Here is a 52111-nt window from a genome sequence, read left to right as displayed (position 1 = left end):
ACCACCGTTCGACTTGCATGTATTAGGCCTGCCGCTAGCGTTCATCCTGAGCCAAGATCAAACTCTCCATTGTAAAAATTTCTACACCACGGCGAACCGTGGCTGATGTCGAGTGCGAATCCGACTCGTATTGACGAGTTCTATGTATTCGTGTTACGCTTGTAATTGCTGCTCCTTGCATCGCTGCAAGAAGCCCTTACTATTTGTCTTTTCCAAACATTCAAAGAACGTGTACCGCTTCCAATTGAAGTGATAGTGTGGCTGTTAGCAGCCGGTGTTTCTTGCTTTTAATTCCCTTTCTGGCGATTGGGAGTGCAAAGGTAAGAAGAACTCTTGAACTGACAAGCAAAAGGTGAAAAATTTTATTTTCCGTCGTTTCGCTTTTCAATCCGTTTCCGCCTCCTGTCGAAGCGGGGTGCAAAGGTAAGAAGCTTTTCCTGGCTTTCGCAAACACTTTCAAAATTTAATTTTTAAAGGTTTGTCCAGCGGACACGGGTGGCAATACAAGTATTGATGCCGTGAAGTTCCTGACCTGTCAATTTCCTCTGTGACGCGGTTGCGGCAGCAGAGCCCGATGCCCGGTTGGCGATTGGGAGTGCAAAAGTAGAAAGAAATAGTGGGGACGCAAGGGGTATTGGGCAACTTTTGTTGAAAACGGACGTAGCCAAGGTGCTTTTGTGGTGGCTGACTTATTAAAATCAATAACTTACCAATCGCATGAATCTTTAAAAAAATTTAGCGGATTGGTTCGGGAGCGAAGAACTCGGTGAGGTTGGGGCGGTACTGGCGGGAGCGTGTGGCCTCGTATTGCTGGATTTTGCGGCCTAATTGGGCCAGGAATGGGAGTCCGATGCTGTCGTATTCGTAGGCGCCATCATTGATGATGCCATCTTGGTTGACGTAGAGGACGGCGCTGAGAAGGAATTCGGACTGGTGGAGGGAGTCGGCGAAGTAGGCGACATCGGCGAGGTAGCCGTGCGACATACCGACGATGTTGTAGATGCGCAAGGCGGATTGACGGTGAGTTTCGGGGCTGCGGCCGTAGTAGAGGTACTTCTTGTAGGCGTCGAAGTAGCGGGCGGGGGCGTAGGGATGAAAGCCGGACTCGTGCGGGGTGGCGTGGAGGTAGCGGCGGAGAAAGGTGTAATCGGCGGGGGTGAGGCGGAGGCGTTGGGCGGCGGGGACGGATTCGGGGAAGAGGATGCTTTGGAGAAGGGCGGTGATGTCGGGCAGCGGGAGGTGGTTGGCGGTGGTGAAATCGTAGGGTTCGGAGATGACGCGGGAGCCGGCCTGGTGGGCGCGGCCTTTGAGGACGCGGCCGAGGGGGCTGGCGTAGGGCGTGGGATTGAATTGGGCGGGCTGCTTATAGAGGGTGTCGCCGCTGGGAGTGTGGAAGCTGATGGGGTTGGTGTGGCGGTTGGCGGCGGTGTCGCAGGGGGCGAAGCGGCGGGTGATGCGGGCATTGGGGTAGCTGAGTTCCTGGAGGCGCTGGTTGAGGGGGCGCTGGCCGAGGAATTCGTAGAGGCGGTTGTAGGCGACGTTGTCGCTTACCAGAAGCATGCGCTTGATGTAGTTACCGACGGTGGCGGCACGGTCGCTGTCGGCGGGGGCGGCGAAGGGGACGGGGGTTTGGCAGCGCCAGGCAGTGCCAGTGGCCATGATGGTGCGGCGGGTTACTCCCGGTTTATTGAGGTCGTTGAGCTTTTCGAGAGAGAGAGCTACTACTGGGAGTTTGACCAGGCTGGCGGGATTGAAGTATTGCCGGGGGTTGAGGTGGTAGGTGTGGGGGATGAAGGTGGGGCGGTTGCGGGCGTCGCGGTTGATTTGGGTGTAGATGATTTGGAGCTCGTATTGGGGGTTGGTGGCGACTCTCTTTAATAGGGGGTTGGCTTGAAGGAGGGAGTCTAGCAGTGGGGAGTCTCCTGGCGATGACCTCACCCCCTGACCCCCTCTCCAAAAAAGAGGGGGCACCGGTTCGTAAAGTCTAGCCATATCCACTAGTTGCGATACCTGAGTCGCTGCAGCGGCCAGAGTTGCCAGGGTGGTTATCGTCAATAGAAAAGCTACTCCTATTATTATATAGTATAGGGTGGGACGGGATTGACGGTGCGTCTTCATAGAATATCAATAATAAAAAGGGCCGTGATGTTGCCACCACGGCCCTGGGGGCTGGAATAATACGCGGGTTAGTCGGCCAGGGGGACCAGGCGTTTGGCCAGCATGAGGTTGGAGTCGGTCTGGCGCCAGTTGTAGCCGGTGCCGAAGGGCAGCGGCTTGGGCTTGCGGATGGTGTCGTGATAGGCGGCGGTGAGCTCGGGCTGGTACTGCTTGGCGAAGAGGTTGATGGGGCGGCGGTAGGTGCCGTAGTAGTCGAACTGCCAGGCGCCGGGCTGGAAGTACTTCATGGCAATGCCGGAATCGTCTTGCAGGATGTAGCGGCTGCGGCGGAGGATGGTGCGGCGCACTTTGTTGAAGTAGGACTTGTGCATGAGGTAGGTGGCCGACTTCACGTAGGTGGTGAGGGGGCCGAGGTGGCGCACAAACTCTAGCGGGGCACTTTTGGTGGTGAGCTTCCAGTCGCTGAGGTCGGCGGAAAAGTAGTAGACGGTTTTGGGCTGGCCGTCGGGGCCGCGGAGCTTCATTTCGACGCCGGTGATGGATTTGGGGTCGGGGGTTTGGGCGGTGTCTTTGGGGGCGTCGAGGAGCTGGCCGGTGGCATCGAGCTGCACGGGGCGGATGGCGGTGATTTGGTTGCCGGTACGGGCGGCGAAGAGCATCATCAGCGGCAGGGCGCCGTCGAGCTCGACGGATTTCAAGTCCACGGCCATGTCGTTGGTGCGGAAAAAGCTGAAATTGAGCACCGACCAAAGCGAGGTTTTGACGGCGGGCAGCAGCTTGGGGTTTTCGAGGGTGGTGCGGGCGGGGATGCTGCCCACGGGTTCGAGACCCATCAGGACGTAGGTCTGGCTGGTGGGGAACATCGTGAAGACGTTCAGGAAATCGGGGCCGCTGAAGGGGTAGAAGATGGTGGGGCTGCTGGCGTGCACCGAATCGAGCTCGGTGTTGGCCCACTGGGTCATGCGGGTGGTGTGGGTGGCGCGGTATTTATCCCAGCTTTTGTCCTGGTCTTTGGCGAAGGCCTGCCAGGCGGGGGTGGCGGCCAGGGCGCTGAGGTCGCTGTGCTGGCTGGGCTGCTGGCCGCCGAGGAACAGGGCCACATCCTGGGCGTAGGCGGTATCGGGGGCGGTGAGGCGGTTGGGGCGGGCCTGGGGGGCTTTGGTATCGGCAGTGGCGGGCGATGCAGACTTGGTGGAATCGAGGGCATCGGCCGTGGTGGCCATGGTTTCCTCTTTGGCGGAAGTGGCGGTTTCGACTTTCTTGTTCGACTCGGAACAGGCGGAAAGCAGGAGCAAGGCGGCGGGCAGGAGCCGAAGCGCGGCGGTGCGGAAGAGCATTAGATAATTAGGAGTGATTCGGCGTGCAAGTTACGGGAAGCTCGTTTGGGCGGGTCACCTCACCCCCCGGCCCCCTCTCCCGCGGAGAGGGGGTGCCTGATGGAGAACGGATGATTGGGATACTTAGAGCAGTTCTCCAGCTGCCGCAGAGCAGCGCGAACTTTGTAGTTCGCGTCCCCGCACGAACTGCCGGCGCGGAGACGTAAACTACAAAGTTCGCGCTACTGCCCGCCGCCGCTACACTAACCAGATAACCGCGCCAAGCTTGGGCTGCCTCAGGCGCTTGAGCGACCGGAAGCTTCGGCGGCAACGGGCGGGCTGATGCGTGTGGTGAGGAAATAGACCAGCGCGCCCACGCCCAGCGTGGCAAGGCCGTAGAGCGACTCCCAAGGTTTATCGCGCAGGATGAAGGCCAGCGTCCAGCCGCTCAGGGCCAGGAAAAGAAGGGGCGTGAGGGGGTAGCCCCAGGCGCGGTAGGGGCGCGGCAAATCGGGCTGGCGGAAGCGGAGCACGAACAGGCCCAGCACCGTGAGAAAGGTGAACAGGTTCAGGATAAAGCCGGCGTAGACCAGCACGCCCTGAAAACTGGGCTTCAGCACGAAGGCCAGGGTAATGGCCGTTTGCAGCAGCAGGGCCCGCACGGGAATGCCGGCGCGGCTTTTGGGGGCTAGGAAACGGAGGGCGGGGATGTCCTCCCCCATCGTCTGGACGATGCGGGGGCCGGCGAAAATCATCGAACTGATGGTGGAAACGAGCAACCCGGCAATGACGCCGCCCATCAGCCGGCCGCCGAGCGGGCCGAAAAGGGAGGTAGCTGCCACGAAGCCGACTTCAACTTGGCCTTTCAAACCCGTAATGGAGGTGGAGCGCAGGAACACATAGTTCAGTCCTACATATAATAGGAGCACGACGGCAGTGCCGGCTAGCAGGATGCGGGAGAGGTTGCGCTTCGGGTTTTCGATTTCGCCGGTGACGTACACGGCGGCGTTCCAGCCGGAGTAGGCGTAGCTCACATACACGAGGCTGACGGCGAAGGCGGGGCTGAGCAGGGCCTGCCAGCCGGCGGCATCGGGCACGAAGCGGATGGGCTGCCCCTCCCCCACCACCATGCCCGCGCCGATGAACACAACCAGCACCCCCACTTTAAGAGCGGTGATAATAATCTGAAGGCGGCTGCCAACGCGGGTGCTACTGCCGTGCACCAGCGTGAGGGCAAGCACCACGACCACCGACAGCCACTGCGGGTGCAGCCCCGGCCATACGCTCTTGGCATATTGCCCCAGCGCCAGCGCGGCCAGGGCCGTGGGGGCCGCGAAGCCCACCGTGGCCGACACCCAGCCCGAGAGGAACCCCAGCGCAGGATGATAAATCTTGCTCAGGTAGTGGTATTCGCCGCCCGAGCGGGGCATAGCCGCCGCCAGTTCGGCGTAGCTCACGGCCCCGCACAGGGCAATGAGGCCGCCCACCAGCCACAGCATCAGCAGCGCAAAGCCGCTCTCGATGCCCATCACCTGAAACCCGAGGCTGGTGAAAACGCCCGTGCCCACCATGTTGGCAATGACGATGGCCGCGCCCGTGAGAAAGGTGATTTTGTAGGGACTAACCGGAGATGAGGCAGGCATAAAGTAAGGTTGGCGGAAACTCAAAAGTACAGCCCGCCATCCCGTTCAAACGGCTTGCTCGTCTCATCGAACACTCCCCCCGTGCTTTCGAACGCGCCCTCCGCCCCTTCAAACCCCCTTCCCGGCCTTACGAACACGCTCCCCACCCCTTCGAACACGTTCCCCGAGCTTACGAACAGTCTTACCGCCCTTACAAACACCGTTCCCGGCGTTACGAACACCTTTCCCGAGGTCGGGAAGACTGTTCGTAACGCCGGGAACGGTGTTCGAAACGCCTTATTCCGCTACGCTGGCGGCTTTGGGCTTTTTGTAGAGCGGCACGGTACTGCACGGCTCGCCGTACATGACGCTGCTCGTGACGGGCAGCAGCTTCTGCATGATGGCCACGTAGGCGAAGGTGGGCACGGGCTTTTCGCCGCAGCCTTTCACCACCACTTTGGCGTCGCGGTAATCTTCGGCATCCAGCGCGGCGATGGCTTCTTCGAACAGCGACTGCTCCAGGGCGTCGAGGTTGCCGAAGACGTAGCGGTGGGCGTGGTTCTGGAGCTTGGTGGCGAGCAGCATGTAGGCCCAAGTGGGCACAATGGCATCGGCCGAGCAGATGATGGCGACGTTTTTGCCGTCGTACTGCGTCCAGTCGTTGGTTTTGATGAACTCGCGGAAGTCTTTTTCGCGCAGCATCAGGCCGTGGAAGAGGTTGTCTTTGATGTCGTACACCACCCGCTCGCCGGGGTGCAGCATTTCTTCCAGGTTGAGGGTGACGAGGCCGGAGTTGGCGACGCGGTTGACGAAGAGGGGTTCCATGTGCTGTAGCGCGGACTTTTAGTCCGCGATGGTGAGGATTGATAAATGCGCTGTCGGCACTGATTCGCGGACTAAAAGTCCGCGCTACTTCGCTTTTGGCGTGGTCGTGTACACTTCTTTCAGATAAAACGGCTCGTAGTACGCCACGTCCTGAAATTCCTGCCGGTGAAACGCCGCCACGCCCAGCTGTCCCACTGCAATGGCCGAAGGCTCAATCCCCGCCAGGAAACCAGCATTCATCTGCTCCCCCAGCAGCGCCTGAAACTTCGCCGCGCCGTGGCCAAAGAACAACACGGAATGGTGGGCCAATTGTTCGGCCAGCGTATCCGCATCAAGGATAAGCGGCGTGGGTGCGAGTACCTCCTGCCCCTCATGGGTGTACAGCGCAGCGTACACTTCCTGCCGCCGGGCATCCAGCATGGGGCAGAACAAATAATTTTCCGGCCGGGCGGTGCCGGCGGCCACCTGCGCGGCCAGCGCCCGCAGCGTGCTCACGGCCACCAGCGGAATATCGAGCGCGAAGCACAGGCCCTTGGCGGCGGCGGCCCCGATGCGCAGGCCGGTATAGGAACCGGGCCCGTCGCTCACGGCCACGGCGGCGAGGTCGGCCAGCTGGTGACCGGTGTTTTCGAGCAGCTGCTCGATGAGCACGGTGAGGTGGGTGGAGTGCGACTTATCGAGCCGCAACTCGGACTGGCCGACCAGGGAGCCGTCGGCCACGCGGTGCAGAGCAACGGAGCAGACGGGGGACGAGGTTTCGAGGGAGAGGAGAAGCGTTTGCATGGGGCAGGCAAATTTACGGCCTGCGCATTTGGCCGTGACTACCTCACCCGGCTTCTACTTATTGCCGCTAAGCAAATCAAGAATCCGGTCTAGCTTATTATCTATTGCGCCTACTTTAGCCCCTAATGCGGCAACCTGAGAATCTAAAGCGTCAATTTTAGTATCTGTAACCTCTACTTTGGCATTAGTTGCTGCAATTGCGTCTTTGACGTCTATTAACTCTTTCAATACAAATTCAATATTGTCACTTTGAACCGTGACCATATTCACTAGCTGCCTGAGCTGCGCCGTGTGCCGGTCCGCCACGGCCAGCGTCTGAGAAACAAGGGGTTCGAGTTGGTCGAGGCGTTGGTCAGCAGTCATGGGAGGAGTTAATGGAAATGCTTTGGAGCAACTTTATAAAGACTACTTTTTTTTATCGGACCTCTGCCTCATAAACTGTAGCCTCATAGCTAACATCAACATCACCCTGTTTAAAAATGTATATTTTCTTTAACATGGAAATTTGTTGCGTGCTTTTATTAAGTACCCAATCTAAAACAAAGTATTTACTATTTGAATCAATATGTTTTTTGGCAGAACGGAGGCTAATTAATTTATCGTCATCCCTTAGCACTTCGACACTATCAATTAAAAGCGGCTGTGTAAATATTAACTTGTCATCAGGACTGGCACTAGGATAAAGTTTGGAAACACTAATTATATTCGATTCCAACTTTATATAACGGAGTTTATTTTCCGTTGACTCAATAGTCATTTTATTATCCTCTGGATTATACTGCCCATGCTTCTGACTAGAACTTGTGACTTGGAATTTAGGCAAACTAAAGTCTTCCCCAACAGACAAATGTATTTCCTTTTCTTCTAATTGTTGTTCATCAGCATGTTGAGAGCATGAACTTAGAATAAGCATTAAGAGAGAAACTCTTATGGGAACTGGGCTCATGATTTCTACTTAACGCAGCTCAAAATTACTTCGTCCCGGCCGACTTGCGGGCGCTGGCGGCCTGGCCCGTGGGCTTAAGCAGGGCGGCGTAGCGGTTTGGGTCGTTCAGGACGGCCACGGCGGCGATGATGTTGGGGTCGTCGTCGAAGCCGGCTTCGGTGCGGCCCTTCTCGAAGTAGTAGCGCGACACGATTTCCTGCTCCAGCAGCTCTTTAATTTCGGGCTTGAAGCGCTGCAGGTCGTTGGCTTTGTTCACGGTCACTTTCTTGCGGATGGCTTCGAGCTCCAGCTTCACGTCGTCGTAGTGCTTTTCATCTTTCACCTTCTTGCTGAGGTCGGTGAGAGCCTTTTCGGCGTCGGTGCTGTAGCTGATGTTCTTGCCCTGCAGGTAGGCCACGAACTTCTGGTAGTCGGCATCCGAGAGCTTGAACTGGCGGGCGGGCACGATGGTGGGGTGCTCGGCGCGGTAGCGGGTAGCGTAGTCGAAGAGGTAGCTTTTCTGGAGCAGAATGCGGGTGATGTCGGCAATTTCGCGGTCCTGCACCTCAATGTCGGGGGCCACGCCGCCGCCGTCGTACACGGTGCGGCCGGCGGTGGTTTTGAAGGCCGTGCGCAGCGAATCAGGGAATTTGCCCAGCGTGCCGTCCTCGGCGCGGTGGGCGTAGTCGATTTCCTGAATGCAGCGGCCGCTCGGGATGTAGTATTTGGCGGTCGTCACCTTCAGCTGCGAGTTGTAGCTGAGGGGGCGGGTGGCCTGCACGAGGCCCTTGCCGAAGGTGCGCTCGCCCACGAGCACGGCGCGGTCGTAGTCCTGCAGCACGCCCGACACGATTTCCGATGCCGACGCCGAGCGGTTGCTCGTGATGATGGCAATCGGAATCTGGGTATCGAGCGGCACGTCGAGGGCTTTGTAGGTCTTGTTCCACTCCGTCACCTTACCCTTGGTGCTCACCACATCGAGGCCCTTGTCGATGAAGAGGTTGGAGATGTTCACTGCTTCGTTCAGCAGGCCACCGGGGTTGTCGCGGATGTCGAACACGATTTTCTTCGCGCCCTGCTCCTTGAGCTTGGTCACGGCGGCGCGCACTTCCTTGCCCGCATCCACCGTGAAGCCACCGAGCTGGAAGTAGCCCACATCGCCGGAAATCATGCCAGTGTAGGGCACATTGTCGACCTGAATTTTATCGCGGGTGATGTCGATTTCGATGGGCTTGTCCTGGCCGTAGCGCGTCACCATGAGCTTCACCATGGAATTGGCCTGCCCCTTGAGCAGCTTGCTGATGTCGGCGTTCGACTTTTTATCGACCACTACGCCGTTGATGTCGAGGATTTCATCGCCGGGGAGCAGGCCGGCTTTCTGGGCCGGGTAGCCTTCGTAGGCGCTTTGCACCACAGTTTTGCCGTTGCGCTTCACCACCGAAGCCCCGATGCCGCCATACTGCCCGGTGGTCATGGTGCGGAAGTCCTCGATGTCGTCCTCCGGAATGTAGTTGGTGTAGGGGTCGAGCGAGCGCAGCATGGCGTCGATGCCGGTTTTCACCAGCTTGGCAGGCGTTATCTCGTCGACGTAATACGTGTTGACTTCCTTAAAGAGCGTGGCGAAAATGTCCAGATTCTTGGCAATTTCGAAGTACCGCTCGTTGTCGGAAGCGGCGCGGAACGATGCCAGGCCCAGCGTGCTCAGGGCCAGCGCGGCGAGTAGCTTTTTGCGGATAGTCATACGGAATACGGGTAGCGAGTCGACACGAATCTACGGGGCCGGCGGCGAAGCAGGAGCTGCTTCAATAGTCGTGCCCAGCAAACGATGGAAAGCGGAAATTAATTTTCTTTCCACCAAAGCCAGGGGACTTTTTTCCTTCCCCGTGAAGATAATACCCAGCAGAGCGATTTCGTGCCCGTTGGGTTGCTCCGTGAGCCGATATTTATTGAGCCGATACGCCTCCCGGATGAGCCGCTTGAGCCGGTTGCGGTCGACGGCCCGCTTAAACGTGCGCTTGCTCACGCTGATGAGCACCTGCGGCGGAGCCGAAGTGGGCGCGGCCGCCTTGGTGTAAACGAGGCGCAGCGGATAAGCGCCCAAGGAGGCGTTCTGCTTACCGAACAGCTCCTCAATGAGCTTCTTGCGGCACAGGTGCTCCTCCTTCGGAAAGGTATGTCTTCTTTTAGCTGTTAGCTCTTGGCTATTAGCCGTTAGCTCGTTCATGTTACTCACCGTTTAGCCGCTGCTTTGACAGCAAACACCCCTCTAAAATGGCCAAAAATAGCGAAGCCGCATTGCAGCGACAGAAATAATCCTGTCTCAGCAATGCGGCAATCGGCTAGCTAACAGCCCGAAGCTGTGCGCTAACGGCTAAAAAGACTAGCGCTTGTGCTTGCCTTCGTCGGATACGGTCAGGCGCTTGCGGCCTTTGGCGCGACGACGGGCCAGCACGTTGCGGCCGTTAGCGGTTTCCATGCGCAGACGGAAGCCATGCTTGTTCACACGCTTGCGCTTCGAGGGCTGATAGGTACGTTTCATATCAAAGAATCTTAAAAAGACGAGTTTCGAGTTGGGCCGGCAAAGGTACGGGCTTTGTCTGGAAATAGCAAAGACTTGTAGTACATGCTTTAGCTTGTGCATTGTTGAAGGATTATCCTTTACCGATGCACAAGCTAAAGCATGTGCTACAGGAGTGCCGTAAACGGCCATTCTTCCCAGTTTTCGACCAATCCGGCCTTCACCGGATTCATCACTACATAGGAATTAATTCGCGCCAACTCCCGCGTCCCGCGCACCAAATGGTCGTAGCTTTCGTGCTGCCAGAAGGGGCCGCGGCGGCCGAGCAGCTTGTTCGCGGCATAAGCCGTGCGGCCCTTCAGGCGCTGCATGAGCTTGCCGAAAGCAACGTCCGGCCCTTCCGGCAATTGCAGCACGACGTGCACATGGTTGGGCATAATGCAATAGCTCAGCACGTTGATTTGTAATTCAGGCAGCAAGTCTAATTCCCGCTTTACCAGCGCGGCTACGGCTGGTTGCCGCAGCCAGTCAGGGCCGGAGGCACTGCCGTCGAGCTGCGCATCGAACTGCCCGAAATAGGCTTTGCGGGCCCGATGCGCGGCCGCCGGTTGTTCGTCGGCTGGAATGGCCTGCGAAATCGTATCCAGCGCAGCTTCCAGCTCGGCTTGCAGCTGCTGAACGGCTGCGGCCGGCAGCGACCCGGCCAGGCGAAACGTAATAAACAGCGTCGCGCCGGGCGGCACGATGTGCGGCATGTTGCGCCGGTAGTACGTTTGCGGATGCATTACCTCGTAGCGCATGCTTTAGCTTGCGCCTTTACTGAACTGATTTCTTGACCTTTCGGGCGCAAACTAAAGCATGCGCTACATGATATGATTCACTACCGCGTTTCCTACGAGAATCCCCTCACGTTTTACCTGCAAATCGAGCTTACGCTGGACGTAGCCGCCGATGCCACGTCGCCATTGGAGCTGCAGCTGCCCGCCTGGCGCCCCGGGCGCTACGAGCTACAAAACTTCGCCCAAAAGCTGCAGAAAGTGGTAGTTGAGGATGCTGCCACCAGCCAGCCCCTCCCCTACCGCAAGCTCACCAAAGACCGGTGGGAAGTGCCCAACGCCGCCGGTCGCACCGTGCGGGTGCGCTACAACTTCTATGCCCACCAGATGGACGCCGGCGGCTCCTGGCTCGATGAGACGCAGCTGTACCTGAACCCCGTGCAGGCGCTGATGTACGCCGAGGGCCGGCAGCAGGAAGCCTGCGAATTGACGCTGGCGCTGCCCGAAGGCTGGCAGGTAGCCTGCGGCCTGCCCCAAACCGCGCCGAACGTGCTGGCCGCGCAGAACTTCGACCAGCTGGCCGACTCCCCGCTGATTGCCAGCCCCACGCTTACGCACCGGCAGTACGAGGCGGGCGGGCTGCCCTTCCACGTGTGGGTGCAGGGCGAGGCGCTGGTGAATTGGGAGAAGCTGCTAGCCGATTTCAAGGCGTTTTCGGAGGAGCAGCTAACGCTGTTCGGCGGCTTTCCGGTGGCCGACTACCACTTCCTGAACCAGTTTCTGCCCTATAAGCACTACCACGGCGTGGAGCACAACAACTCCACGGTGATTGTGCTGGGCCCGGCCGAGCTGATAATGAGCGAGGGCCTGTACAAGGAGCTGCTGGGCGTGAGTTGCCACGAGCTGTTTCATACCTGGAACATCAAGAGCATCCGGCCCGCCGAGATGCAGCCCTACGACTACAGCCGCGAGAACTACTTCCGCACTTGCTTCATCGCCGAGGGCATCACGACCTACTACGGCGAGTACCTGCTGGCCCGTAGCCACGTGCGCACCCCGGCCCAGTATTTTGAGGAGCTGAACACCGTGTTGCGCAAGCACTACGACGACGCCGGCGGCGACAACCTCTCGCTGGCCGACGCCAGCATGGACCTCTGGCTCGACGGCTACAAGCCCGGCGTGCCCGACCGCAAGGTATCGGTGTACCACAAAGGCGCGCTGGTGGCCCTGCTACTCGACCTCACCATCCGGCAGCTTTCGGGCCACGCCCGCAGCCTCGACGATGTAATGCGGCGGCTGTACGAGGAGTTCGGCAAAACCGGCATTGGCTACACCGAGGCCGACTACGTGCGCCTCGTGAACGAAGTGGCCGGGCGCGACATGCACGCTTATTTCGACAAATTCATCTACGGCACCGCGCCGCTGCTCGAGCCGCTCGACCGGGTGCTGCACACGGTGGGCTGCCAGCTGCTGGTGGCCGAAAACGCCTCCGCCTCGGAAGGCCACTTCGGCTTCCGCACGGTGGTGAAGAACGAGCGCACCGAGGTGACGACCATCTGGCCCAACTCGCCCGCCGCCGCCGCCCTCACCGTCGACGATGAAATCGTGGCCGTGAACGGCCGCCGCGTCGACATGAACCTGCAGAGCCTGCTCAGCAGCGGCGAAGTAGCCTACGAGGTGAGCGTGTTCCGCCAGAACCGGCTGCTGACCGTGACGCTGACGGCCACGCCGGGCGTGCGTTTCGGCCAGCACTACGCCATCGACAAGCTGGAAACGGCCGATGCGGCGCAGCAGCGCGGGTATCAGCAGTGGCTGAGCTGGGAGTTTGGAACGAGGTAGAGACGCGACACTTCACGTCTCGGCAGCCGCGCCGTTAGGCGTCGTTGGCCGGTGACCGTTCAACGCCGAGACGCGAAGTGTCGCGTCTCTACAGCCAAAAGGCCCCGCCGGATGCATCCGGTGGGGCCTTTTCTGCTGCTGCGGGCGGTGGCTTAGTGCTTCGCGTCGCCGCCTTTGCCTACTTTGCCGGTGTTCACCGACATGGGCTTATTGCCCTGTGGATTGTTGCGGATATTATCAACGCCGTGGCCGGCGCTGTTGCCGTCGGTGGTGTTGCCGTGCGCGGAAACGTCCATCGTGTTCGGGCTTTGCACCTGGGTGCTTTTGCGTTTCGAGTTAGCGACCGGGTTCACGGACGTTTTCTCGTTCTGAAGGTCGGTATCTTTCTTGGCGAGTCCCATGGCGGTTTGGTGTTGAGTGGAAGATGAGTAGGTGTACCCCTCCGCCGCCAAAAGGTTGTCTTCGGAAACCTACGCCGGCACGTTGGCAATGGCCGAGGCCGGCACCACTTTCACCAGCTCGGCGAACTGCGCCTCGCGGGCTTCCACTTCCTCGGGCGTGAGGTTGAGCAGGCGCTCGGTGCCGAATTTCTCCACGCAGAACGAGGCCATGGCCGAACCGTGAATCACGGCGCGCTTCATGTTCTCGAAGCTGATGTCGTCGGTAGCCGCCAGGTGGCCGATGAAGCCGCCCGCGAACGTGTCGCCGGCCCCGGTGGGGTCGAATACTTCTTCCAAGGGCAGCGCGGGGGCGTAGAACACCTTGTTCTTGTGGAACAGCAGGGCGCCGTGCTCACCTTTCTTGATGATGAGGAATTTCGGGCCCATGGCCATGATTTTCTTGGCGGCCTTCACCAGCGAATACTCGCCGGAAAGCTGGCGGGCTTCTTCGTCGTTGATGCTCAGCACGTCCACCATCTCGATGGTCTGCAGCAGCTCGTCGAGGGCGATGTCCATCCAGAAGTTCATCGTGTCCATCACAATCAGCTTGGGGCGGTTCACGAGGCGCTGGATGACGAGGCGCTGCACCTGCGGGGCCAGGTTGCCCAGCATTAGGTACTTGCAGTCCTGATAAGCGTCGGGGATGATGGGGTCGAAATCGGCCAGCACGTTGAGCTCGGTCACGAGCGTTTCGCGCGAGTTCAGGTCCTTGGAGTACTTGCCCGACCAGAAGAACGACTTCTCGCCCTGCTTGATTTGCAGGCCTTCGGTATCGACGCCGTGCTTTTCGAGCAGCTGAATGTCCGACTGCGGAAAATCTTCGCCCACTACGGCCACCAGCTTCACGGGCTTCAGCGAATACGACGCCGACAGGCTGATGAAGGTGGCGGCACCGCCGATGATTTTATCGGTTTTGCCGAAAGGGGTTTCGATGGCGTCGAACGCGACGCTGCCGATGACGAGCAGGCTCATGCAGGTAAATTGTGGTGAATAAAACGGTCGAAATTAAAGCCGTGTTAAAACGGATTCCGTGCAAGCAACAAAAAAGTCCCCGGAAAATTCTCCGGGGACTTCTTTTTGGTGGGTAAATAATGGGGCTCGAACCCACGACCTTCGGAATCACAATCCGACGCTCTAACCAGCTGAGCTATATCTACCAGGTTTGTTTTGGTGCTGCAAAGATAGAAAAAGAAGTGGAATGAGGCAAAAAAAGTTCTTCCTGTAGCACATGCTTTAGCTTGTGCCCGGTGGAAAAGCCAGTCGCGGCACAAGCTAAAGCATGTGCTACAAGCACAAAAGCCCGACCTTTGCCGGATGGAACCCAATACCACCCCATCGTTCAACGATTTCAAACTCAACAAACAACTCCTTACGGCCGTGGCCGAAGCGGGCTTCACCGAGCCCACGCCCGTGCAGGTACAGACGATTCCGCTGCTGCTGGCCGGCCACGACGTGCTGGGCATTGCCCAAACCGGCACCGGCAAAACGGCCGCCTTCGGCCTGCCGCTTTTGATGAAAGTGAAATACGCCCAGGGCACCAACCCGCGGGCGCTGGTGCTGGCTCCGACGCGCGAGCTGGCCATGCAGATTGAGAAGCACCTGAAGGCGCTGGCCGTTAACACCGACCTGCGCATTTTCGCCATTTACGGCGGCCTGGGCCCAAAAACCCAGATTGAAACCATTGCCGAAGGGCTGGATATTCTGGTAGCTACGCCGGGCCGGCTCCTCGAAATTTACCTGAAAGGTGCCGTGCGGCTCACAGACCTGAAAACGCTGGTGATGGACGAGGCCGACAAAATGATGGACATGGGCTTCATGCCCCAGATTCGGCGCATTCTGGAGATTATTCCGCGCAAGCGGCAAAATGCGCTGTTCTCGGCCACCATGCCCGACCGGGTGACAACCCTGAGTGAGGAATTCCTGGAATTCCCGGTGCGGGTGGAGGTGAGCCCGCCGGCCAAAACGGCCTCCACGGTGAGCCAGGTGCTGTACGAAGCGCCCAACCTGCTCACCAAAATCAACCTGTTGCACTACCTGCTCTACCGCGACGCCGAGATAATGACGCGGGTGCTGCTTTTCTGCCGCACCAAGCAGCACGCCGACCAGGTGGCGCACTTTCTGGAGCGCAAGGCCCCGGCCGGCGAGGTACGCGTGATACATGGCAACAAGGGCCAGAACGCGCGCATGAACAGCATGGACTCTTTTAAAGCCGGCGAGGTGCGCTACATGGTGGCTACCGACGTAGCCGCCCGCGGCATCGACGTGCCGCAGGTGACGCACGTTATCAATTTCGACGTGCCGATTGTGCACGACGACTACGTGCACCGCATCGGGCGCACGGGCCGGGCCCAGCACATCGGGGCCGCCATCACCTTCGCCAACGAGGCCGAGATGGTGCACGTCGGCGAAATCGAGCAGCTTATCAACCAGAAGATTGAGCTGCTGCCGCTGCCCGAAGAAGTGGTGGTGGAAGAAACGCCCTTCGAGGAGCAGCAGAAGATGGGCCGCGAGCTCGACGACCGCCGCAAAAAGCTGGACCCCACCTTCAAAGGCGCTTTCCACGAGAAAAAGGAGTGGATTAAGCCCGGCGTGACGATTGACAAGCGCACCGGCAAGCCCTTTGTGGAAGGCCAGAAAAAGAGCACCAAGGGCGCCAAGGCCTTCGTGGGCAAGAAGGGCGGCTCGAACCCCGGCGTGAAGGCGCTGAAGCGGCGCGGGCGGTAAACTTTTTAGTGGTTAATGATTAACGGTGAGTGATTAATGTCGTTCAATCAGAACAGCATCAATCACTCACCGTTAATCATTAACCACTATTTACCGTGGTGCAGCAAATGCCCGAAGTGGATGCTGGCAAACGTGAGGGCTGAGCCCCAGAACACTGCGCTCAGAAACATGTGCAGCAGAATGCGCTGCCGCGGCACCCCCAGCAGCGTGGCAATGACGGTGCCGCCGATGGGCGACAGCAGAATGGGCGTGAGAAAGGCAATGCCTCCCATCCCAAACTTGCGGAACACCTTGATGATGTTGCGCGAGCGTTTGGTAAAAATGGGCTCGCGGCGCAGGCGGCGCTGCTTCTGCCGGTGCTGCATCCAGGCGCGGCCCACGCCCGAAAAGATAAACACGCTGGTCATCATGCCGGCCACGGTGAGGGCCAGCGTGGGCCAGAAGTGCAGCCCCATGGAGGTACCGGCCAATGGGCCACCCAAAAACTTGACCGTGCTCAACAGGAACACGGACGCGCATTTAACGGCGGGATGAAGCACGACGAGACGGAAAGGCAGGCGGGTGGAAGAGGGCAGCAACGCGGGGTGGGCGCGAGGTAAAGATACCACGTTTACCGCAGCGCGGTTCCGTGGCGGCGGGCGGCGCGGGCTTTTAGTGCGCGGGTGAGAACGGCAGCCAGCGGCCACCCGGACTAAAATTCCGCGCTACAGCTTATTACCGAACGACAGGTCGCCGGCGTCGCCGAGGCCGGGCACGATGTAGGCGTGCTCGTTCAGCTTTTCATCGATGGCGGCCACCCAAAGGTTGGCTTCGGGGATTTCGCGGGCCACGTGGGCCACGCCCTCGGGCGAGGCGATAACGGCCGCGATGTGCACCTGGCGCGGCGTGCCGAAGCGCAACATGGCGCGGTAGGTCTGCACCAGGCTTTTGCCGGTGGCCAGCATGGGGTCGGCCAGGATGAGCACCCGCTCGTCGAGGCTGGGGGCTGACAGGTAATCGACCTGCACCTGCACCTGGGCCGTGCCTTCGATGCGGTAGGCGGCCACGAAGGCGCTGGGCGACTGGTCGAAATAATTCAGAAAACCTTGATGAAACGGTAACCCGGCGCGCAGCACGGTAGCCAGAATGGGGAAGTCGTGCAGGAGCTTGCCGGTGGTTTCGGCCAGCGGCGTCTGAATGGTTTGGTCGGTGTAGCTGAGGTAGGCGCTGATGCGGTAGGCAATGATTTCGCCCAGGCGCTGGAGGTTGCGGCGGAAGCGCAGGCTGTCTTTCTGGACTTCCTTGTCGCGCAGCTCGGCCAGGAAATGGTTGGCGATGCTGGGCTCGGCGCACACCACGTGGATGTTGGCCATGGCTTCGACGGTATCGGGGGCGGCAGCGGCAGTAGAAGGAAGAAGAGTAGAAGCCATGAGCGAGGGGATTTTAGAAGGTGAAACCGGCAGCAGAACCCGACCGACAACCCGAAGTTGGCACATAAACCGGGGGCGGGCAAGAAAGCCCGACGGATTTTGCCCGGCCGGCAGCGGCGGCCGGGCCAGCACGCGGGGCATTGCGAAGGAGCCCGCCAGCCGCCCCGCCAACGGCCTGCTGCGTAGGTTTGTTAAGAAATTGCGGGCATCCTGCGGCCTGAGGCGCGTCCCGCTTTCATTTTTTAGGAGAATTATTGGTTTCTATGCATAAAGCTTCGTCTCTGTCTGCTATTATAACCCTGATGGCCAGTGCGGTTTCTGCCCAGACGGCCCCGGCCGCCGCTCCTCCCGCTGCGCCGGAAAAATCGCCGTGGCTGATTTTCGACCAGCCCCTGGACAGTACCTCCGACAGGCGCAGCCAGCGGGCCGTGCGTGAAAAAACGGTGCGTCGTGCGGCGGCGACGCCTAGCGCCCGCCCATATCGGGCGGCCACCAGCCGCAACGGATTCGAGGCCACGCAGGGCACGAACTACGTGCCGCTCGACCCGGATATCTACCGGCTGATTGACCGCTACGCCATCAAATTCGGCTCCGACTCGCTGCGCGACCCGCACACCAGCGTGCGGCCCTACACCCGCGCCGGCGTGGCTCACTTAGGCGAGCGGATGCTGTCGCCGGACAGCGCGACGACGCGGAGCGGCAGCCTCTCGCGGGCCGACCGCTTCAACGCCCAATACTTGCTGAAAGACAACTGGGCCAACTCCGACCAGGGCGCCGACCTGAACCAGAGCGCCCGGCCGTTTCTGACTTACTTCTACCGCGACCAGACCGACCTCTACCACGTCGATACCAAGGACTTCACGCTGCGCGTGAACCCGGTGCTCCTGCTCGCGGGCGGCAAAGACAACAAGAACACCGACGGCCTGCGCTACGTGAACACCCGCGGCGTGCAGATTGAAGGGACCATCGACCAGCGGCTGGGCTTCTACGCCTTTCTGGCCGACAACCAGGAGGGTGTGCCGCAGTACGTGCGCAACCGCGTGGAGCGCGACACCATTGTGCCGCACGAGGGCTATTTCAAGCCGTTTAAGGCGGCTACGATTGGCCAGGGCAGCCAGTATGACTTCTTTTCGGCGCGGGGCTACGTGACGTATGCGGCCACCAAGCACATCAACGTGCAGCTGGGCCACGACCGGAATTTCATCGGCAACGGCTACCGCTCGCTGATTTTGTCGGACTACAGCGCGCCGTACTTTTTCCTGAAGCTGAACACCCGCGTCTGGAAATTCAACTACCAGAACCTGTTTGCCGAGCTGGCCGCCCAGAAGCGCAACGCCGACCAGGTATATCCCAAGAAGTACCTGGCCCTGCACCACCTGAGCCTGGACGTGACCAATAATTTTAACATTGGCGTGTTTGAATCGGTGGTGGCGGGCTCGGCCAGCAACCGCTTCGAGCTGCAGTACCTGAACCCGATTATCTTCTACCGGGCCATCGAGCAGAACGTGGGCTCGCCCGACAACGCCATGCTGGGCCTGGACTTTAAGTGGAACCTGCTGCACACGGCGCAGCTCTACGGGCAGGTGGTGCTGGACGAGTTTAAGCTGAGCGAAATCCGCGCCCGCAATGGCTGGTGGAGCAACAAGCAGGCCGTGCAATTGGGCGCGAAGTACATTGACGTGGCCGGCATTCGCAACCTGGATTTGCAGCTGGAATTCAACTACATCCGGCCCTACACCTACCAGCACGAAAGCTACTACACCGCCTATACCAACTACCAGCAGCCCCTCGCCCACCCCATGGGCGCCAACCTGACGGAGGTGCTGGGCGTGCTCAGCTACCAGCCGCTGCCCCGCCTGAACCTGGTGGCCAAGGCGTTCTACACCGAGCAGGGCTTGGACTACGGCTACGATGCGGCCGGCAACGTGCTCACCACCGGCCCCATCAGCCTGAGTGCGCCGGGCTCGCCCATCGTACCCGGCACCATTGCCAACTACGGCGGCAACCCGCTCACGCCCTACAACTCGCACCCGATGGACTACGGCAACCGCACCGGCCAGGGCAACAAAAGCCGCCTGCTCCACGCCGATTTCACGGCCACCTACCAGCCCCGCCTCAACCTGTTTCTGGATGCCAAGCTCATTGCCCGGCACCAGACCTACTCGCTCACGCCCGCGCTGGATGGCAACGAGGTGTACGCTTCGCTGGCCCTGCGCTGGAACATCGCCCAGCGCCTCCACGAGTTTTAGGTCATGCCCGCAACCACCTTTCTATACCGCCCCGTCAACCAGCAGGAGCTGGACCTGATTGCGGCCAGCAACTGGCGCCGCTTTCCGCCGCGCCTGCCCGAGCAGCCCATCTTCTACCCGGTGCTGAACGAGGAATACGCCATCCAAATAAGCCGCGACTGGAACGTGCCCTACTATGGCGTGGGCTACGTGGTGCGGTTTGCGGTGGATGCTGAATACCTCGCGCAGTTTCCTGTGCAGAACGTGGGCGACCCGCTGCACAACGAGCTGTGGGTTCCGGCCGAGCAACTGGCTGAATTTAATGAGCACATCGACGGGCCGATTGAAGTAACTGCAGCGGTTCGGCGTCCTTAACAGGCACCTCTTGTTTGCCCATGAAGACTTATTTAAGAATCCTACAGTACGCCCGGCCGCTGGCGGCTTTTTTGCCGCAGTACCTGCTGTACACGATGCTCACCATCTTTTTCAGCATCGGCAACTTCACGCTCATTATTCCGCTGCTGAGCGTGCTGTTCGACAAGACGGACAAGGTGCCGATGCGTGCGCCCGACCACCTGCCGGCTTTCAAGCCCACCATTCAGTGGGTGACCGATACGTTCAACTTTTTCTTCGCCGATGTGCTCACGGCCCACGGCAAGATGGGCGCGCTGGCCTTCGTGTGCGGCGTGGTGGTGGTGTCGGTGCTGCTGAGCAACGTGTTTCGCTACCTGAGTTTGCGGCTGCTGGCCAAGGTGCGGGCCCGCGTGATTCGCAACCTGCGGCGCGACTTGTACCACCGCATCATCGGGCTGCAGCTGAGCTTTTTCTCGGGCGAGCGGAAGGGCGATTTGATGTCGCGCTTCACGGCCGACGTGCAGGAAGTGGAAACCTCGGTGGTGAACACCTTCACGGCCGTTATCAAGGAGCCACTCACCATCATTGCCTATTTCCTGGTGCTGTTTCACATGTCGGTGCCGCTCACGCTGTTTACGCTGGTGCTGCTGCCCATTTCGGGTGGCATCATTGCCACCATTGCCAAGCGGCTGCGCACCCAGGCCAAACAAAGCCAGAAAACGCTCGGCACCATGCTGTCGGTGATTGACGAGACGCTGGGCGGCATTCGGGTGGTAAAGGCGTTTAATGCCCAGGAGTACATCAAGGGCAAGTTTGAGGAGCAGAACGACCAGTACGCCCGCACCTCGCGCAACATCGACAACACCCGGGATTTGGCCTCGCCGTTTTCGGAGTTTGCCGGCGTTTCGGTGGTGGCCGGGCTGCTGTATTTCGGCGGCACGCTGATTCTGGGCGGGCAGTCGGCGCTCGATGGCGAGACGTTTATCGGCTACGTGATTCTGTTTTCGCAGGTGCTCACGCCGGCCAAGGCGCTGTCGTCGTCGTTCGGCAACATCCAGCGCGGGCTGGTGGCCGGCGAGCGGGTGCTGAGCATCATCGACACCGAGCCGGCCATCCGCGACCGGCCCGATGCCCAGGTGCTGCCGCCTTTCGAGCGCGAGATTGAGTTCCACGACCTGAGCTTCAGCTACGGCGACACTCCGGTGCTTTTCGACATCAACCTGACCATCAAAAAAGGCCAGACCGTGGCGCTGGTGGGCGGCAGCGGCGGCGGCAAAAGCACGCTGGCCGACCTCCTCCCCCGCTTCTACGACCCCAGCCAGGGCCAGATTCTCATCGACGGCCACGACCTGCGCGCCTGTTCCCTGCACTCGGTGCGCGACCAGATGGGCATCGTGACGCAGGAAAGCATTCTGTTCAACGACACCATTTTCAACAACATCCGCTTCAACACCGAGGCCACCGAGGCCGAAGTCATCGAAGCCGCCCGCATTGCCAATGCCCACGACTTCATCGTGGCCAGCCCCGAGGGTTACCAGACCGTCATCGGCGACCGGGGCGGGCGGCTCTCCGGCGGGCAGCGGCAGCGCCTGAGCATTGCGCGCGCCATCCTGCGCAACCCGCCCATTCTGATTCTGGACGAAGCCACCTCCGCCCTCGATACCGAGAGCGAGAAGCTGGTGCAGGAAGCTCTGCAGCGCCTGATGCAGAACCGCACCTCGCTCGTCATCGCCCACCGCCTGAGCACGGTGCAGCACGCCGATGAAATCGTGGTATTGCAGCACGGCCGCATTGTGGAGCGCGGCACCCACGACGAGCTGATTCGGCGCGAAGGCGGCGTGTACCAGCGCCTCAGCTCGATGCAAACCAATGCCGCGCTGGTGTAGCAAGCAGGCACAAAATATTCTTTCTGCGAAAGGCAGCGTATAAGAAAACCTATCTTTCGCCCTCAAACCAGCCTTACCGCCATGCTCGCCCTCAAACGCATTGTTACCGTCGCCGTCATGATTTACCTCCTGCTGGCGCTGCTATTTATTCTAGCGCCGGCCGTGCGTTCGTCCCTTATGGGCATGGGCTCGGGCTTGTCGGTGATTGAGCAGGAGCGGCAGTTTTTCTACGTCATGTTCGTCATTGGGGCGGTTATCCTGACGCTGCACCTGGTTACCGAAAACCTCGACAGCGTAATGCTCCGCCGCTCGGTGAGCCAGCACGAGAATAAAATCAACGAGCTGAAAGCCAAGCTCTACGACACCCAGCAGCGTACCGCTGCTCCGGCAGCATTGCCCACCAGCCGCACCGTCGATGGCCGCGTACCCGTAGCCCCCGCTTCGGAGCACCGCACCCCCGACCACCTGCCCCAGCCCACCTTCCCCCAGAGCGACCCCAGCCTGAGCAACACCCCGCCGGCCGACCGGCCGCCGCTGGCCTAGCACTTGTCATCCTGAGCGCAGCGAAGGACCTTGTCACGAGTGAATGATTCGCAGTAGCTCAATCGTGGCAAACGTGAGAAGGTCCTTCACTGCGCTCAGGATGACAGCCGATTTTTAATTCGAATACCGACTACCACAGAAGTGCCTGACGATTCCCTCCCCACCCTCATCCACGCCGAGCTGACCGAAGCCCGCGCCGTGCTCGACCGCTTTCTGGCCGACCCGGCCCACATTGCCAGCATCGCCGCCGCCGCCGAGCTCATCGCCGCCAGCCTGCAGGCCGGCGGCAAAGTCCTGACCTGCGGCAACGGCGGCAGCCTCTGCGACGCCCAGCATTTCGCCGAAGAGCTCAGCGGGCGCTACCGCCAGAACCGCCGCGCCCTGGCCGCCATCGCCCTCACCGAAGCCTCGCACATGACCTGCGTGGCCAATGACTTCGGCTTCGAGTTCGTGTTTAGCCGCTTCGTGGAGTCCCTCGGCCGGCCCGGCGATGTGCTGCTGGCCATCAGCACCAGCGGCAACTCGCCCAACATCATCCGCGCCGCCGAAGCCGCGAAGGAGCTGGGGATGAAAGTTGTGTCGCTTACGGGCAAAGACGGCGGGCAACTGGCCGGCCTGAGCGACGTGGAAATCCGCGCGCCGCACTCCGGCTACGCCGATAGGATTCAGGAAATCCACATCAAGGCCATTCACATCATGATACTGCTGATTGAGAAGCTGGTGATTGGCTAAAATATTGCCGATGAGAAAAGCCCCGGCGGGACAGCACTTGCTGTCCCGCCGGGGCTTTTCTGCTTACTTAAGGCCTTCCGCTTCCTAGCTTTACGGTTGCGTTTCTGCTTTTCTATATTCTCTGCTTTCACACCGCTACCACTCATGCTTACCAAAACCTTCGGCTCGGCCGTGCAGGGCGTCAATGCCTACACCATCATCATCGAAGTGGTGGTTTCGGCGGGCACGGGGTTCAACGTGGTGGGCTTGCCGGACAATGCCATCAAGGAAAGCCAGCAGCGCATAGAGGCGGCGCTGAAATTCCGCGGGTATCGCATGCCGCGCACCAAAACGGTGGTGAACATGGCTCCGGCCGACATTCGCAAGGAAGGCGCGGCCTACGATTTGCCCATCGCGCTGGGCATTCTGCACGCCTCGCAGCAGCTGAATACGGAGCGCCTGCCGGAGTACATCATCATGGGCGAAATGGCGCTGGATGGCGAGCTGCGACCCATTCGGGGCGTGCTGCCCATTGCTATTCAGGCGCGCAAGGAGGGCTTTAAGGGCATCATCCTACCCAAACAAAATGCCGAGGAAGCGGCCATCGTCAACAACCTCGACGTGATTGCCGTGAGCAGCATGCAGGAGGCCATCGATTTCTTCGAAGGCCGGCTGGAAATCACGCCCACGGTGGTTGACACTCGCGAGCTGTTTCAGCACGCCGTCAATAAATACACGGCCGACTTTGCCGACGTGCAAGGCCAGGAAAACATCAAGCGGGCGCTGGAAATTGCGGCGGCCGGCGGCCACAACGTAATTATGATTGGGCCGCCCGGCGCGGGCAAAACCATGCTGGCCAAGCGCCTGCCCAGCATCCTGCCGCCGCTGAGCATGCTGGAAGCGCTCGAAACCACCAAAATCCACTCGGTGGCCGGCAAGCTGGCGGGCGGCGGCCTGCTGAGCACGCGGCCGTTCCGCAGCCCGCACCACACCATTTCGGATGTGGCGCTGGTGGGCGGCGGCGGCAATCCGCAGCCCGGCGAAATCTCGCTGGCGCACAACGGCGTGCTGTTTCTGGACGAGCTGCCGGAGTTCAAGCGCACGGTGCTGGAGGTGATGCGCCAGCCGCTGGAGGAGCGCCGCGTCACGATTTCGCGGGCCAAAGTCAGCATTGAGTTTCCGGCCAATTTCATGCTCATCGCGAGCATGAATCCGTGTCCGTGTGGGTATTACAACCACCCCGAGAAGGAGTGCGTGTGCGGTCCGGGCGTGGTACAGAAGTACTTAAACAAAGTTTCGGGGCCGCTGCTCGACCGGATTGACCTGCATGTGGAGGTGACGCCGGTTACGTTTGACCAGATGACGGAAACGCGCAAGGCCGAAACCAGCGCCGACATTCAGCCCCGCGTGGACAAGGCGCGCGCCGTGCAGGAAACGCGCTTCAAGGACTACGCCGACATCCATTCCAACGCCATGATGCCGCCGCAGATGGTGAAGGACATTTGCGCCATCAACGAGGAGGGCCGCACGCTGCTGAAGACGGCCATGGAGCGCCTCGGCCTGAGCGCCCGCGCCTACGACCGCATTCTGAAAGTGGCCCGCACCATTGCCGACCTGGCCGGCACCGACGAGATTCAGATTCAACACCTGGCCGAGGCCATTCAATACCGCAGCCTCGACCGCGAAGGTTGGGCCGGATAACCGCCTATGTATAACGCGCTTGCCAAACCTCTTCTCTTCAAGCTCGACGCCGAGCGCGCCCACTACTTCGTATTCGACAACCTGCGCCGCATGGCCCGGCTGCCGGGCACCAAGGCCCTGCTGCGCAGCCTCTACGACTACCAGCACCCCAGCCTGGCACGCGAGGTGTTCGGGCTGAAATTCCCCAATCCGGTGGGGCTGGCGGCGGGGCTGGACAAGAATGCCGTGCTCACCGACGAGTTGGCCACGATGGGCTTCGGCTTCGTGGAAATCGGGACGGTGACGCCCCGGCCGCAGCCCGGCAACCCGCAGCCGCGCCTGTTCCGCCTGCCGCAGGACGAGGCGCTGATAAACCGCATGGGCTTCAACAACGAGGGGGCGGCCGTGGTAGCGGCGCGCCTGGCCCGGCGCCACAACCGCCAGCTCATCATCGGCGGCAACATTGGCAAGAACAAGGACACGCCCAACGAGCGCGCTGCCGAAGACTACGTGGCCGGCTTCGAGGCGCTGGCCGACGTGGTGGACTACTTCGTGGTGAACGTGAGCTCGCCCAACACGCCCGGCCTGCGTGAGCTGCAGGAGAAGAAGCCGCTGATTGACCTACTCCAGCAGGTGCAGCAGCGCAACCAGGCCCGCGCTACCCCGCGCCCGCTGCTGCTCAAAATCGCGCCCGACCTGACGGACTCGCAGCTCGACGACATTCTCGAAATTGCCCGCGAAACCAGGCTAAGCGGCCTGGTGGCTACCAACACCACCATCAGCCGCGACAAGCTCCGCACCGATTCCGGCTACGTGGCCAGCCTCGGCGCGGGCGGGCTCAGCGGCAAGCCGCTGCGGGCGCGCGCCACCGAAGTCATTCGCTACCTGCACCAAAAGTCCGATGGCGGGCTGCCGATTATTGGCGCGGGGGGCATCCATTCGGCGGCCGATGCGCAGGAAAAGCTGGCGGCCGGGGCCACGCTCATTCAGCTCTACACCGGCTTTATTTACGAAGGGCCGGCGCTGGTGAGCCGGATAAACCGGAGCTTGGTGCCAGCGTAATGCGCTGCCCCCGCACCCGCCGGTGCCACCACATAATGAGCGGCACCCCCAGCGCCGTGGGCCAAAGGAAATTGTAGGGAAATGGAATGAAGTGCAGGCTGGTGACCGAAAAGGCCGACACCGCCGCGATATACGAGGCCAGAAACCCCGAAATATGGTTCAGCAGCCACTGGTTTTTGGTCCAGTGGCCGGCATTGGCGTAGCCGCGCAGCTGGCGGGCAGCAGTGGCCGCGCCCAGGCCGCCGAACACGCCCACCGGGATGTTGCGGGTTGCGAAGGCGTAGATTACGGTTCCCAGAAACACCAGCAGCCCCACACCCGCCACCGTCCAGTCGAAAGCCTCCACGCGGGCATCCCAGGCCAGCTTTTTCAGGAAAAGCGAGCGGTAGCCGAAACCGGCCATGTAGAGGCTGAACACGGCCGTGAGCAGCAGAAACGTGCTGTGGATGTGCTGCGAGCCCACAAGGGCCGTGGTGCCGGCCACCACCATCGCCCAGAAAAACACCAGCCCCCAGCGCCGGTGTGCTACTCCCCCCTTGCGCACGGCCAACGCCACGGGCGCCACAAAAAATCCGGTGAAGCCCGCCGCAATGTGCAGGTAGCGGTTGAGGGTGAAGAAGGTTTCCATGGCTGACACGCGGCATTAATTGAACCACTGCCGAAAGATGGAAACCACCCGCCGCCAACGCAACGGCAGGTTGCCGAAGCAGCAGATTGCGCCCCCGAAACGTCGGTTTGCCCCGATGCGGCGCTACAGCTTCGCCCCGACTTTAAACTCAATCACGTCGGCCGCGCCCCGGTGAATTTTCAGGTCGATAGCCCCGAAAACCACGTTGGTGAAGTGGTACTTCAGGCCCAGCCGCTCGTAGTAGGGCGTGCTCGATTTGTAGGGCGCGTACACGTAGAACCCCAGGTGCGAGTCGAACGCCAGCCGGCCAAACAGCAGTTCGTGGCCGATGAATACGCCCGCTTTTTTCACGTCGGGCTGCTTCAGGCCGGCGCGGGTGGTGTCTTCCAGCGTGGCCTTCAGGCTGCGGTCGTCGAAGCCTTCCACGCCCAGCAGCAGGTTCGATTTGCGGTTCATGCGCCGGCCCACGGCCAGCGTCACCGAGTTCACGAGGTATTTTTTCTTGTCGCCTTCGGTGCGCTGCTTGTAGCCCAGGCTGGTGCTCACGTTGAAAAACGTGCGGCCAATGTCCTCGGGCAGCGGAGCCGGGTTGTGGTAAGTGGGCGCCGGGCGCTGCTCGTGGTAGTTCAGGCCCAGCACCAGCGAGGGCAGGTTCACGCCAAAGTTGGGCTTGGTGGTGGCCCCGTTGGAATAGTGGTTCAGCCCAATGCCGGCCAGCAGGCCCAGGTGCGGCGTGAGGGCGTAGTCGTACTCAAACCGCATTTGCAGCGTGGCGTTCAGGGCCGAGCTGGCAATGGTGTTTTTGTGGTTGGTTTCCTGGTTATAGGGGTTGGTGAGGTAGGCCAGGCCCGCGCCCAGCCGGAAGCTGAAATCGTGCTTCGGCCCGCGCGAAAACGTCTTGCTGATGTAGGGGCTGGCCGCGAAAGCGTAGCCCAGAATCGGATTATGAAAATCGTAGTACGTGAGCGCCAGCCCCACTTTTGGGTATTTGTACCACTCGTGCCACGGGGCCGCGCCGGTCGTCTGCCGCTGGAAGTTGACCTCAAAGCCCGTGGGATGCGAATCAACCAGGTGCCGGATGGCATAGGTGTGGGCCATGATGATGCTGCCCTGCGCATAAGCCCCAATCACGAGCGGGGCGCGGGGCGCGCCCGCCGCCGCCTCGTCCGATTGGGCCGTGGCCCGCTGGGCCGTGAGGCCACCCAGCAACGTTAGCACCAATACCCGACGAGCGAAAAAACCCTTCATACACATTTGTTGGACCAACGTCAAAAATAAGCCCCAGCGGCCTCATTGCTGGATTATGAAGGAATTATGAGCAAAAAAATAGTTGGTAAAATGATGAAACCCTGGCCCCGCTCCAGCCGATATAAGCCCATGCTGGAAGGCACTCCACAGATTGTCTTCAGAATTAATTATATCCATTTTCTAATCATGAAAAAAGTAATCCTATCACTTGGTCTGCTGGTTGGCGTGGCGGGTGTTGCAAATGCTCAGACCGGCTTGAAACTGGGCCTCAAAGGGGGCTTCAACGGGGCCACCGTATCGGGCACCGACTCGAAGGGTTCCGAATACAAGGCCGGCTTTGCGGCAGGCGGCGTGCTCAACTATGGCTTCACCGACCACGTTTCGGTACAGGGCGAACTGCTTTACTCGCAAAAAGGCTTCTCCATCGACAACGTAGGCGGCACGAGCTACACGGCCAAATCGACCCTCGGCTACATCGATGTTCCGATTCTGTTCAAATACACCGTCGGCGACGATGGCAAAGGGCTGTTTCTGGAGCTCGGTCCTCAGGGCAGCTTCATCCTGCACCAACGCTCGTTTCTCGAAGACGGTGGCGGCAAGCAGGTGGGCAGCTCCGATACCAGCACGGATGCCTTCAACAAATCGGTTATTGGCTACGTGGGCGGCATCGGCTACCAGCTGACCAGCGGCCTGGGCTTGGGCGTGCGCTACGCCGGCGACGTGTCGCAGGTGTTCAAGGACAATGCCGGGGCGCTCAACGTGCACAATTCGGTGTTCCAGTTCCAGGTGCACTACCTGTTCGGCGGCAACTAAGCTGCGGTTCTAATCAGTCCAAAAGGCCGGTTCTTAAAAGAACCGGCCTTTTTCTTTTTTCCAAGAAAAAATATTCCACAATATAAATTTTTAATAAGCTCATTAAATCTTCATAGCTTTGTGCCGCATTTTTAACTCCTTCTTTTTATTTCAAATGAAGAAATTTATCCTTTCCCTTGGTCTGCTGGTTAGCGTAGCCAGCGCCGCCAATGCCCAGGCTCGCTTCGGCGTGAAAGCCGGCCTGAACCTGGCCAACGTTACGGCCAAAGACATTGAAGGCAACAAAAACCTGCTCGGTGCTGCCGCCGGCATTATGGCCGATGTGAGCTTCAGCGACCTCCTCTCCTTCCACCCCGAACTGCTGTACTCGCAAAAAGGCGTGAAATTTGAAGAAACTGGTGCAACGGGTCAGACCCGCACGAGCTACATCGACCTGCCACTGCTGCTGCGCGTGAAAGCCGACGGCTTGTTTTTTGAGGCCGGCCCCCAGGCTGGTTTTCTGATTGGCCAGAAGAGCGAATCTACCATCAACGGCCTTGGCACGTTCACGAGCACCAGCACCGACGGCACCCGCAAGGTTGACATCGGATACATTGCCGGCATTGGCTACCAGCTGCCGGTAGGGCTGGAGCTGGGCGTGCGCTACAACGGCGGCATCTCCGACCTGAGCGACCCGTCGAGCGACCCCAAAGTGCGCAACTCGGTGTTCCAGTTTCAGCTGGGCTACCTGTTCGGCGGCAAATAAACGGCCCCACGTACGGCCCATTGCCAAGCCCCGACCTCTGCAGAGGTCGGGGCTTTTTTGGTTTTCAGGCGCTGCAGGAAATTGCATTAATTGTGTATTAGGCATATTTTCTTTTGAAATAGTCGGGCTAAAGCCTAAATTTCCATTTGAAAATCACCAAACACACCCAGAGCCGTGCCCGTACACAGCGGCACTCCACGCTTGTCTGTGGTTCGCTGCCGTCCTCACTGCTTGCCCATCTTTCAGCCCTCACATGAAAAAATCCTTACTCAGCCTGGCCGTTGCCGCTCTTGCTGTTTCCAGCGCGCACGCGCAGCTTCACTATCGTAGCGCCTCCTTCGCAGGAGTAAAAGCGGGCGGGTCGGTCGCCTCGTTTGTTGGCGACGACGCCAAAAACCTGCAAAACGTGTATGGCTTCCACGCCGGGCTGTTTGCCAACCTGGCTTTGGGCCGGCCGTTTTCGCTGCAGCCCGAGTTGCTTTATTCCATGAAAGGGGCACAAACGCCCGCCGCTTACATCACCCAATCGACGGTATGGCTGAACTACATTGACGTGCCGGTAGCCTTCCGCGCCACTACCAAAGCCGGCCTTTTTCTGGAAGCCGGCCCCCAGATAAGTTTCCTGATTAATGCCAAGAGCGACGCTTCGGGCGAGAAAGTGAGCGTGAAGAGCGACTACAAGCCCGTTGATGTCGGGTTCGTGCTCGGGGCCGGCTACCAGCCTCTCAAGGGCGGCCTGGGCATTGGCGGACGCTACACCGCCGGCTTCGAAACCGCGCTGAAGGATGCCACCGACAGCCGCGTGCTTACGCCCGACCTGCGCAATAGCGCGTTTCAGGTGTACCTCACCTACTCGCGGCCTACCATGCACAAAAAAACCAGCAAGAAGAAGGAGAAATAGTTTCTTCTGCCGCCCCCAACGCCAAACCGCCCGGTCGCTCTCAGGAGAGGCCGGGCGGTTTGGCGTTGGAGGCAATCACAACCCGGGCCGCCACGCGGCAGTATAACGCCGATGTAATGCTTTTGCACTAATAATCAATAACTTATTCATCAAAACTTCATGAAATCTTTCCTTCTATTACCTGTGCTGCTGGCTGCCGGGGCTGGCGTGGCCCACGCCCAGAAGCCTGCCAGCACCGTGGGCATTGCCGTAGCCTACGGCCGCGACCGCATTCTGAGCAACAACCAGTACACTTCGGTGAGCCACTCGGCGTATCAGGCGGGCCTCACGGCCGATGCTTACGTGAGCAGTTCGTTCTCCTTTCACCCGGAGGTGCTTTACACGATGCGGTATTTCGATACCAGCAACGATGCCGACCTGAACCGCGACATCACCAGCATTGATGTGCCGCTGCTGGCCCGCTACCATGCCGGCGGGCTGTACCTGGAAGCCGGGCCGGAAGTGGATGTGCCCCTGAAGGCCGTGAACGAGGCCGGCGACAACGTGAAAAGCGAGGTCAACAGCGTTGCGCTCAACTACGTGGCGGGCGTGGGCTACCGCTTCGGCCGCGGCCCGTCGCTGGGCGTGCGCTACGACGGCGGGGCCTCCAACGTCTTCAAAAGCAATTCGGCCACGGTGCTGGGCACGGGCAAGTTTAAGTCGAGCGCGGTATTTGTGGTGCTGGGGTATTCGTTTGGCGGCTAGGCTCAAAGGAGCGCTACCTTGCTTGAAAAGCCTGGTTTCCGGCCTGGAAACCGGGCTTTTTTTGCTTCGGCACCAGCCGGCGGGCAGCCGGGCAACGCAGGCGCGGGCATAACTTTACCGCTTCACTAAACCGGAACATGTTATGCACAAGACCCTTCTTACCCTTGCGCTGGTAGCCGGCCTGGCCGGCACGGCCACGGCCCAGCGCAGCATTCGGGCCCGCAGCCAGGCTTCGAATGGCGTTTCTCTGGGGCTGAAAGCCGGGGTGTCGCAGTCGGATTTGGTTGGGATGGATGCGGCGGCCTACCAGGCCATTTACGGCTTCCATGCCGGGGTTTTTGCCAATCTCTCGCTCAGCAAGCTGTTCGCCTTCCAGCCCGAGCTGCTGTACTCGCAAAAGGGCGCGAAAGTGGCCGTCGGCACGGGCGACTACGCCACGCGGCGCTTTCACTACGTGGACATTCCGCTGGCGTTCCACGTCAACACCAACGGCTTTTTTCTTGAGGCCGGGCCGCAAGTCGGGGTGCTGGCGGCGGTGCAGGACAAGTACGGCAGCGCCTCGACCACCGTGGACCGCAGCAACTTCAAAACCGCGACCATTGGCTACCTGGCCGGCCTGGGCTACCAGCGCAAGGCCGGTCTGGGCTTCGGGCTGCGGTACAACGGGGAGTTTTCCAACGTGGCCCAGCCGGTATCCGTGGGGGCCGTCACCTTCGAGCCCCGGGCCCGCCACAGCGTGTTTCAGCTGTACCTCACCTATTCCTTCAACGAGAAATAGGCGTGCGTGATGCCTTTGAAAAGCCCGGTTTTCGCAGCGAAAGCCGGGCTTTGGCATTTGGTCGGGGCGGCGGCCGGCTGTAGCTTCACGGCAGTTTCTACCCAATTTGCCATGCATAAAAAGCTGATATCCCTGGCGCTGCTGCTGGCGCTGGCCGGGGCTTTGCCCAGCCAGGCGCAAAAGTCGCGCATTGGCCTGAAAGCCGGCCTCAACCTTTCGGGCTTTTCGGGGCCCGATGCCGCGCCGGGGGGCACCCGCCGGCTGGGCCTCTGCGCCGGGCTGGTGATACACCTGCCGGTGAGCCCGGTTTTCTCGGTGCAGCCGGAATTTTTGTATTCTCAAAAAGGGGCCAATTCCCAGCCATTCGCCATCAGCAGCACGGCGGTGGTGGCCGGCAGCCAGCGCCAGCACTATTTTGAAGTGCCGGTGCTGGTGAAGCTGCGCAGCAAAGGCGGTTTTTTTGGCGAGTTTGGGCCCAGCCTGAGCTACCTGCTGAGCGCGAGCGGCACGTTTACCACCCCCACCGGCCAGGCGCTGACCCTCGACAACCGGGGCTCGTTCAATGCCTTTGAGCTGGGCTACGCCGTGGGGGCCGGCTTTCAGGCCACGCAGGGGCTGCTGGTGGGCCTGCGCTACGGCGGCGGCTTCTCGGCGATAGCGCCAACGGGCGCTTACCGGGGCATCAGCGGCGAGCCGCGCATCTACAACCAGAATTTTCAGCTCTACGCCGGGTACATTTTCTTTGGTCGCCCGGAGCCGGAGTTTGCCCAGTAGCCGGCGCAAAAACGCCCCGCTTTCGATTGAAAGCGGGGCGTTTGGCTGCCAGTTGACGCTGCGCGGCTACTTCGCCGCCGCGTAGTTGCGGTAGAAGTGCGGGATGGTTTCGATGCCCTTCAGGAAATTGAACACGCCGAAATGCTCGTTGGGCGAGTGGATGGCGTCGGAATCGAGCCCGAAGCCGAGCAGGACGGTATCGAGGCCGAGCTCCGACTTGAACATGGCCACGATGGGAATGGAGCCGCCGCCGCGCGTGGGCACCGGACGCTTGCCGAAGGTGGTTTCCATGGCATCGGCGGCGGCGCGGTAGGCTACGGAGTCGGTGGGCGTGACGACGGGCTCGCCGCCGTGGTGGGGGCGCACTTCCACCGTCACGCCCTGCGGCGCGATGCTGGCAAAATGCTTCTGGAACAGTTCCGTGATTTCGGCCGAAGTCTGGTGCGGCACGAGGCGCATGGAGATTTTGGCGTGGGCCTGCGAGGCGATGACGGTTTTGGCGCCCTCGCCAATGTAGCCGCCCCAGATGCCGTTCACATCCAGCGTGGGCCGTATGCTGGTGCGCTCCATGCTGCTGAATCCTTTCTCGCCGTAGGAGTCGGGCAGGCCGATGCTCTTCTTAAACTCCTCTTCCGAGAACGGGGCTTTGGCCATTTCGGCGCGCTCGTCGGCGCTCAGCTCGGCCACGTTGTCGTAGAAGCCGGGGATGGTGATGTGGCCGTTTTCGTCGTGCAGGCTGGCAATCATCTCGCACAGGGCGTTGATGGGGTTTTGCACCGCGCCGCCGTAGAGGCCGGAGTGCAGGTCGCGGTTGGGGCCGGTCACGGTCACTTCGTGGTAGCTCAGGCCGCGCAGGCCCACCTCGATGCTGGGCACGTCGTTGGCCAGAATGCCGGTGTCGGAGATGAGGATGACGTCGGCCTTCAGCTTCTCCTTGTTGGCCTTCACGAAGATTTCGAGGTTGTTGGAGCCAATTTCCTCCTCGCCCTCGAACATGAACTTGATGTTGCAGGGCACGCCGCCCTGGCCGTCGCGCATCATCATTTCGAACGCCTTCACGTGCATGTAGACCTGGCCTTTGTCGTCGCAGGCCCCGCGGGCGTAGATTTTCTCGTCCTTAATCACCGGCTCGAAGGGCGGCGAGTTCCACAGCTCGTAGGGGTCGGCGGGCTGCACGTCGTAGTGGCCGTACACGAGCACGGTTTTGGCACCGGGGCCGGCCGCGAGGTATTCGCCGTAGACGATGGGGTTGCCGGCCGTGGGGCAGATTTCCACGTTTTGCACGCCCGCTTCTTCGAGGCGGGTTTTGAGGTAGTCGGCGGCCCTGAGCACGTCGGCGTGGAACTTGGGGTCGGCCGATACGGACGGGATGCGGAGCCAGTCCATCAGCTCATCGAGGAAGCGGGTTTGGTTATCGGCGAGATAAGAGGCCATGCGGAGCAAAGGGTGAGAAGGTTGGGAATGGTGCTGTAAAAGTAGCAGGCCAAACGCTAGCGCCAACCGGCAGCCCGGGGGCCGCTACCGGGACGCTACATATCCGTCGGGAAGCCGTCGATGCTGACTTTGTTGCGTTCCTGCCAGTAGTCGGCCACGGCGGCGGGGCCGCGGCGGGCCATGTTCTGGTTCAGCTCCTCACGCTCGGCCCGGTAGTCGAGAAACGGCACGGCCATGCCGCAGGAAGTCGTAACCAAATCGACATCGACCACGAACAGCTGGCGGGCACCGGGCAAGGCCGGAAACAGCCCAATCAGCTCATTCCATCGGGCATCGCCGGGGTGTAGCGTGGCGGCGCGGCCATACAGCCGCACAATGTTGGGCTTGCCCTCGAAGGCGCAAAACATGAGCGTGATGCGGTTCCGGGCCAGCAGGTGGGCGGCCGTTTCGTTGCCGCTGCCCGTCAGGTTGAGCCAGACAACCTGCTTCGGCCCCAGCACCCGCAGCGTATCCAAGCCCTTGGGCGACACGTTGACGCGGCCATCGGCGGCGGCCGTACCTACGAAAAACAGGTGCTGCCGCTCCATAAACTGTTGCGTGGCAGCGTCAATTTCGGTGAATTGCTTTCCCATAGCGGCAGTGTTGCAAAGACGACTTTTCCGGCCGGTAAAGGTATCACCGACCAGCTAGAGGTGCGAATCCAGCACCAACTCGCGCACCATGGCCTCGCCCAGCTTCCAGGCCTCGGCCCACTCCTTCTCGGGGCTTTCGAAGGTGAGCAGGTAGAGCGTATCGGTTTTGGCGTTGGCCAGGGCCAGCTGGTACACCACGCGGGGCTCGGCTTCGGGCGGGGCATCGCGGTAGCGCACGGTGCGCTTGTAGAAAGGCCCGTCGGCCACCGCCGTTTTTTCCAGCTGCTGCTTGCCGGGGCCGAAGCCGGTACGCATCATCAGCAGTTCGGCGTATTCGGAGGCGGGGCGGCCGGTTTTGGCTTTGGCCTTGCGCACCACCTGCAGCGAGAGGCCGGTCTGGAACTCGTTGTTCTCGCCGATTTCCTCCTGGGTGAGGTAGTAAGTGGGCGCGTTTTTCTCGCCGGCCGCGCGGTAGTGCCAGCCCGCCGGCAGCAGCGCGGCGGCCTTGCTCGCGGGCAGCGGCTGCCAGCTGAAGCCGGCGGGCGGGGTGGCCAGCTTTACGTCGTAGCGCTGCGCGGCGGCGGGCAGCGTGAGGAGCAGCGTAGCAAAAGCGAGGAAGTATCGAAACATGCCGGCTAAGCTAAAGTCCGCTACACATTCGCATCGAGGCGCAGCTGCTTTATCATCTCTTCGCCCAGCTTCCAGGCCTGGGGCCAGTCCTTTTCGGGACTTTCGAAGATGAGCAGGTAGAAGGTATCGGTCGTGGTGTTGGCGATGGCCCATTGCTGAATAATTTTGGGGCCGGCCGCGCCACTGGTGGTGCGGTAGCGCACCCCAAACAGCCGCAATGCGCCCTGCGTTTTGGTTTCCTGGCCCAGCACCTGCTGCCCCGCTCCGTGCCCGGTGCGGGCGCTGAACGCCTGAGCATATGCGCCCGCCGACTGCCTGGATTTGGCCGTCATCTGCCGCACCACGTTTAGCGAGAGACCGGTCTGGAACAGCTTGCCAGGCATAATCTTCTCCCGCGTGAGAAAGTAGGCCTGAGCGTCGCGGCTGGTTTCGGCCTTGTAGTTCCAGGTGTAGGGCAGCAATAGGGCAGCTTTCACTTCCGGCAGCGGCTGCCAGTGAAAGCCAATGGGCTCCTTGGCCTGGGCCTTGATGAGGGCCTGCGTAGCGGGCATCTGGGCGGCAGCCGGGCGAACCAGCAGCAGGCCGCAAGCGGCAAGAATGAAGGGACGAACCATATGACAGGGAATGGTAGCTGCTGCCTTATACGGAGTGGCCCGGCGGTGGTAACCGTTCTCGAGGATGACACTTCCTCCGCTTCGCCTTCACCAGGCTTTGTAAGCCGACAACGGCTTTCTGAATACTATCGAAATGGTGTCGTAAACGGCCACGATTTGGCCATTCTGACGGGCCGGGCCGAACGTGAGCTCCTGCACAGCACGCAGGGCTTCGTCGTCGAAGGCACCACCGCCCATGCCTTGCGTCACCTCGGGGCTATACACCCTCCCATCGATGCCTACCACGTAGCGCAGGCATACGCGCCCGGAAACCTGGTCGGCCCGGGGCAGCTCCGGGTAGCGCACCCGGTGGCGCAGGTTGGCGCGTAGCGAATCGGCACCGCCTGGGAATGTGGGCATTTGGTCGGCGTGGTCGAGTACGCGCGTGGCGTCAGAGCTGTCGGGCGGCGGAGTAACGTCGATAATAGCCTGCTCTTTCGCAGCTTCTTCGGAGCGCCGCCGGGAAGCAAAGGCAAATAAGCCGGCGGCCAGCAGCAGGCTGCTCAATACGATGCCCAGCGCCGTGCTGGGGCGTTTGCGGCGCCACAGCCAAATGGCCAGAACCACAGCAGGCAAAAAGTATAACGCACCAAGCAACAGCAGCCTGGTGGTGCTGGTGGCCAGCGGTTGGTCGGCGCGTAGCAGCAGAATGGAAAACGACTCATATAGCCAGAACAGGTTCGGAAGCAGGCCCAGCAACGCCACCCGAGCCACCAGCCTCCATCGAAACCGAGCAGCGCCACCAGCGGCCACAGCCGTGGGCCAGCTAAGGGGTGGAGCCTTGGCAACCGGGCCCAGTGCGGGAGCAGCAGGGTTTTCCCCTTCCTGCAGCGTCTTGATGAACAAGGCTACCACTTTTAGCACCAGCAGCACGACAACTATGCCCCCCACTACTACCAGCACCAGCACTTTCAGCACGTCCGTCACAATGGTATCGCTCAGGGCATGCGCCGCCAGGGGCAGGCCACAAAGAAGGGCCAATATTCCGCTTGTTGGCTTCAATTTCATGCTGGCACGGAACTGTACAAGGGCTTATAAGAAGCTGGGTGGGTTAGGCAGCTACTTCTTCGCCCACGGCAGCGGCACCCGGCTCTCGGTGCCGCTGCGCAGGCGGCCGATGTTGGCGCGGTGGGTGTAGATGAGCAGCGCAGCCAGCCCAAAGCCCACGTACACCAGAAACGGCTGCGCCGGCCGGAACTGCGGCAGCAGCTGCAGCAGCGCGAAGCACACGCCGGCCGTCATGCTGGCCAGGCTCACGAAGCGGAACAGCAGCAGCATGATGATAAACACGCCGATGCACACGCCCACCGTGGCCGGGGCCACGCCCAGCATCATGCCCAGGATGGTGGCCACGCCCTTGCCGCCCCGAAACTGCGCAAACACCGGGTAGATGTGCCCCACCACGGCCAGCGCGCCGCAGGCCAGCCGGTAGTAGAGCTCGTGCTCGGGGGCAATGGCGCCCTGCGCCACCAGCCACTGCGGCAGGAAGTACGCGGCCACAAAGCCCTTGAGCGCGTCAACGAACAGCACGAAGCTTCCGGCCTTCGGCCCCAGCACCCGAAAGGTGTTGGTGGCGCCGGCGTTGCCGGAGCCGTGCTCCCGAATGTCGGCCAGGCCGAAGAAGCGGCGGCCCACCCACAGCGCCGTGGGAATGGAGCCGAGCAGGTAGGCGATGAGCAGGGCGAGGGCGATGTAGAGAATGTGCATGGGGTTGGGTTAGGGTAGGAATCACACAAAAGAACGTCATGCTGAGCGGAGCCGAAGCATCCCGCGCGCGGCAGTAATTAATTACTACTGCGGCAGAGATGCTTCGGCTCCGCTCAGCATGACGTTCTGAGGCGTTCGGCTTTTCGCCGGCGGCCCCCGGGCCTAGCTGTCGCCGAAGGGGTCGTTTTCGGCTTTCTTCTTTTTCTTTTCCTCCTCCTGCTTCGCTTTTTCGGCGGCTTTGGCGGCTTTTTCTTCCTCTTTTTTCAGGCGCTCGGCTTCTTTGGCAGCCTCCTTGGCCTGGCGGTCGGCTTCTTTTTTGGCGGCGGCATCATCGGCGGCAGGCGCAGCCGGCTCGGCAGTTTTGGGGGCGGGGGCTTCGGCGGCGGGCGCAGCGTCGGCCGGGGCCTTGGCCTGCTCCTTCTTCGCCTTTTCTTCGTCCTTCTTGGCCTTTTCGGCTTCCTTGGCCAAGCGGGCGGCCTCTTTCTTGGCGGCCGCGGCATCAGCCGACGACATTTCCTCGGCGGGGGGGGCTTCGGCCGGGGCCGGTTTCTTGGCCGGGGCCGGCGTGGCCACCGGCTCGGCGGCAGCATCGTCGCCGAAGGGGTCGTCGCTCTTCTTCTTCTTCTTTTTGGTGGTTTCGGGCGCGGGCTCCGGCGTGCTGCCGGGGTTGGCGCTGGCATCGGCATCGCCGAAGGCATCGTCGCCCTTACTTTTCTTCTTCTTCTTGGCAGTCGGCTCGGCAGCGGCATCCGGCGTGCTGCCGGGGTTGGCGCTGGCATCGGCATCGCCGAAGGCATCGTCGCCCTTGCCCTTTTTCTTCTTCTTGCCGTTGTCGGCGGTGTCAAACTTCTCGGCGGGCGGCGGGGCGGCGGGGCGGGCGGCCAGCTTGCCGGTCTTGCCCAGGAAATCGCGCTGGAAGTGCGAGCGGAAGGCATCCACGTCGGAGTAGTCGCCCAGGAAAACGCCGTAGCTGGACGCCGTTTCGTAGTCGCCCTTGGCCTTGCCGCCAATCTCGCCGTCGTAGGTTTCGTTCTGCGACTTCGTCAGCAGCAGGTTGTTGGCGTACTTGAGGTAGTACCAGGCCTGGGGGTCGGGCTCGAGGTAGATTTCGACCAGGTCGGTGGAGTTTTCGCGGCGGATTTCGATGTAGCCGTCAATCAGCGCGTTCATCGACTGCTTGCCCACGCCGGCAATGCCAATCTGACCCACCGAGTACCAGGCGCGCTTCTTCTCGTTCCAGCGCAGGTTCACGCGGCTCAGCACGATGGTGTGGTTGGCCAGCTTGGGGGCGGTTTTGGCCAGGGGCTCGGCCACGCCTTTGCGCATGGTGTAGGCCTCCACGCCCTTATCGCCAATGAACTGGGCCAGCTTGTACAGCTCGTTGGTGGAGCCGTCCTGAGCCTCGGGCGAGTTCTTGGTGAGCTTGGCTATTTCCAGGCCCATGGCATCCACGGCCTTGGCGGGCATGTTGATGTCGATGGCCATCAGGGCGTCGATGCTGTAGCGGGCGCTGTCGGGGTTGGCGGTGCCCACGCCGCTGCCCATCATCTTGTAGTCCTTATTGGAATTGATGAAGGACATCGGGCCGCGGAATTTCAGCGAGTTGGTGCTGTCGGCGTAGGTCATCGACGCGCCCTCGTAGGCGTTGATGTCGTCGGGGTCGGTGCGCGAGATGGTGTAGATGGCCTTGCGGTCGTCGTAGCTCAGCTTGCCATCCACCTTGAAGATGGGCACGTCGGTGGGGTTGGGCACGGTGGAGGCATAGAGCGGGTACACCTTGTTGTCCTGGTCCGACATAAACAGGCCGGTGACCAGCGGGGTGCCGTCCTCGGCCTTGATGTCCTTCAGGTTCATGCTGAAGTGCTTGGGGTCGATGGAGTCCTTCACGGGTATCCATTCGGCCAGCGCCCGGTTTTTGCCGAACTGCAGCTGCACCTGCCCATCGAAGGCGAAGCCGCGCCGCTGCGAGCTCAGCTGCACGCCGCCCCGGTAGCCGATGCGCGGCGTGAGCTTAAACTTGGCGTTGGCCTCCACGTTGGCCACGGCAATGGTGGGCGGGCCCGTGGCCGCGTCGGCATTCTCGTCGGCTTTGCGGGCCAGCAGGCCTTTTTTGCCCTTGCCTTTGCCGGCCAGCAGCGAGGTCGAGTCGGTCTGGAAGTTGGTGAACTTCAGGGCCACCGAGTCGCGGGCGGTTTTGAAGCTATACAGCGCATTGCCGCTGAAAGCCGCTTTGGACAGCACCTGCACGTTGCCGTTGTAGAGCTTGTGAAACTTGGCCAGCGAATCGAGCAGAATGCCGGCCCGCTTCAGCTGCTGAATCTTGCCGTTGCCCCCGATGGCCACCTTGCCCGAGTCGGGCAAAATCCAGGCATCGGCCGAGGCGATGTAGGGCACGCCGCCCACCTTCATCTGGTACTTGGCCAGGTCGTACACGCCCGTGGCGGCCTTGAACTTCAGGCCCAGCTGCTCGGGGTTGGTAGAGTAGAAATACGACTTGGTGGAGTCGGCTCCGGGGGCCACGCGCAGCTGCACCAGCTTTTTCTTGAAGTCCCAGCGCCCGCCGCTGAGCGTGGTTTTGAACTTGGAATACGGCAGGTCGATGCTGGCTTTGCTGCCTTCCTCGCGGGTAAAGTCGGCGTAGCCCTTCTTCAGGTCGTACTCGAAGGCCACGTCGTTGGCCGTGAGGGCGGGCTTGTTCGGCTCGGCCGATTTCACGCTGAGCGAGGCCTTCTTGCCCGAATAGCTGTCGGACTTGAAGGTGAACTCCGGCGACTTGATGTAGGACTGCGGCCCGTCGAGGCGGCCGTTGCCGCCCGCGTTTTTCGGCGTCAGCAGGGCCGTGCCCTTGAAGTTGTAGCCGGCGGCAGCCGCCTTGGTTTTGGGGTCGGTGACGGCGGCCGAGTACAGGTGAATGGGCTCGCCGGAGCGCGGCGTGGTCAGGTACATCGAGTCCTGGCGCACGTTCCAGTTCATGAGGTAGCCGGTGGGCAGGTTCATGCGCGGGATGTCCACGCCCGGCGCTTTCTTGGCCAGGATGGTCCCGGTTTTGCCCACCGTCACCACCGAGTCGCGGTAGAACACGAAGCTGTTGGAGGTGAACGTGCCGGTCTGGTAGGTGATGGTGCCGTCGGCCTGCAGGCCCTTGCCGTCCATCTTCACCTTGTTGAACACGCGGCCCCGGCCCTTGTAGAGCGGGAAGCCTTCCTTCGGCACATCATACGTAAAGCCCAGCGAGCCGTCGGGCTGCATGGTGAGCTTGGTTTTGATGTCGGGCAGAATGCCGCCGCTGCGGAACGTGCCGTCGAAACCCGCCGCCGACTTGCCGATGCCGTTGAGCGAATCGAGCTTGAACGGCGGAATGTCGAACACCATCGTGGAGTCGTAGGCGCCGCCCAGCACGTCCTGCTTGCCGAAGTACACGTTGGCCCCGCTCTTCGAGTCGAAGGACGGGTACTGCTTCATCTTTTTGCGGCCCGACTTGTTGCGCGGGTCGTTGAGGAACAGGCGGCCGGTCGAAACCTTGCCCTTGTTGGTGAGGGCAAAGTCGGCGTGCTTGCCGGTGTTTTTGCCCTTGGTGTCCTTGGCCTCGCTGCGAATCACGATGGAGTCAATCTTGGCCATGTCGACGTAAAAGCCGTCGTAGTCGAACTTGAATTCGCGGCCCTTGAAGCGCATGGCCGAAGCCACCACCGCGCCGTTGAAATTGATGTTCCGGTTTTTGCCGATGCGGATGATGGCGCTGTCCGGCTTCACAAACACGGTGGCCGAGTCGTCGGAAAAGTTGAAGCGGTCCACGCCGCGCACCAGCAGCTCGTTGGTGTTCAGGTTGAGCGTGGCGTTCTTGCCCGAGCCCGACAGCGACTTGATGGCAATGTGGTCGTAGTCCTTTTTGTCGCGGGCCGAGGCCACGTAGTGCGCGCCCTTGGGCAAGATGGTTACCTCGCCGGTCTGGGGGTTCCAGGCCACGTAGCCGTCGCGGGCCAGGCCGGCCATGTCGGAGCGCATGTTGGGCTCCGAGGTTTTCAGGTCGGTGGCCAGGTCGCTCACGGTCACGGTTTTCACGTTGCCGTGGGCCTGGGCGTAGCCCACCAGCATCTGCAGCGGGTGCAGGCGGTTGATGCTTTTCAGCTGCTGGTAGCGGGTGTTGGTGAAGAACTCCTTGCTCTCGAAGTTGGCCGAGCTCTGGTTTTTCGACGACAGCACCGCGAAATCGATGATGGGCTCGCGCAGGTTCCAGGTCAGGGCTTCGGTGCGGATGTCCATCTGGTGGTACGAGTCGCTGTAGGGCGTGTTTTTATACAGGCCTTCTTCGCGGGTAAGCTTGAGCTGCTGCTTGCCTTTCAGGTACTTGAGCTGCGCGCCGGGGTGGGTGATGGAGTCCTTGGCGCCTTCGTAGATGGTCACGGCCGCCCGGTTGGCCGTGATGAGTGAGTCGCTCAGCACATAGGCCCGCGAGGCCGCCTTGAACTTGGGCTTGCCGTCGAGGCTCACCGTAATGTTGGACAGCGAGCCATCCAGGGCCGCGCTCAGCACCTTGCCGCCGGCCATCGACAGGCCGCCCCGGTACTTGATGTTATCGCCCAGGTTCTTGATGACGGCATCGTTGGTGAGGGAGATGAAGCGCGGGTAGCCGGTGTCGGGCGCGCCGGGCTTGCGCCGCACGCTCTTGTAGCTGAGGGCGCCTTTCACGGGTGCTTCCAGCACGGCCGCGTAGGTCAGCGTCACGGGCTGGGCCGTGAATTCGGGCTTGGTAAAGTCAAAGTCGAACCCGGCCAGGTCGGCCGTCACGGGGTTGTTTTTCACGGTCCAGGCCAGCTGGCCGCCCGTGGCGATGAAGCGACTGGTATTGGGCACCACGGTGCCGCTCACCTTTTTCAGCACCACCGAGTCGCCGGCCGTGGACATAAACAGGTCGGCATCCTTCACCACAATCACCGCGCCCCGGGCGGGCGGGGCCAGGTAGTCGTCGTACGTAGCCGCCGGCGTGAACGAGGCCGCGGGCGCATCGAAATCCGACGACTTAGCCACCGGCTCGGCAGCCGTGGCGGGCGCGGCAGCGCCGGGCGTGGCTTTGGCAGGGGTTTTGGCGGCCGTGGCGGCCGGCTTTTTGGCGGGCGCTTTCTTTTTCACGGGCGCGCCCCAGCCGTCGTCATCGCCCCAGCCCCCGCCCGAGGGCGACGACCACAGGTCGGCGGTGTCCCAGCCGCTGCTGCTGGCTTTTTTCTTGGGGGCCGGCTTGGGGGCGGGCTTGGCAGCGGCCGGCTTGGCGGCTACCGGTTTTTTGGCCACCGGCTTGGGCGCGGCGGGCAGGGGCTCTTCCTTGGGCGCGGGCGCCGGGGCTCCAAAGTCGAAGTTGCCGGCCGGGGCCGCAATAGGCGAATAGGCAAACGAAACCGTGCCGCCCGCGGCCCGCAGCGAGTTGTAGCCCGAGCGGTAGAGGTAGCCGCCGTTCAGGAAGCGGTTGGTGCTCACAATGAACTTCTCGGTTTCCTGCGGGGCTTCCTTGTCCAGGGTCTGGCCCAGCACGTCGAGGAACTGGTCCATCTGCGCGTCGCTGAGTTTGGCCACCGTGGCCCCGCTCACAATGCTGCCAAACAGCAGCTCGAAGTGCGGGCGCGGCTTAAATTTCTTGGCCAGCATGGTTTGCGACAGCGCCACGATGCGGGCCTGCTGCGAGCTGGTGAGGCGGTTGGAGCCCCACAGCTCTTTCAGGCGGGCCGCCACGGCCTTGGCGTTGGCGTTGTTGGTGCTGGCCATCATGGCCTGCACGTCCGTCATGTACTGGGCGGGGTCGGTAGAAAGCTTGCCGGGCTGATAGCGCGGCGGAGCCGCGGCACCAGGCGCGGCGGCGGGAGTTCCGGTCGGCCTGGTCTGGGCCTGCGCCGCCGGCAACGGACTCAGCAACAAGCCCAGCCAGGCGGTGAATAGAACAGCTATTTGCTTCATAGAAGGTAGTGATACTGGAATGCTGGCGCGCTGTGCGAGCCACGGGCCGCCCCCGATTATGTAAATATTGCCTTATCCTGCCGGGCCGGGCGCTGCGCATCATCAAAACGACACGAAACGCCCCCTCCGGCTGCTTTCCCAACACCAACACCAAACACGAAAAATAGTGACCGGCCCGAGGCTGAAAAACCCGGTACAAGTTAAGCACAATCGAAAAAGCAATTTGCCAAAGCCCATCAAAACCGCTACCCACCGCCTCATTTTCACCCATTCCCCAGCCGTTGTGCCCCTCCGGCAGTAGGTTTGCGCCTCCACCTTATGCCTTTTCCATGACTCCCTCCCCTCCCATTCGCACTGCGCTGCTGGCCTACGGCATGTCGGGCAAATTATTTCAGGCCCCCTTTCTGGCGGCGCACCCCGGCTTCGGGCTGGAGGCCGTGGTGGAGCGCACCGAGCAGCGCATGCACCACGACTACCCCGGCATTCGCAGCTACCCCAGCGTGGCCGACATGCTGGCCGAGCCCGGCATTGAGCTGGTGGTGGTGAACACGCCCAGCTTCACCCACTTCGACCTGGCCAGCCAGGCCCTGCGCGCCGGCAAGCACGTGCTGCTCGAAAAACCCGTGGCCACTTCCGCCGCCCAGTGGCAGGAGCTGGTGGCGCTGGCCCGGCAGCAGGGCCGCCACCTGCTGGCCTACCAAAACCGCCGGTGGGACAGCGACTTTGCCGCCGTGCGCCGCGTGGTGGAAAGCGGCCAGCTGGGCCGGCTCATCGAAGTGCACATCCGCTTCGACCGGTACAAGCCGGCCCTCAACCCCAAAAAGTTCAAGGAAGACCCCAACCCCGGCGCGGGCCTGCTCTACGACCTGGGCCCGCACATTCTCGACCAGGCCATCAGCCTGTTTGGCCGGCCGCTCAGCGCCCACAAGGTGGTGGGCCAGAACCGTCCCAACTCCCGGGTCGATGACTTTTTTTCGCTGCACCTGAGCTACCCGCACGGCCTCGGCGTGTGGCTCACCGGCAGCCTGCTGGTGGCCGCGCCCGGCCCGGCCTACGTGCTGCACGGCACCCAGGGCAGCTACCAGAAAGGCCGCACCGATGTGCAGGAAGCCCAATTGCAGCAAGGCATCTCGCCCCTCGCCCCCGAATACGGCCGCGAACAGCCCGGCCAGGAAGGCCGCCTCACCCTGGCCGGCCCCGACGGCACGCTTGTCACTACTGCCGACCCGGCCGCCCCCGGCGACTACATGGGCCTGTTCGAAGCCGTGTTCCAGGCCATCCGGCACAACGTGCCCTACCCCATCAGCAGCGAGCAGCTGCTGTGGCAAAACGAGTTGCTGGAAAGCCCGGCGGCCGGCGCTTAGGGTGCCACCACACCAAAAAGCGCCCCCCGGCCTATTGCTTCTGCTCATCACATCAGAGGCAATAGGTCGGGGGGCGCTTTTTCATCGCCGGACTATCCCGGCAGCCCGCTTATCTGCTAAGCATCAGCTTTTGCGTCAGCACGTTCTGAGCCGTCACCAGCTTCAGAATGTAGAGGCCTGAGCTTAGCCCCTGAGCATCTACCGTGAAGCGCGGCGAAACGCCCGCCTCGCTGGTGCCCGTGAAGAGCTGGCGCACCAGCTTGCCCTGTACATCATACACGGCCAGGCTCACGGGGCCGGCATTGGTCAGGCTAAACTGCACCGAAGCCTGCTGCGAGAACGGATTTGGCGCAACCATCAATTCGGTCGCAGTGCTGCCGACCGTTGCTACCGGTGCAGCGCTGGTGCCATTGATGCCACGGCTGGCCGCCACGGGCACGAAGGGCGAGAGCTGGGTGCCGGGGATGGGCTCCTGGGCTACGCCGCTGGGCAGGCGCCAGGCCACGGCCACGAAGCCCGCGCCCCAGGCCTGCTTGTGGCGGGCCTCGATGTAGTAGCGCGTGCCGGCCTGCAGCGTAATAGCCGCCGACTGCTGGCTGGCGTAGCGGTAGAAGTCGTGGGGCGAAGCAATCCAGCTGCTGCAGCTGGCAATGCGCACGGCGTGGGCCGGGTCGGCGTCGGGGCTCAGCCAGAGCTCGGCCGCGTCATCGCCGGCCACATAGAAGGTGTAGGCCCCGCTTTGCGGCGGGCACACATAGCCCCGCAGCCGTGCCCCGTAGTTGAAGCCGTAAGTATCGAAGGCTTCCAGCTGCGTCAGGGCGGCGCTGCTGCTCACCGTGGCAGTCAGGGGAATATCGGCAATGGCGGAGCCCGATACGCCGGTCCACTGCTCGCGCAGCAGCGAGCCGGTGGCCGAGCAGGTGGCGGCCGGCGGGGTCACCACCGCTACGGGCACGAAGGGTGAGAGCTGGGCGCCGGGGATGGGCTCCTGGGCCACGCCGCTGGGCAGGCGCCAGGCCACGGCCACGAAGCCCGCGCCCCAGGCCTGCTTGTGGCGGGCCTCGATGTAGTAGCGCGTGCCGGCCTGCAGCGTAATGGCCGCCGACTGCTGGCTGGCGTAGCGGTAGAAGTCGTGGGGCGAAGCAATCCAGCTGCTGCAGCTGGCAATGCGCACGGCGTGGGCCGGGTCGGCGTCGGGGCTCAGCCAGAGCTCGGCCGCGTCATCGCCGGCCACATAGAAGGTGTAGGCCCCGCTTTGCGGCGGGCACACGTAGCCCCGCAACCGCGCTCCGTAGTTGTAGCCGGTATTGGTGGTTTGCTCAAACGAGGTGAGGGCGGCGCTGCTGCTGGGCGTGGTGGCCAGCATGATGTCGGCCACCGATGAACCATTCACGTTGTCCCACTGCTCGCGCAGCAGCGTGCCGGTAGCGGTGCAGGTGTTAGTCGAAGCCGACACATCGGCCCTGAAGAACGAAGGCGTTTCCGTCAGAGCCAGGCCCGCAGACGGTATCGACACCTTGGTGCCGGTCTGCGCATAGTTCCACTCGTAGCGGTTCACGTTGCTCATGTTGAGCGACGCCGGGAAGCTGTAGGTGCCCGTGGCCTGCTCCAGATTATCAACCAGCGCCTTTGCCCAGAGCACGTACACGTAATCGCCGTTTTTGCTGAAGGCTCCGCCGTCGAGGTTGGCCGGCAGGTTCAGGGCGGCCGTGCGGGCCGCGTCGTATTTATAGTCGTAGAGCAGCAGCGACGTGGTGGCAAAAGCCTTGCCGGCCGGCACCAGGTTGGCCGTGGCCGGCGTGGCATTGGCCAGGTTCTCGTACAGGCCCATGAGGGAGATTTCATCGCCCCACGATACGTTGGCGGTCACGGCCGGGGCATCTATCATCTCGGCCAGGCCGAAGTAATAGAACTGCTTCACGTCGTTTTTCTGCGTGAGCACCAAGGCTTTGATGCCGAAGTTGCGCTGCATCTCGTCGGTGCCGGTGCGGTCTTCGCTGGTGCGCCGGGCCACGTTCGACTCGTTGAGCGTGATGTACTTGGCCGGGTGCAGGGTACCATCGTAGTGGTACTTGGTGAGCACGGCCTGCATGTCGTTTTTCAGCTCAATGACCTTGTTGGCTGCGTAATCCGAAGTACGGGTGTAGCGGAAGCCGTTGATGGAATTATCCCAGTAGTGCAGGAAATAGTTGGGGTAGGCATGGTAGCTCACCACGTCGAAATACGCCCCGCCTTTGGCCGGATACTGCGCCGTCACGGCTCCGGCAGTGGGCTCGTCGGTGTAGCGCATCAGGGCATCCACGTATTCGGTGTAGCCCGCGCCTACCGTCACGTAAGCCTCGGGATGATAATGCTTAATTACCTCATAGCTAATGCGCAGCATCCGGATGTAGTAATAGAACGGGGCCTGCGTATTGGCCTGCTCGGCGGCCGTGGGGGCCCGCGTCAGCCAGGGCGTGGCGCTGGCACCGTTGGCAAAGTCGGGCTCGTTCATCACCTCCCAGAAACGCACCTTGTCGCCATACACCTGCAGCAGCTGGTAGAGGTAGTAAGCGTAGTAATTGTTCTGGTTCACGGTTCCGTCGGGGTTCCAGATGGGCTCGTACATGTGAGCAAACATTTTGGAAGGCTCCGTGCAGCCGGGGTAGGTGGTAAAGTCGCGGTGGGCCGGAATGGGGTCGCCAATGAAGCAGCTCATTTCGCTCATGCCCAGCGTATTGACGTAGGTATTGAACGTAGAAAGCCGGGCATTGTAGCCGTAATACTCTACCAGCCACTCGGGCAGCGAGGGCCGCAGCGAGTGCCCGCCCGCCTGGTGCAGGAGGCCCGCCAGGCTTTCATCGTTCCAGTTGGTGCCGTGGTAGCCCATATTGGCCCCAAACTGAAACGACTCGGTGTAGGGCCGCACATACGTGTCGGCCGTTTGCTGGGCCGCTGCGGCAAAGCCCGAAAAACACAGCCAGGCCAGCAGTAGCCGGGCCGTGATGGAATAAAAACGTTTCATAAAAAGTATGATTGATAACACAGGCAAAAAACAGGACGGTAAGGGCACAGATTGTACACTACCATCTTTTCCAACCTAAAAAAACCTTTGAATAATCAAACTTACCAACAAATAGCATTATATCCAAAAAAGATAGATAATTATTTCAAAAACCATATTTCAGCAATAACTCACAGTGCATTGCCCGGTAAATTCCCGGCCAGGCAGCACAAGCCCACCTTATATAGCTTGTCCGCCTTTCTTCGCGGACTGCTAATCCGGCGCCCCTGCCGAAGGGGCACCTCCAAACGCAAACCGGCGCTGCGCACGGCCGGGAATACCAGCCGCGCGCAGCGCCAATTCATTGCAATAAGCCTATCCGGCCCTTGGTTCCGCTCGCGGCCCGGCCACGGGCCGGGCCTTACAGCGCCGCTACGGCCTGCAGCTCCTTCACCAAATCGGCGGAGCCCACGTAGAGCGGCGCCAGCTGATGCAGGTCGGCGTTGGGCTGCACGTCGAGCACCACGTCGGCCCCGGTTACGGCCACGCCCCCGGCCTGCTCAATGAGAAATGCCAGCGGGAAGCATTCGTACAGCAGCCGCAGCCGGCCGGCCGGCTTGTCCGTCGTGGGCGGATACAGGCAGATGCCGCCCGTGAAAAGCGTGCGATGATAGTCGGCCACGAGCGAGCCCACGTAGCGGGCCGTCATGCGGCGCTCTTTGCAGGTGGTCAGAAAACCCCGCGCAAACTCCGGGTAATCAAACCAGTAGCCTTCGTTGCAGGAAAATATTGAACCGCGGCTGGCTATCCTGATTTCGGGATGCGACAGAAAAAACTCGCCCAGCGAATTTTCATACGTGAAGCCCGCCACCCCGTGGCCGGTAGTGTACACCAGCATGGTGCTGGCCCCGTACAGGATGTAGCCGGCTGCCACCTGCGCCCGGCCGCCCTGCAAAAAATCTTCCTTGCGGGCCGGCCCGCCAATGCGCGACACGCGCCGGTAGATGCTGAACAGCGTCCCGATGCTTGCATTCACATCGATGCTGCTGCTGCCATCGAGTGGGTCGATGGCTACCACGTACTTGCCCTGGTTATTGCCGGTGTTTACGATGTCGACGCTTTCTTCCGAAAGCACGGCGCAGGCCTCGCGCCCATTGGTGAGGGCCCGCAGGAAGCGGATATGCGCCTCTACATCAAGCTTTTGCGGAGCTTCTCCCTGGGCGCTTTGCTCGCCCATGCTGCCGGTGATGCGCGAGAGGCCGGCGCGGTTCACTTCGCGGTTCACGATTTTGCCGGCCAGGGCAATGTCGCGCAGCAGCTGGCTTAGCTCGCCGGTAGCATATGGAAACTCGGCCTGCTTGCGCATGATGTAGCGCTCCAGGGTGGTGCCAACCGGGGTAGCCAGCTTGTTTTCGGTGGTGGGGGTCATGTTTCAGTTAGCGGTTAACAGTGAGCGGTTAACAATTAGAGGTTTGTTAGCGATGGAAGGTTAACTGCTCACTGTTAACTGCTAATTATAATCAGGAGGCCTGCTTCTGGGCTTGCCATAGCACCACCTGCCAGCCTTTTTTCTTGTCTTTGATTTGCACCACCACGTATTTCATGTGGGCCACGCTGGTGCTGCCGTCGGGCTTCACGGGCGAGGTGATGAAGATGCTGCCGTTCACCACGGCCGTCCTGCCGTCGTTGTACACGCGCACGTTCAGCGTTTCTACCTCGATTTTACCGTACTGGCTTTTGCCGTCCCGAATGCTCTGAATGTATTCCGCCTTGTTGTTCTGGTGGCCGTCGCCGTGGGTGTACACGAGGTCGTCGGCAAAGGCTTTTTCCAGAAAGGCATAGTCCTTTTTCACCTGGGCCTCGAAGCGTTGTTTTTCCAGCCCTTCAATCTCTTTTTCAATCGGTTGCATCTTTGAGGCAGCTTGGGCAAAAGTCAGCAGCGGCAGGGCCAGCGCGAAGGCCAGCAGAAAAGCAAGTTTTTTCACTTGGGTCGGCGATGAAAGAGAAAGGAAAACCAGAGCAAGCTCCGCGCCCGGCGCGGAGCCTGGTGGCTAGCGAATGTCGTCTTCGTCGAGCGTGATGGGCTCCATGCGGGGCACCAAGGCAAACATAATTGCCCACGCCACCAGATACGCCGCGCCGCAAATGAAGAACATGATGTAGTAAGCCTTTTGAATCTGCCCGATGCCTTCGAAATAAACGAACATCCGCTTCTGCACCAGCGCCGTGAGGGCAATGCCGCCCAGGCCGCCGGCCATGCCGCCGATACCCGTGACCGAGCCCACGGCGCGCTTCGGGAACATGTCCGACACGGTGGTGAAGATGTTGGCGCTCCAGGCCTGGTGGGCCGCCGCCGCAATGCCGATGACCAGCACGGCCAGCCACATGTTCAGGCTGCCCAGCCACTGCGCAAACACAATCGGAAACACGCAGCAGGCAATGACCAGCATGGCCTTCTTGCGGGCCTGAAAGGCGGGCATACCCCGGCGCATGAAGCCCAGCGGCAGGTAGCCCCCGCCGATGCTGCCGATGCTCGACAGAATGTAGACAGTGGCGGTGGGCAGCGCCAGCTGCGTGGTTGTCAACTTATACTGCTTGCCCAGGAAATCGGGCAGCCAGAACAGGTAGAACCACCAGATGGGGTCGGTCAGGAACTTGCCCAGCACGAAGGCCCAGGTTTGGCGGTAGCCGAGCAGCGTGGCCCAGGAGGCTTTGGGCTTTTCCTCTACCACGCCCTCGGAGGGCAGGCCGGCCGGAATGTCGGCGTTGATGTAGTCAAATTCTGCTTTGCTCAGGCGCTTGCTGTCGGCCGGCGTCTCATAGATGAACATCCACAGCACCAGCCACACAAAGCCCAGCGCCCCGGTAATCACAAACGCCCACTGCCAGCCGTAGTGCGCGGCGATGAAGGGAACCGTAAGCGGTGCCACGATGGCCCCCACGTTGGCCCCCGAGTTGAAGATACCCGTTGCCAATGCCCGCTCCCGCTGCGGAAACCACTCGGCTATCGTCTTGATGGCCGAGGGAAAATTGCCGGCCTCCATCACCCCCAGTGCCCCCCGGGCCACGCTGAAGCTCAGGGTGCCGGTCGTCAGGGCATGGGCCATGGCGGCTATGCTCCACAGGCTGGTTGCCACGGCGTAGCCCAGCTTGGTACCCAGCTTGTCGATAACGCGCCCCACGCCCGCCATGCCCAGGGCGTAAGCCACTTTAAAGGTCAGCTCAATATTGGCATAGTCCGCCACGCCCCAGCCGAACGCCTTTTCCAGGTCGGGCTTGAGGTAAGAAATAACGGCCCGGTCGAGGTAGTTAATCGTGGTGGCGAAAAATACCAGCCCGCAAATGGTCCAGCGGTACTTGCCGATGGCGGCATTGGCCGTGGCCAGCGGCGACGCAGGCGGTGATTGGGTGGGAGTCGGGGTCATCTAGTTCGGGAAGTTTAAGGCGGAAAGTACAGCCGTAGCGGGTGGGCAGGTGCCACCCGCTACGGCTGCTCATTATTTCTTGAGGGTATCCACAAACTGCATCAGCGCACGAATGCTGGCGGCCAGGGCATCGGTATCATCGGCGTTTTTGAACAGCTGCGAGCCCATGCCTACCGCATTCACGCCGGCGCCAAACCAGGCGCTGACGCTGGCTTCGGTGGGCTCCACGCCGCCCGTCACCATAAGCTTGATGTGGGGCATGGGGCCGCGCAGGGCCTTCACATAATCGGGCCCGACGATGTTGCCGGGGAAGATTTTCACCACCGCCGCGCCCATCTGGCTGGCCTGGTAAATCTCGGTGGGCGTGAGCGCACCGGGCAGCCACGGAACGTCGTGGGCGCGGCAGACCTCGGCTACTTCGGCCGTGGCGCAGGGCTGCACCACAAACGCCGCCCCCGCGGCAATGAACTGCTCGGCCTGCTCGGCCGTGAACAGCGTGCCGATGCCGAGCACCATATCGGGACAGTTTTCCTGCGCGAATGCCTGCAGCTCGCTGAACACGGCCAGGGCATTTTCGCCCCGGTTCGTGAATTCAAACACCCGGATACCACCATTGTAGCACGCCTGCAGCATGCGCTGGGCGTAAGCCGCATCGGCGTGGTAAAACACCGGCACTACCGGGTAGCGCAACAGAGTGGCAAGGGTATCGGAGGCAATGAGTTGGGTCATATTATTGGGCTGTTAGCGCAGCAGGCGGCCGCTGGTATTGCCGCGCATGATGTCTTCCACCTCGGCCACGGTCACCAGATTGATGTCGCCGTGGATGGTGTGCTTGAGGGCCGAAGCGGCCACCCCGAACGTCAGGGCCTGCTGCGGATTGTTGTAAGCGAGCGAACCGTAAATGTAGCCGGCCATGAAAGCATCGCCGCCCCCAATGCGGTCCACAA

The 52111-nt window shown here is 61.3% G+C and carries 46 protein-coding genes, 1 tRNA gene and 1 rRNA gene (1 of these 48 cut by a window edge); 16 read left to right on the top strand and 32 right to left on the bottom strand.

Annotated elements, in window-relative coordinates:
- The 12 genes from ACYVHT_RS12470 to ACYVHT_RS12415 form a co-directional block, all read right to left on the bottom strand.
- A 16S ribosomal RNA gene (locus ACYVHT_RS12470) occupies positions 1–73 on the bottom strand; the annotation flags it as partial.
- Between the two features lie 662 nt (positions 74–735).
- Positions 736–1992, bottom strand: coding sequence for a serine hydrolase (locus tag ACYVHT_RS12465; protein ID WP_460551989.1), 1257 nt, complete (start codon positions 1990–1992; stop codon positions 736–738).
- A gap of 194 nt (positions 1993–2186) precedes the next feature.
- Entirely contained in the window at positions 2187–3455 is a 1269-nt protein-coding gene (locus ACYVHT_RS12460) for a hypothetical protein (protein WP_460551986.1), read from the bottom strand.
- A 275-nt stretch (positions 3456–3730) separates the two neighbouring features.
- Positions 3731–5077: an APC family permease gene (locus ACYVHT_RS12455; RefSeq protein ID WP_460551983.1), complete on the bottom strand. Its 1347-nt coding sequence runs from the start codon at positions 5075–5077 to the stop codon at positions 3731–3733.
- Positions 5078–5353: 276 nt separating this feature from the next.
- On the bottom strand, positions 5354–5881 hold the full coding sequence (locus tag ACYVHT_RS12450) for a DUF2480 family protein (protein ID WP_460551980.1): 528 nt from the start codon (positions 5879–5881) through the stop codon (positions 5354–5356).
- 84 nt (positions 5882–5965) lie between these two features.
- Positions 5966–6664, bottom strand: coding sequence for a tRNA threonylcarbamoyladenosine biosynthesis protein TsaB (gene tsaB, locus ACYVHT_RS12445; protein ID WP_460551977.1), 699 nt, complete (start codon positions 6662–6664; stop codon positions 5966–5968).
- A gap of 54 nt (positions 6665–6718) precedes the next feature.
- Entirely contained in the window at positions 6719–7027 is a 309-nt protein-coding gene (locus ACYVHT_RS12440) for a hypothetical protein (RefSeq protein ID WP_460551975.1), read from the bottom strand.
- A 52-nt stretch (positions 7028–7079) separates the two neighbouring features.
- A complete protein-coding gene (locus ACYVHT_RS12435) occupies positions 7080–7610 on the bottom strand; it encodes a hypothetical protein (protein ID WP_460551972.1) in 531 nt (176 codons plus the stop codon).
- 25 nt (positions 7611–7635) lie between these two features.
- Complete coding sequence (locus tag ACYVHT_RS12430) at positions 7636–9330, bottom strand: S41 family peptidase (protein WP_460551970.1); 1695 nt, start codon at positions 9328–9330, stop codon at positions 7636–7638.
- 30 nt (positions 9331–9360) lie between these two features.
- Positions 9361–9813 (bottom strand): ribonuclease P protein component, encoded by a 453-nt coding sequence (locus tag ACYVHT_RS12425; RefSeq protein ID WP_460551968.1) that lies wholly within the window; start codon positions 9811–9813, stop codon positions 9361–9363.
- Positions 9814–9969: 156 nt separating this feature from the next.
- The gene (rpmH, locus tag ACYVHT_RS12420; protein WP_046246180.1) at positions 9970–10128 is read right to left on the bottom strand and encodes a 50S ribosomal protein L34; all 159 of its coding nucleotides are present in this window, start codon (positions 10126–10128) and stop codon (positions 9970–9972) included.
- A 146-nt stretch (positions 10129–10274) separates the two neighbouring features.
- Entirely contained in the window at positions 10275–10907 is a 633-nt protein-coding gene (locus ACYVHT_RS12415) for an REP-associated tyrosine transposase (RefSeq protein WP_460551964.1), read from the bottom strand.
- A 72-nt stretch (positions 10908–10979) separates the two neighbouring features.
- Here ACYVHT_RS12415 and ACYVHT_RS12410 point away from each other — a divergent pair, with 72 nt between their 5' ends.
- The gene (locus ACYVHT_RS12410) at positions 10980–12722 is read left to right on the top strand and encodes a M61 family metallopeptidase (protein WP_460551961.1); all 1743 of its coding nucleotides are present in this window, start codon (positions 10980–10982) and stop codon (positions 12720–12722) included.
- A gap of 152 nt (positions 12723–12874) precedes the next feature.
- Here ACYVHT_RS12410 and ACYVHT_RS12405 read toward each other — a convergent pair whose 3' ends face one another.
- From ACYVHT_RS12405 to ACYVHT_RS12395, 3 genes are all read right to left on the bottom strand, one after another.
- A complete protein-coding gene (locus ACYVHT_RS12405) occupies positions 12875–13123 on the bottom strand; it encodes a hypothetical protein (protein WP_460551959.1) in 249 nt (82 codons plus the stop codon).
- 69 nt (positions 13124–13192) lie between these two features.
- Positions 13193–14134: a carbohydrate kinase family protein gene (locus tag ACYVHT_RS12400; RefSeq protein ID WP_460551956.1), complete on the bottom strand. Its 942-nt coding sequence runs from the start codon at positions 14132–14134 to the stop codon at positions 13193–13195.
- 110 nt (positions 14135–14244) lie between these two features.
- A tRNA-His gene (locus ACYVHT_RS12395) sits at positions 14245–14320 on the bottom strand.
- A gap of 156 nt (positions 14321–14476) precedes the next feature.
- On the opposite strand from ACYVHT_RS12395, the gene ACYVHT_RS12390 reads away from it, so the two are divergent.
- Complete coding sequence (locus ACYVHT_RS12390) at positions 14477–15886, top strand: DEAD/DEAH box helicase (protein WP_460551953.1); 1410 nt, start codon at positions 14477–14479, stop codon at positions 15884–15886.
- Positions 15887–15972: 86 nt separating this feature from the next.
- Here the strand turns inward: ACYVHT_RS12390 and ACYVHT_RS12385 are convergent, their stop codons facing one another.
- Both ACYVHT_RS12385 and upp read right to left on the bottom strand, forming a co-directional pair.
- The gene (locus ACYVHT_RS12385; protein ID WP_460551950.1) at positions 15973–16356 is read right to left on the bottom strand and encodes a hypothetical protein; all 384 of its coding nucleotides are present in this window, start codon (positions 16354–16356) and stop codon (positions 15973–15975) included.
- Positions 16357–16590: 234 nt separating this feature from the next.
- Positions 16591–17238 carry a uracil phosphoribosyltransferase gene (gene upp, locus ACYVHT_RS12380; protein WP_460551999.1) on the bottom strand — a complete coding sequence of 216 codons (648 nt, stop codon included), beginning with the start codon at positions 17236–17238 and terminating at the stop codon, positions 16591–16593.
- Between the two features lie 359 nt (positions 17239–17597).
- Here upp and ACYVHT_RS12375 point away from each other — a divergent pair, with 359 nt between their 5' ends.
- From ACYVHT_RS12375 to ACYVHT_RS12345, 7 genes are all read left to right on the top strand, one after another.
- Complete coding sequence (locus ACYVHT_RS12375; RefSeq protein WP_460551947.1) at positions 17598–19544, top strand: capsule assembly Wzi family protein; 1947 nt, start codon at positions 17598–17600, stop codon at positions 19542–19544.
- A gap of 3 nt (positions 19545–19547) precedes the next feature.
- Positions 19548–19898 (top strand): hypothetical protein, encoded by a 351-nt coding sequence (locus ACYVHT_RS12370; protein WP_460551944.1) that lies wholly within the window; start codon positions 19548–19550, stop codon positions 19896–19898.
- A gap of 20 nt (positions 19899–19918) precedes the next feature.
- The gene (locus tag ACYVHT_RS12365; protein ID WP_460551941.1) at positions 19919–21763 is read left to right on the top strand and encodes an ABC transporter ATP-binding protein; all 1845 of its coding nucleotides are present in this window, start codon (positions 19919–19921) and stop codon (positions 21761–21763) included.
- Between the two features lie 81 nt (positions 21764–21844).
- The gene (locus ACYVHT_RS12360) at positions 21845–22306 is read left to right on the top strand and encodes a hypothetical protein (RefSeq protein WP_460551938.1); all 462 of its coding nucleotides are present in this window, start codon (positions 21845–21847) and stop codon (positions 22304–22306) included.
- 141 nt (positions 22307–22447) lie between these two features.
- Positions 22448–23038 carry a D-sedoheptulose 7-phosphate isomerase gene (gene lpcA / locus ACYVHT_RS12355; RefSeq protein WP_460551935.1) on the top strand — a complete coding sequence of 197 codons (591 nt, stop codon included), beginning with the start codon at positions 22448–22450 and terminating at the stop codon, positions 23036–23038.
- Positions 23039–23182: 144 nt separating this feature from the next.
- Positions 23183–24718 carry a YifB family Mg chelatase-like AAA ATPase gene (locus ACYVHT_RS12350; RefSeq protein WP_460551932.1) on the top strand — a complete coding sequence of 512 codons (1536 nt, stop codon included), beginning with the start codon at positions 23183–23185 and terminating at the stop codon, positions 24716–24718.
- A gap of 6 nt (positions 24719–24724) precedes the next feature.
- A complete protein-coding gene (locus tag ACYVHT_RS12345) occupies positions 24725–25759 on the top strand; it encodes a dihydroorotate dehydrogenase (protein WP_460551929.1) in 1035 nt (344 codons plus the stop codon).
- Here the strand turns inward: ACYVHT_RS12345 and ACYVHT_RS12340 are convergent.
- Together ACYVHT_RS12340 and ACYVHT_RS12335 are read right to left on the bottom strand one after the other, a co-directional pair.
- On the bottom strand, positions 25701–26387 hold the full coding sequence (locus ACYVHT_RS12340; protein ID WP_460551926.1) for a DUF2306 domain-containing protein: 687 nt from the start codon (positions 26385–26387) through the stop codon (positions 25701–25703). The genes ACYVHT_RS12345 and ACYVHT_RS12340 overlap by 59 nt on opposite strands.
- Positions 26388–26510: 123 nt before the next feature.
- Positions 26511–27635 carry an acyloxyacyl hydrolase gene (locus ACYVHT_RS12335; protein ID WP_460551923.1) on the bottom strand — a complete coding sequence of 375 codons (1125 nt, stop codon included), beginning with the start codon at positions 27633–27635 and terminating at the stop codon, positions 26511–26513.
- Positions 27636–27821: 186 nt separating this feature from the next.
- On the opposite strand from ACYVHT_RS12335, the gene ACYVHT_RS12330 reads away from it, so the two are divergent.
- The 6 genes from ACYVHT_RS12330 to ACYVHT_RS12305 all read left to right on the top strand — a co-directional run bounded on the left by ACYVHT_RS12330 (position 27822) and on the right by ACYVHT_RS12305 (position 32390).
- On the top strand, positions 27822–28448 hold the full coding sequence (locus tag ACYVHT_RS12330) for a porin family protein (protein WP_460551920.1): 627 nt from the start codon (positions 27822–27824) through the stop codon (positions 28446–28448).
- Between the two features lie 154 nt (positions 28449–28602).
- Positions 28603–29193, top strand: a complete 591-nt coding sequence (locus ACYVHT_RS12325) for a porin family protein (protein ID WP_460551918.1) — start codon at positions 28603–28605, stop codon at positions 29191–29193.
- A 253-nt stretch (positions 29194–29446) separates the two neighbouring features.
- The gene (locus ACYVHT_RS12320) at positions 29447–30094 is read left to right on the top strand and encodes a porin family protein (RefSeq protein ID WP_460551915.1); all 648 of its coding nucleotides are present in this window, start codon (positions 29447–29449) and stop codon (positions 30092–30094) included.
- 159 nt (positions 30095–30253) lie between these two features.
- Positions 30254–30838 (top strand): outer membrane beta-barrel protein, encoded by a 585-nt coding sequence (locus ACYVHT_RS12315; protein ID WP_460551912.1) that lies wholly within the window; start codon positions 30254–30256, stop codon positions 30836–30838.
- 142 nt (positions 30839–30980) lie between these two features.
- Entirely contained in the window at positions 30981–31616 is a 636-nt protein-coding gene (locus ACYVHT_RS12310; RefSeq protein WP_460551909.1) for a porin family protein, read from the top strand.
- A 111-nt stretch (positions 31617–31727) separates the two neighbouring features.
- Positions 31728–32390 carry a porin family protein gene (locus ACYVHT_RS12305; protein ID WP_460551906.1) on the top strand — a complete coding sequence of 221 codons (663 nt, stop codon included), beginning with the start codon at positions 31728–31730 and terminating at the stop codon, positions 32388–32390.
- Positions 32391–32456: 66 nt separating this feature from the next.
- Here ACYVHT_RS12305 and ACYVHT_RS12300 read toward each other — a convergent pair whose 3' ends face one another.
- The 7 genes from ACYVHT_RS12300 to ACYVHT_RS12270 all read right to left on the bottom strand — a co-directional run bounded on the left by ACYVHT_RS12300 (position 32457) and on the right by ACYVHT_RS12270 (position 43392).
- On the bottom strand, positions 32457–33824 hold the full coding sequence (locus ACYVHT_RS12300; protein ID WP_460551904.1) for a M20 family dipeptidase: 1368 nt from the start codon (positions 33822–33824) through the stop codon (positions 32457–32459).
- Between the two features lie 95 nt (positions 33825–33919).
- Positions 33920–34456 carry a pyridoxamine 5'-phosphate oxidase family protein gene (locus tag ACYVHT_RS12295; protein ID WP_460551901.1) on the bottom strand — a complete coding sequence of 179 codons (537 nt, stop codon included), beginning with the start codon at positions 34454–34456 and terminating at the stop codon, positions 33920–33922.
- Positions 34457–34510: 54 nt separating this feature from the next.
- Complete coding sequence (locus ACYVHT_RS12290) at positions 34511–35086, bottom strand: hypothetical protein (RefSeq protein WP_460551898.1); 576 nt, start codon at positions 35084–35086, stop codon at positions 34511–34513.
- A 20-nt stretch (positions 35087–35106) separates the two neighbouring features.
- Positions 35107–35700 carry a hypothetical protein gene (locus tag ACYVHT_RS12285; RefSeq protein ID WP_460551896.1) on the bottom strand — a complete coding sequence of 198 codons (594 nt, stop codon included), beginning with the start codon at positions 35698–35700 and terminating at the stop codon, positions 35107–35109.
- Between the two features lie 87 nt (positions 35701–35787).
- Positions 35788–36720 carry an energy transducer TonB gene (locus tag ACYVHT_RS12280; RefSeq protein WP_460551893.1) on the bottom strand — a complete coding sequence of 311 codons (933 nt, stop codon included), beginning with the start codon at positions 36718–36720 and terminating at the stop codon, positions 35788–35790.
- Positions 36721–36798: 78 nt separating this feature from the next.
- Positions 36799–37446, bottom strand: a complete 648-nt coding sequence (plsY, locus tag ACYVHT_RS12275) for a glycerol-3-phosphate acyltransferase (protein WP_460551890.1) — start codon at positions 37444–37446, stop codon at positions 36799–36801.
- Between the two features lie 162 nt (positions 37447–37608).
- A complete protein-coding gene (locus ACYVHT_RS12270) occupies positions 37609–43392 on the bottom strand; it encodes a hypothetical protein (protein ID WP_460551887.1) in 5784 nt (1927 codons plus the stop codon).
- Positions 43393–43721: 329 nt separating this feature from the next.
- Between ACYVHT_RS12270 and ACYVHT_RS12265 the strand changes: the two genes are divergently transcribed.
- Complete coding sequence (locus ACYVHT_RS12265) at positions 43722–44756, top strand: oxidoreductase (protein WP_460551884.1); 1035 nt, start codon at positions 43722–43724, stop codon at positions 44754–44756.
- A gap of 109 nt (positions 44757–44865) precedes the next feature.
- Here ACYVHT_RS12265 and ACYVHT_RS12260 read toward each other — a convergent pair whose 3' ends face one another.
- The 6 genes from ACYVHT_RS12260 to ACYVHT_RS12235 form a co-directional block, all read right to left on the bottom strand.
- Complete coding sequence (locus ACYVHT_RS12260) at positions 44866–47760, bottom strand: PA14 domain-containing protein (RefSeq protein WP_460551881.1); 2895 nt, start codon at positions 47758–47760, stop codon at positions 44866–44868.
- A 400-nt stretch (positions 47761–48160) separates the two neighbouring features.
- Positions 48161–49168, bottom strand: coding sequence for a class 1 fructose-bisphosphatase (gene fbp, locus ACYVHT_RS12255; protein ID WP_460551878.1), 1008 nt, complete (start codon positions 49166–49168; stop codon positions 48161–48163).
- Positions 49169–49259: 91 nt separating this feature from the next.
- Positions 49260–49724, bottom strand: coding sequence for a nuclear transport factor 2 family protein (locus ACYVHT_RS12250; RefSeq protein WP_460551875.1), 465 nt, complete (start codon positions 49722–49724; stop codon positions 49260–49262).
- A 66-nt stretch (positions 49725–49790) separates the two neighbouring features.
- The gene (locus ACYVHT_RS12245; protein WP_460551872.1) at positions 49791–51164 is read right to left on the bottom strand and encodes an MFS transporter; all 1374 of its coding nucleotides are present in this window, start codon (positions 51162–51164) and stop codon (positions 49791–49793) included.
- A 72-nt stretch (positions 51165–51236) separates the two neighbouring features.
- On the bottom strand, positions 51237–51893 hold the full coding sequence (locus tag ACYVHT_RS12240; protein WP_460551869.1) for a beta/alpha barrel domain-containing protein: 657 nt from the start codon (positions 51891–51893) through the stop codon (positions 51237–51239).
- 12 nt (positions 51894–51905) lie between these two features.
- Positions 51906–52111, bottom strand: partial view of a PfkB family carbohydrate kinase gene (locus tag ACYVHT_RS12235; protein ID WP_460551866.1) — the final stretch only. Its footprint extends 805 nt past the window's final position; the window shows 206 of its 1011 coding nt (coding positions 806–1011); the start codon falls outside the window, past its right edge — the gene reads right to left on this strand; it ends in the stop codon at positions 51906–51908.

The sequence above is a fragment of the Hymenobacter daeguensis genome (assembly GCF_054780555.1).
The sequence above is the reverse complement of the archived record's forward strand: the minus strand, read 5'-3'. Positions and strand labels throughout refer to the sequence as shown.

Excerpts from the sequence above, each read along its gene's own strand:
- ACYVHT_RS12465 (WP_460551989.1), bottom strand. The coding sequence starts at position 1,992 with ATGGCTAGACTTTACGAACCGGTGCCCCCTCTTTTTTGGAGAGGGGGT.
- ACYVHT_RS12460 (WP_460551986.1), bottom strand. The coding sequence starts at position 3,455 with ATGCTCTTCCGCACCGCCGCGCTTCGGCTCCTGCCCGCCGCCTTGCTC.
- ACYVHT_RS12455 (WP_460551983.1), bottom strand. The coding sequence starts at position 5,077 with ATGCCTGCCTCATCTCCGGTTAGTCCCTACAAAATCACCTTTCTCACG.
- ACYVHT_RS12450 (WP_460551980.1), bottom strand. The coding sequence starts at position 5,881 with ATGGAACCCCTCTTCGTCAACCGCGTCGCCAACTCCGGCCTCGTCACC.
- tsaB (WP_460551977.1), bottom strand. The coding sequence starts at position 6,664 with ATGCAAACGCTTCTCCTCTCCCTCGAAACCTCGTCCCCCGTCTGCTCC.
- ACYVHT_RS12440 (WP_460551975.1), bottom strand. The coding sequence starts at position 7,027 with ATGACTGCTGACCAACGCCTCGACCAACTCGAACCCCTTGTTTCTCAG.
- ACYVHT_RS12435 (WP_460551972.1), bottom strand. The coding sequence starts at position 7,610 with ATGAGCCCAGTTCCCATAAGAGTTTCTCTCTTAATGCTTATTCTAAGT.
- ACYVHT_RS12430 (WP_460551970.1), bottom strand. The coding sequence starts at position 9,330 with ATGACTATCCGCAAAAAGCTACTCGCCGCGCTGGCCCTGAGCACGCTG.
- ACYVHT_RS12425 (WP_460551968.1), bottom strand. The coding sequence starts at position 9,813 with ATGAACGAGCTAACGGCTAATAGCCAAGAGCTAACAGCTAAAAGAAGA.
- rpmH (WP_046246180.1), bottom strand. The coding sequence starts at position 10,128 with ATGAAACGTACCTATCAGCCCTCGAAGCGCAAGCGTGTGAACAAGCAT.
- ACYVHT_RS12415 (WP_460551964.1), bottom strand. The coding sequence starts at position 10,907 with ATGCGCTACGAGGTAATGCATCCGCAAACGTACTACCGGCGCAACATG.
- ACYVHT_RS12410 (WP_460551961.1), top strand. The coding sequence starts at position 10,980 with ATGATTCACTACCGCGTTTCCTACGAGAATCCCCTCACGTTTTACCTG.
- ACYVHT_RS12405 (WP_460551959.1), bottom strand. The coding sequence starts at position 13,123 with ATGGGACTCGCCAAGAAAGATACCGACCTTCAGAACGAGAAAACGTCC.
- ACYVHT_RS12400 (WP_460551956.1), bottom strand. The coding sequence starts at position 14,134 with ATGAGCCTGCTCGTCATCGGCAGCGTCGCGTTCGACGCCATCGAAACC.
- ACYVHT_RS12390 (WP_460551953.1), top strand. The coding sequence starts at position 14,477 with ATGGAACCCAATACCACCCCATCGTTCAACGATTTCAAACTCAACAAA.
- upp (WP_460551999.1), bottom strand. The coding sequence starts at position 17,238 with ATGGCCAACATCCACGTGGTGTGCGCCGAGCCCAGCATCGCCAACCAT.
- ACYVHT_RS12375 (WP_460551947.1), top strand. The coding sequence starts at position 17,598 with ATGGCCAGTGCGGTTTCTGCCCAGACGGCCCCGGCCGCCGCTCCTCCC.
- ACYVHT_RS12370 (WP_460551944.1), top strand. The coding sequence starts at position 19,548 with ATGCCCGCAACCACCTTTCTATACCGCCCCGTCAACCAGCAGGAGCTG.
- ACYVHT_RS12365 (WP_460551941.1), top strand. The coding sequence starts at position 19,919 with ATGAAGACTTATTTAAGAATCCTACAGTACGCCCGGCCGCTGGCGGCT.
- ACYVHT_RS12360 (WP_460551938.1), top strand. The coding sequence starts at position 21,845 with ATGCTCGCCCTCAAACGCATTGTTACCGTCGCCGTCATGATTTACCTC.
- ACYVHT_RS12350 (WP_460551932.1), top strand. The coding sequence starts at position 23,183 with ATGCTTACCAAAACCTTCGGCTCGGCCGTGCAGGGCGTCAATGCCTAC.
- ACYVHT_RS12345 (WP_460551929.1), top strand. The coding sequence starts at position 24,725 with ATGTATAACGCGCTTGCCAAACCTCTTCTCTTCAAGCTCGACGCCGAG.
- ACYVHT_RS12340 (WP_460551926.1), bottom strand. The coding sequence starts at position 26,387 with ATGGAAACCTTCTTCACCCTCAACCGCTACCTGCACATTGCGGCGGGC.
- ACYVHT_RS12335 (WP_460551923.1), bottom strand. The coding sequence starts at position 27,635 with ATGAAGGGTTTTTTCGCTCGTCGGGTATTGGTGCTAACGTTGCTGGGT.
- ACYVHT_RS12330 (WP_460551920.1), top strand. The coding sequence starts at position 27,822 with ATGAAAAAAGTAATCCTATCACTTGGTCTGCTGGTTGGCGTGGCGGGT.
- ACYVHT_RS12325 (WP_460551918.1), top strand. The coding sequence starts at position 28,603 with ATGAAGAAATTTATCCTTTCCCTTGGTCTGCTGGTTAGCGTAGCCAGC.
- ACYVHT_RS12320 (WP_460551915.1), top strand. The coding sequence starts at position 29,447 with ATGAAAAAATCCTTACTCAGCCTGGCCGTTGCCGCTCTTGCTGTTTCC.
- ACYVHT_RS12315 (WP_460551912.1), top strand. The coding sequence starts at position 30,254 with ATGAAATCTTTCCTTCTATTACCTGTGCTGCTGGCTGCCGGGGCTGGC.
- ACYVHT_RS12310 (WP_460551909.1), top strand. The coding sequence starts at position 30,981 with ATGCACAAGACCCTTCTTACCCTTGCGCTGGTAGCCGGCCTGGCCGGC.
- ACYVHT_RS12305 (WP_460551906.1), top strand. The coding sequence starts at position 31,728 with ATGCATAAAAAGCTGATATCCCTGGCGCTGCTGCTGGCGCTGGCCGGG.
- ACYVHT_RS12300 (WP_460551904.1), bottom strand. The coding sequence starts at position 33,824 with ATGGCCTCTTATCTCGCCGATAACCAAACCCGCTTCCTCGATGAGCTG.
- ACYVHT_RS12295 (WP_460551901.1), bottom strand. The coding sequence starts at position 34,456 with ATGGGAAAGCAATTCACCGAAATTGACGCTGCCACGCAACAGTTTATG.
- ACYVHT_RS12290 (WP_460551898.1), bottom strand. The coding sequence starts at position 35,086 with ATGTTTCGATACTTCCTCGCTTTTGCTACGCTGCTCCTCACGCTGCCC.
- ACYVHT_RS12285 (WP_460551896.1), bottom strand. The coding sequence starts at position 35,700 with ATGGTTCGTCCCTTCATTCTTGCCGCTTGCGGCCTGCTGCTGGTTCGC.
- plsY (WP_460551890.1), bottom strand. The coding sequence starts at position 37,446 with ATGCACATTCTCTACATCGCCCTCGCCCTGCTCATCGCCTACCTGCTC.
- ACYVHT_RS12270 (WP_460551887.1), bottom strand. The coding sequence starts at position 43,392 with ATGAAGCAAATAGCTGTTCTATTCACCGCCTGGCTGGGCTTGTTGCTG.
- ACYVHT_RS12265 (WP_460551884.1), top strand. The coding sequence starts at position 43,722 with ATGACTCCCTCCCCTCCCATTCGCACTGCGCTGCTGGCCTACGGCATG.
- ACYVHT_RS12260 (WP_460551881.1), bottom strand. The coding sequence starts at position 47,760 with ATGAAACGTTTTTATTCCATCACGGCCCGGCTACTGCTGGCCTGGCTG.
- fbp (WP_460551878.1), bottom strand. The coding sequence starts at position 49,168 with ATGACCCCCACCACCGAAAACAAGCTGGCTACCCCGGTTGGCACCACC.
- ACYVHT_RS12245 (WP_460551872.1), bottom strand. The coding sequence starts at position 51,164 with ATGACCCCGACTCCCACCCAATCACCGCCTGCGTCGCCGCTGGCCACG.
- ACYVHT_RS12240 (WP_460551869.1), bottom strand. The coding sequence starts at position 51,893 with ATGACCCAACTCATTGCCTCCGATACCCTTGCCACTCTGTTGCGCTAC.